The sequence below is a fragment of the Cephaloticoccus capnophilus genome (assembly GCF_001580045.1).
Lineage (GTDB): Bacteria > Verrucomicrobiota > Verrucomicrobiia > Opitutales > Opitutaceae > Cephaloticoccus > Cephaloticoccus capnophilus.
The window spans coordinates 1-48,155 of the sequence record NZ_LSZP01000043.1 but is presented as its reverse complement, the minus strand read 5'-3'; the positions used below and the strand labels follow the sequence as shown (position 1 = coordinate 48,155).

At 62.7% G+C, this 48,155-nt stretch carries 37 protein-coding genes and 2 tRNA genes; 24 read left to right on the top strand and 15 right to left on the bottom strand.

The window, feature by feature from the left end:
* Positions 1 to 128: 128 nt before the first annotated feature.
* A complete protein-coding gene (locus tag AXK12_RS05065) occupies positions 129 to 1,409 on the bottom strand; it encodes a Gfo/Idh/MocA family protein (protein ID WP_082782661.1) in 1,281 nt (426 codons plus the stop codon).
* A complete protein-coding gene (locus AXK12_RS05060) occupies positions 1,406 to 2,389 on the bottom strand; it encodes a KpsF/GutQ family sugar-phosphate isomerase (protein WP_068712110.1) in 984 nt (327 codons plus the stop codon). The genes AXK12_RS05065 and AXK12_RS05060 overlap by 4 nt, the downstream gene beginning before the upstream one ends.
* Before the next feature lie 162 nt (positions 2,390 to 2,551).
* On the opposite strand from AXK12_RS05060, the gene AXK12_RS05055 reads away from it, so the two are divergent.
* The 6 genes from AXK12_RS05055 to AXK12_RS05030 all read left to right on the top strand — a co-directional run bounded on the left by AXK12_RS05055 (position 2,552) and on the right by AXK12_RS05030 (position 7,439).
* Complete coding sequence (locus tag AXK12_RS05055; protein ID WP_197456996.1) at positions 2,552 to 3,415, top strand: Cell division protein CpoB; 864 nt, start codon at positions 2,552 to 2,554, stop codon at positions 3,413 to 3,415.
* Positions 3,416 to 3,443: 28 nt separating this feature from the next.
* Positions 3,444 to 3,728: a hypothetical protein gene (locus AXK12_RS05050; protein WP_068712104.1), complete on the top strand. Its 285-nt coding sequence runs from the start codon at positions 3,444 to 3,446 to the stop codon at positions 3,726 to 3,728.
* Positions 3,725 to 4,366, top strand: coding sequence for a nicotinamide riboside transporter PnuC (gene pnuC / locus AXK12_RS05045; RefSeq protein ID WP_068712102.1), 642 nt, complete (start codon positions 3,725 to 3,727; stop codon positions 4,364 to 4,366). Before AXK12_RS05050 ends, pnuC begins: the two co-directional genes overlap by 4 nt.
* The gene (locus AXK12_RS05040; protein ID WP_068712101.1) at positions 4,341 to 4,928 is read left to right on the top strand and encodes an AAA family ATPase; all 588 of its coding nucleotides are present in this window, start codon (positions 4,341 to 4,343) and stop codon (positions 4,926 to 4,928) included. Before pnuC ends, AXK12_RS05040 begins: the two co-directional genes overlap by 26 nt.
* 453 nt (positions 4,929 to 5,381) lie before the next feature.
* Positions 5,382 to 6,602, top strand: a complete 1,221-nt coding sequence (locus tag AXK12_RS05035; protein WP_231863549.1) for a mechanosensitive ion channel family protein — start codon at positions 5,382 to 5,384, stop codon at positions 6,600 to 6,602.
* A 15-nt stretch (positions 6,603 to 6,617) separates the two neighbouring features.
* Positions 6,618 to 7,439, top strand: a complete 822-nt coding sequence (locus tag AXK12_RS05030) for a tRNA threonylcarbamoyladenosine dehydratase (RefSeq protein WP_068712098.1) — start codon at positions 6,618 to 6,620, stop codon at positions 7,437 to 7,439.
* Here the strand turns inward: AXK12_RS05030 and AXK12_RS09285 are convergent.
* Together AXK12_RS09285 and AXK12_RS05020 are read right to left on the bottom strand one after the other, a co-directional pair.
* The gene (locus AXK12_RS09285) at positions 7,405 to 8,688 is read right to left on the bottom strand and encodes a TatD family hydrolase (protein WP_068712096.1); all 1,284 of its coding nucleotides are present in this window, start codon (positions 8,686 to 8,688) and stop codon (positions 7,405 to 7,407) included. The genes AXK12_RS05030 and AXK12_RS09285 overlap by 35 nt on opposite strands.
* Positions 8,689 to 8,773: 85 nt before the next feature.
* Positions 8,774 to 11,443, bottom strand: coding sequence for a GDYXXLXY domain-containing protein (locus AXK12_RS05020; RefSeq protein WP_068712092.1), 2,670 nt, complete (start codon positions 11,441 to 11,443; stop codon positions 8,774 to 8,776).
* A 402-nt stretch (positions 11,444 to 11,845) separates the two neighbouring features.
* Between AXK12_RS05020 and AXK12_RS05015 the strand changes: the two genes are divergently transcribed.
* The 15 genes from AXK12_RS05015 (at position 11,846) to rpoC (ending at position 30,108) form a co-directional block, all read left to right on the top strand.
* Positions 11,846 to 14,659 carry a tetratricopeptide repeat protein gene (locus AXK12_RS05015; protein ID WP_156468884.1) on the top strand — a complete coding sequence of 938 codons (2,814 nt, stop codon included), beginning with the start codon at positions 11,846 to 11,848 and terminating at the stop codon, positions 14,657 to 14,659.
* Between the two features lie 50 nt (positions 14,660 to 14,709).
* Positions 14,710 to 15,453, top strand: a complete 744-nt coding sequence (locus AXK12_RS05010; RefSeq protein ID WP_068712089.1) for a MotA/TolQ/ExbB proton channel family protein — start codon at positions 14,710 to 14,712, stop codon at positions 15,451 to 15,453.
* Positions 15,450 to 16,013, top strand: coding sequence for a hypothetical protein (locus AXK12_RS05005; protein WP_068712088.1), 564 nt, complete (start codon positions 15,450 to 15,452; stop codon positions 16,011 to 16,013). Before AXK12_RS05010 ends, AXK12_RS05005 begins: the two co-directional genes overlap by 4 nt.
* On the top strand, positions 16,010 to 16,816 hold the full coding sequence (locus AXK12_RS05000) for a hypothetical protein (RefSeq protein WP_068712086.1): 807 nt from the start codon (positions 16,010 to 16,012) through the stop codon (positions 16,814 to 16,816). The genes AXK12_RS05005 and AXK12_RS05000 overlap by 4 nt, the downstream gene beginning before the upstream one ends.
* Before the next feature lie 140 nt (positions 16,817 to 16,956).
* Positions 16,957 to 17,032, top strand: a tRNA-Thr gene (locus AXK12_RS04995).
* 74 nt (positions 17,033 to 17,106) lie between these two features.
* Entirely contained in the window at positions 17,107 to 18,297 is a 1,191-nt protein-coding gene (gene tuf / locus AXK12_RS04990; RefSeq protein WP_068712084.1) for an elongation factor Tu, read from the top strand.
* Positions 18,298 to 18,388: 91 nt separating this feature from the next.
* Positions 18,389 to 18,464: transfer RNA gene (locus tag AXK12_RS04985), tRNA-Trp, on the top strand.
* A 23-nt stretch (positions 18,465 to 18,487) separates the two neighbouring features.
* Positions 18,488 to 18,688, top strand: coding sequence for a preprotein translocase subunit SecE (gene secE, locus AXK12_RS04980; RefSeq protein ID WP_068712083.1), 201 nt, complete (start codon positions 18,488 to 18,490; stop codon positions 18,686 to 18,688).
* A gap of 76 nt (positions 18,689 to 18,764) precedes the next feature.
* Positions 18,765 to 19,343, top strand: a complete 579-nt coding sequence (nusG, locus tag AXK12_RS04975; protein WP_068712082.1) for a transcription termination/antitermination protein NusG — start codon at positions 18,765 to 18,767, stop codon at positions 19,341 to 19,343.
* A gap of 66 nt (positions 19,344 to 19,409) precedes the next feature.
* Positions 19,410 to 19,835 (top strand): 50S ribosomal protein L11, encoded by a 426-nt coding sequence (gene rplK / locus AXK12_RS04970; RefSeq protein ID WP_068630741.1) that lies wholly within the window; start codon positions 19,410 to 19,412, stop codon positions 19,833 to 19,835.
* A gap of 136 nt (positions 19,836 to 19,971) precedes the next feature.
* A complete protein-coding gene (gene rplA, locus AXK12_RS04965; protein ID WP_068712080.1) occupies positions 19,972 to 20,667 on the top strand; it encodes a 50S ribosomal protein L1 in 696 nt (231 codons plus the stop codon).
* Between the two features lie 14 nt (positions 20,668 to 20,681).
* Positions 20,682 to 21,251, top strand: a complete 570-nt coding sequence (gene rplJ / locus AXK12_RS04960) for a 50S ribosomal protein L10 (RefSeq protein ID WP_068712079.1) — start codon at positions 20,682 to 20,684, stop codon at positions 21,249 to 21,251.
* A 170-nt stretch (positions 21,252 to 21,421) separates the two neighbouring features.
* The gene (gene rplL / locus AXK12_RS04955; protein WP_068712072.1) at positions 21,422 to 21,799 is read left to right on the top strand and encodes a 50S ribosomal protein L7/L12; all 378 of its coding nucleotides are present in this window, start codon (positions 21,422 to 21,424) and stop codon (positions 21,797 to 21,799) included.
* Between the two features lie 210 nt (positions 21,800 to 22,009).
* A complete protein-coding gene (rpoB, locus tag AXK12_RS04950) occupies positions 22,010 to 25,789 on the top strand; it encodes a DNA-directed RNA polymerase subunit beta (RefSeq protein ID WP_068712070.1) in 3,780 nt (1,259 codons plus the stop codon).
* 89 nt (positions 25,790 to 25,878) lie between these two features.
* On the top strand, positions 25,879 to 30,108 hold the full coding sequence (rpoC, locus tag AXK12_RS04945) for a DNA-directed RNA polymerase subunit beta' (protein WP_068712065.1): 4,230 nt from the start codon (positions 25,879 to 25,881) through the stop codon (positions 30,106 to 30,108).
* A 306-nt stretch (positions 30,109 to 30,414) separates the two neighbouring features.
* On the opposite strand, the gene gluQRS is transcribed toward rpoC, so the two are convergent.
* The 11 genes from gluQRS to AXK12_RS04890 form a co-directional block, all read right to left on the bottom strand.
* A complete protein-coding gene (gluQRS, locus tag AXK12_RS04940) occupies positions 30,415 to 31,257 on the bottom strand; it encodes a tRNA glutamyl-Q(34) synthetase GluQRS (protein WP_068712063.1) in 843 nt (280 codons plus the stop codon).
* A 115-nt stretch (positions 31,258 to 31,372) separates the two neighbouring features.
* Positions 31,373 to 34,003 carry a BatD family protein gene (locus AXK12_RS04935; RefSeq protein ID WP_068712058.1) on the bottom strand — a complete coding sequence of 877 codons (2,631 nt, stop codon included), beginning with the start codon at positions 34,001 to 34,003 and terminating at the stop codon, positions 31,373 to 31,375.
* 12 nt (positions 34,004 to 34,015) lie between these two features.
* A complete protein-coding gene (locus AXK12_RS04930) occupies positions 34,016 to 36,001 on the bottom strand; it encodes a VWA domain-containing protein (RefSeq protein ID WP_068712056.1) in 1,986 nt (661 codons plus the stop codon).
* A 70-nt stretch (positions 36,002 to 36,071) separates the two neighbouring features.
* Positions 36,072 to 37,196: a VWA domain-containing protein gene (locus AXK12_RS04925; protein ID WP_231863548.1), complete on the bottom strand. Its 1,125-nt coding sequence runs from the start codon at positions 37,194 to 37,196 to the stop codon at positions 36,072 to 36,074.
* Between the two features lie 8 nt (positions 37,197 to 37,204).
* A complete protein-coding gene (locus AXK12_RS04920) occupies positions 37,205 to 38,152 on the bottom strand; it encodes a DUF58 domain-containing protein (protein ID WP_068712054.1) in 948 nt (315 codons plus the stop codon).
* A gap of 19 nt (positions 38,153 to 38,171) precedes the next feature.
* On the bottom strand, positions 38,172 to 39,197 hold the full coding sequence (locus tag AXK12_RS04915; protein ID WP_068712050.1) for an AAA family ATPase: 1,026 nt from the start codon (positions 39,195 to 39,197) through the stop codon (positions 38,172 to 38,174).
* A 132-nt stretch (positions 39,198 to 39,329) separates the two neighbouring features.
* A complete protein-coding gene (sugE, locus tag AXK12_RS04910) occupies positions 39,330 to 39,653 on the bottom strand; it encodes a quaternary ammonium compound efflux SMR transporter SugE (protein ID WP_068712048.1) in 324 nt (107 codons plus the stop codon).
* Between the two features lie 259 nt (positions 39,654 to 39,912).
* On the bottom strand, positions 39,913 to 41,214 hold the full coding sequence (eno, locus tag AXK12_RS04905; RefSeq protein WP_068712046.1) for a phosphopyruvate hydratase: 1,302 nt from the start codon (positions 41,212 to 41,214) through the stop codon (positions 39,913 to 39,915).
* A 126-nt stretch (positions 41,215 to 41,340) separates the two neighbouring features.
* On the bottom strand, positions 41,341 to 43,023 hold the full coding sequence (locus tag AXK12_RS04900) for a mucoidy inhibitor MuiA family protein (RefSeq protein ID WP_068712045.1): 1,683 nt from the start codon (positions 43,021 to 43,023) through the stop codon (positions 41,341 to 41,343).
* 35 nt (positions 43,024 to 43,058) lie between these two features.
* Positions 43,059 to 43,454: a hypothetical protein gene (locus AXK12_RS04895; protein WP_068712044.1), complete on the bottom strand. Its 396-nt coding sequence runs from the start codon at positions 43,452 to 43,454 to the stop codon at positions 43,059 to 43,061.
* On the bottom strand, positions 43,451 to 45,058 hold the full coding sequence (locus tag AXK12_RS04890; RefSeq protein WP_082782660.1) for an excinuclease ABC subunit UvrC: 1,608 nt from the start codon (positions 45,056 to 45,058) through the stop codon (positions 43,451 to 43,453). Before AXK12_RS04890 ends, AXK12_RS04895 begins: the two co-directional genes overlap by 4 nt.
* Before the next feature lie 312 nt (positions 45,059 to 45,370).
* Between AXK12_RS04890 and AXK12_RS04885 the strand changes: the two genes are divergently transcribed.
* The 3 genes from AXK12_RS04885 (at position 45,371) to AXK12_RS04875 (ending at position 48,007) form a co-directional block, all read left to right on the top strand.
* Positions 45,371 to 46,708, top strand: a complete 1,338-nt coding sequence (locus tag AXK12_RS04885) for a CinA family nicotinamide mononucleotide deamidase-related protein (protein ID WP_068712043.1) — start codon at positions 45,371 to 45,373, stop codon at positions 46,706 to 46,708.
* A gap of 54 nt (positions 46,709 to 46,762) precedes the next feature.
* A complete protein-coding gene (locus AXK12_RS04880) occupies positions 46,763 to 47,188 on the top strand; it encodes a hypothetical protein (protein WP_068712040.1) in 426 nt (141 codons plus the stop codon).
* A 117-nt stretch (positions 47,189 to 47,305) separates the two neighbouring features.
* Positions 47,306 to 48,007, top strand: coding sequence for a glucosaminidase domain-containing protein (locus tag AXK12_RS04875; RefSeq protein ID WP_197456995.1), 702 nt, complete (start codon positions 47,306 to 47,308; stop codon positions 48,005 to 48,007).
* The last annotated feature ends 148 nt before the right edge of the window (positions 48,008 to 48,155 follow it).

Sequence of the window (48,155 nt, the reverse complement as noted above, 5' to 3'; positions counted from 1 at the left end):
GCTTTCAAATTTGGGAATTGGTTTCGTCGCGAAGCGACGGGGCCAATTCCCAAATTAAATGGAAGCGGTCACTGACCGCCGCCCCACGCGCAGTGGGAAAAAGCGTATCAGCCAGCGGGAGTTCAGCGCTACACGTCGAGTGCGGCATGCATGGCCCGAACTGTATCGTGAAGCTTAGGCAAGGCTGCTGGGGTGACGAGTACAGCGGGCGAGCGGCGGCCCCACTGTTTACCGGGAAAAGTGCCTGTGTCCAGGAAGCGATTCATCGCTTCCTGCATGCGCCCGCTCATACTGATGTAGTCTTTTTGCTCCCTTTCGTTGCGCGTGTGCGAGATGAGCTCTCCGGGGAGCGGTGTAATCTCGCCACTGGAGATGTGAGCGAGGTCGTTTAAATGCACAAAGGGGCGCGAGTCGGCGAGGCTGGTGGCGGGGCGCGATTCTTCGCCGGTCAGGTAGCGGCGATAGGCGAGGTGGTTTTCGCGCAACGGGTCGAAGCCGCGCGTATCGATTCGCTCATTTGGGCGTCCGTCCAACCAGTGGATTTCGGCGTGGCTACCGACGATGTAGCGCAGTTCAGCTTTTTCGCAGCGCAGCGTTTCGCAGTGGCGCGTCTCGCCGGCGCAGGCGTGAGTGACAGCGCAGCGCAGGATCTGTCCTTCGGCGCTGCTCGCCTGCACGAAAAACGTGTCGGCTCCCTCGATGGCGTGGGCGCGATACAGCTCGGCGCGCACGGTCGCGATGTCGGCCCAAGTGGAGAGTCCGCCTTGGCCGAGCCAGAAGAGCATATTGTGCACGAGGTGCGCGTTGGCGTTGCCCAAGCAGGAGTCGAGGACGATCCGCTCGCCCATCATGAGGCGGCCTGCCCAGTCCGTGCGGTAAAAGTAGTCCGCGGGGCGTGGTGTGCGGCCCAGTAGCGTCGCTTCGAGGATTGCGCCAAACTCGCCGTCGAGCAGTCGCTGCTTTAGGGCGCGGCGCGTGGGCCCGATTATGAAGTTAAAGCCGACTAGGCTCGCTCGTGGTAAGCGCGCGTCGCGCGCAATCATCTCCTCCAGTTCGATGTAGTCGAGAGTCGCCGGTTTTTCGAGATAGCAAGGGATGCCTGCCTCGGCGGCTGCGCGGTGCATCTCGGCGTGTAGGTTAATCGGGGTGGAGACGACGACGTAGTCGAGCGCGTCGCGGCACTGGTCGATCATTTGCTGGTAGTGCGAAAAGACGCGGACTCCGCGCTCGGCGAAGCGCCAAGCCTGCTGTTGTGCGGCAAAGGCGGAGTCGGCGCGTGGGTCGCAGGTGCAGGTGAGTTTGACTAAGCCCTCGGCCTCAAGCTCTGCGACGGTGAGGTGGTGCATGGCCGCAAAGCCGCCCATGCCGATGATACCGATTCGCGTAGGCTTTGAGTGAGGCGTACTCATAGCAGCTTGAGTTTGGGGAGGTCTTGTCCGTCTACGATGCCGATGGGCTTTCCCTGTGCGTCGACGACAATTAGATCATCAATCTGGTGTTTTTCAAAAAGTTCGAGCGCATCGACGCCCATCGCTTCGGCGCGGATGGTTTTGGGGCGTCGCGTCATGAAGCGGCTTACGGGCTGCGTGAGAAAGTCTGGGCCGCTGAGCGCGCTGCGGCGAAAGTCGCCGTCGGTGAGTACGCCGCTGAGCCGTCCGCTGCGCGGGTGCACGAGGGCGATTGCGCCGCTCTTGGCCTTAGTCATCGCGAGGATGGCGTCTTGGACTGTGGCGGTGTGCGGGAGCTGCGGGGCACGCTCTGCGGTGCGCATGAGATCGCGTACGCGGACGAGTAGGGCACCGATGTTACCGCCTGGGTGGTTGCGCGCGAAGTCGTCACGCGTGAAGCCGCGTGCCTGCAGGAGCACCATCGCGAGTGCATCGCCGAGGGCGAGGGCTGCGGTAGTGCTGGCGGTGGGGGCGAGTGCCAGCGGGCAAGCCTCGCGTGGGACGTGGTAGAGCAGGAGCTGGTCGGCGTGGGCGGCGAGGTCGGAGTCGGCACGCGAGGTGAAGGCGACTAGGCCGAGTCCCGCGCGGCGCAGGAGCGGCACGAGCCGGAGGACTTCAGTTTGGCCGCTATTGCTGAGTAAGATGGCGAGGTCGCCCGTGCGGCATAGCCCAAGGTCGCCGTGCAGGGCTTGGGTGGCGTCCAGAAAGGTGGAGGTCGCTCCGGTGCTGTTAAAGGTGGCGACGAGTTTTTGGGCGATATGTGCGGACTTGCCCACGCCGCTAAAGACGAGTTTGCCGCCCGACTCGAGGGTGGCCTCAACCGCGCGGGCGGTTTGCACGAACTCGGGCCCCAAGTTTTTCGCGGTTTCCTGTAGAGCGTCGCTCTCGATTTGGATGCAGCTTCGGGCGCGACTGAGGATGGTTTTCGAGGTCACTGCCATTTAGGGTTTGTATCGGCGGAGAGGAGCTTGCGGACTCTAGGGCGCGGGCTCGCTCGTTCAATCCCTTTCACTCTCTAGCCATTACGCACTGACATGTTTTTACGCAGAACTTCCCTTGCGCGCCATCGCTGCGCCCTTTGGGGACTCGCACTGTTCTGCCTCATGTTTTCGGCCTGCGATCCGCGCGATAAAGGGCCGCAGGGGGCAGAGATCGATGATCCTAATTACCGGCTCGGTCAGCGGCTGGTGAAACAAGGGCGCAGCCAAGAAGCCCTTGCCGCCTATTTGCGCGTAATCGCCGAGCGGGGTGAGGCCGCCCCCGAGTCGCATCTGGAAGCGGGCATCATCTATCTGCAGCAAATCAAAGATCCGATAGCGGCGATTTACTACTTTCGGAAATATTTGGAGCGAAGCCCGAACTCGCCGCAGGCCCCGCAAGTGCGCGGGCTGGTGGAAGGGGCGAAGCGCGAGTTCGCGCGGACGCTGCCTGCCAACCCGCTCGAAAACCAGAGCGAGCGGCTAGATATGGTTGAGCAAATCAACCGCTTGCAGCGCGAGAACGAGCAATTGAAGGCGGAGCTACTGAGCGCGGTGCGCAGTGCGGCGAGCCAGCCGAGCTCCGTCACTCAAGTGCGTGTGCCGACCAATGGCGTGCTGCTCGTGCCCTCGCGAGACTCGGCGGCGCAGCAAGCGTCAGCGGCCCGGCTTACACATGAGCCGCCGCCCCGGCCCGCGCAGGACTCTCCGCTGAGCTTGGCGCCGATTCGGAGTAGTGTGGTCTCCACTACGCCAAGCGCACCGACGCGGCCGCGTGAGCTCGCGAGTGCTGCGGGCGGGCGTAATGCCGCCTCGACTACAGCTGCGGCAGCGCGCCGCCACGTAGTGGTGCGCGGGGATACCCTTTTCGGGCTCGCTCAGCGCTACTACGGCGACCGCGCCCGCTGGCGCGATATTTACAATGCCAACCGCGAGATTCTACCTAACGAAAATTCCTTAGCAGTAGGCATGGAACTTCGGATTCCTTGAGGGATTCTATCCGCGTACATCAGTTATCATGATGATTGTTCAAAGTTTGCATAATCCGATTCTGGGAGGCGGCATTTTGCTGATCGCTGTCTCGCTGTACCTGCAGCTTACGTTGCAGCGGCGGCTCGATAGGCTGGAGACGCGCTTTAAGGACAATCGTTTGAACTCCGAGCAATTGGACAGGTGGACGTTTTGGGCGCGTTGGCTGCCGGTCATCTTCACGGTGCTTGGCGTTGTTCTCTTAATTTGGGGTTTCAATGAAGCGCTTGAAGCCGCGGAGGCCGCCGAGCTCCAAGGGGCGAACTCACGATGAGTGAGATTCTCGGCTCAGCGTGGATTGAGCCCGTGGCGACAGTACTCGGTGCCTTGGGCGTGTGGCTGATAGTCCGGCAAAGCATGTGGAACTTTCCCGTGGGGCTTGTGCAGGTGACGCTGTCAGGACTCGTGTTTTATCACTCGCGCTTTTACGGCGAGGTGAAGTTGCAGGTGCTGTACTTTGTCGTGCTGAGCTACGGGTGGATTCACTGGGCGCGCGGCGACCGGCGCAGAGACTCGATTAACGAACTGGCGAAAGTGGTTTCGGGCGAAAAACCTGCCTTGCCCGTCACGGTTTTGGGCTGGGGCTGGCGCGTGGGCTACGTGTTCGTGGGGGCTGTGGCGACAGTCGTTTGGGGGACGTATATGCTCAGGCATACAGACGCGGCGGCGCCCTATCGCGATGCCTTTATCACCTGCTTTAGCGTGGTGTGCACCTGGCTCCAAGCGCGCAAAAGGCTGGAGAACTGGATCGGCTGGATCGTCGTCGATACGGTCGCCGGAGTGACCTACCTAATGTCGGGCCTGTACTGGTTCGGCGTGTTGTACCTTTTTTTCTGTGCGCTTGCTGCTCGGGGCCATTTCGAGTGGTCGCGCGCTTACCGTCAAAATGCAGCGAGCCGACTTTCAGAGTAATCCGCTGCTTCGCGTGTCGGTCGTCGGGACCGACTCGACGGGTAAGAGCACGCTCGCGCAGTATCTTGGCCAGCACTACGGTGCACCGGTCGCGCTGGAGTTTGTACGCGCGTTTTGGGATGCGCATGCAGGCCAAATCGTCGCCGAGGACTTGCCAGAGATCGGGCGCGGCCAAATGGCCAAAGAGGATCGCGCCGCCGCGGAGGCACTGCACAGGAGGAGCCCGCTTCTGATTACGGATACCGAGTTGCTGACCAACGTACTTTATGCGGATCTGCTCTTCCCCGGGCACTGCCCCGACTGGGAGCGCGAGGAGGCCGAAAGGCGCAGCCGTCGCTATGCGCTCTACCTGCTCTGCGATACCGATGTGCCCTTTGTGCCTGACCCACAGCGCGGCTCTGCCGATCCGAAGCGGCGCGCAATGATGCGACGGCTTTTTCGCGAGATGCTCACTTCGCGCGGGCTGCCCTTTGTCGATATTTGTGGCGATTGGGCCGAGCGCGAGTGCCGCGCCGTTGAAGCGATAGACCGGCTGCTCGAGTCCAGTGATCGCTCTCTCTGAACCTCCACTACGCGTGGGGCGGCAGCGTGTCGCTGCACCCATTTAGATTTTGGTTTCGCCTCTGCGCGACGCGCAGAAACGAAACCAAAATCTGAAAAGGACCCCAAACTTGGCGGCGGGAGTTTACTGGTGATTTTCCCCACCTCGCCCAAACGGGTTATCACTCCACTTTCCCTTTTACTGCTCTCCCTGTCGCAGCGCGACAGGGGGAATGCTTTCAAATTTGGGATTTCGCTTTCGCGCGATAGCGCGACGCCGAAATCCCAAATTAAAGGGAAGCGGTCACTGACCGCCGCCCCACGCGTAGTGGATGGCTGCTTCATGCGTAGTGGAAAAGTGTCGCGCACTGGTGAGCGGCGCTGCCTTGCATGAGTGGTGTCATTTCGCCAGGCTTTGCGGCTTATGGTGGAATCTTGGCTTACTGGAATTCAAGGATGGCTGCTTACGCGCGGTTTGAGTGCTGAGTATGCGGAGCTCTCCCAGCTCGCGTTTAGCCTCGCGCTGCTCCTGGTGTTGGCGTGGGTGGCTAACCTTGTGGCCAAGCGGCTGATTTTGCGCGGGGTGGCGGCGGCGGTGCGGCGCTCGCCGATGAAGTGGGACGACGCGCTTCTGGAGGCGCACTTTTTCTCACGGCTCTCGCACCTGGCCCCGGCGATGGTCATAAATGCGCTTGGCGGAAAGATTCTTGGCCAGAGCCCCGAGGTGCTGGCGGTGGTGAATGCGGCGGTGAGTATTTACCTGACGCTTATTTGGGTAATCGTGTTTTTCGCGTTGCTCGATGCGCTGCACTTGCTCGCGCAACGCTCGGGGCGCGCGGAGCGGACGCCAGTAAAGGGCTTTGTCCAAGCGCTCAAGCTGGTCGCTGCCGTCTTCGCGTTGATTCTGGTGTTGGCGACGATTTTGGACAAGTCCCCCGTCTATATCCTCACTGGCATGGGGGCGCTGACGGCGGTGCTCCTCCTCGTATTCAAGGATGCGATACTCGGCTTTGTGGCGGGGATTATGATTTCGGTAAACGAGATGGTGCGCATTGGCGACTGGATAGAGATGCCCAAGGCGGGGGCCGATGGCGATGTGATCGACGTGTCACTCACTACGGTGAAGGTGCAAAACTGGGACAAAACGATTACCACCATCCCGTCTTACGATCTGATTTCGGGCTCGTTTAAAAACTGGCGTGGCATGTTCGAGTCGGGTGGGCGGCGGATTAAGCGTGCGCTCTACATTGATATGCACTCGGTGCGCTTTGCCGATGAGGCGATGATCGAGCAGTGGCGGCGCATCGACCTGCTCACGGCCTATCTCGACGAGAAGCAGGCGGAGATCGATCAGGACAATCAGCAGCGTGGGACCGACCTGACTATTTTGGGTAATGGCCGCCGGATTACGAACTTCGGCACCTTCCGCGCGTATTGCGTCGCCTACCTGCGCCAGCACCCGCGTATCAACCAAGGGATGACGATGCTCGTGCGTCAGCTCTCGCCGGGCGAGCACGGTATCCCGCTCGAGTTGTATGTGTTTACCAACGACACGCGCTGGGCGATGTACGAGGCGATTCAGGCCGACATTTTTGACCATCTGTTGGCGGTTATCGACCAGTTTGGGTTAAGCGTGTTTCAAACCCCCTCGGGCGGCGATTTGAACGCGGCAGTCGCGCAACTGGCCCGCCGCTAAGTGAGCTTGTGCGCGATGACTGATGACTACCTCCAGCGTTTTGGCGGTTTAACGCGGCTTTACGGTCGGGCGGGGTTGCTGCGCTTGCACGCCGCGCATGTCTGCGTCGTGGGCTTGGGGGGCGTCGGCTCTTGGGTTGTCGAGGCACTTGCGCGCAGTGGAGTCGGTGCGCTGACGCTCGTCGATTTGGACGACTTGTGCATTACTAACGTAAACCGCCAATTGCCCGCGATGGATGGCACCATAGGTCGGCCAAAGGCGGAGGTGATCGCCGAGCGGGTGAGCCGGATTAACCCGGCTTGCCGAGTGCGTGTGTTAACCGAGTTTTTTACGTCGCAGAATGCCGAGCGGATTTTGGCCGAAGGTTTCGACTGCGTAGTGGATGCGATCGATAACGTGAGCAACAAGGCGTTGCTGCTTGCCGAGTGCGTGACGCGCGGGCTGCCAGCGGTGACGGTGGGCGGGGCGGGCGGACGCAGTGAGTTTAATGCGATTCGCACGGGCGACCTTGGCGAGGCGTGGGGCGACGAGCTTTTGCGGCTCGTGCGAAGAAAACTGCGGCGAGCGCATGGCTTCGAGGCAGGCACGCAAAAGGGGCGGATGCAGTTTGGCGTGCGTTGCGTGTGGTCGAGCGAGCCGCGTATTTTCCCTTGGGCGGATGGGACGTGTCGCACTGAGCCAGCGCCGGAGGCGGGGCGTGAGGGCGCGGGAAAGCTCGACTGTGAGAGCGGGTTGGGGGCGGCGGCGTTTGTGACGGGAGCCTTCGGGCTCGCGGCAGCAGGAGAGGCGCTTCGCTGTGTGATTAGCCCGCGCTTAGAAACAGCCGTTGAAAGTTAGCGGCGACGCGGGCGGTGAGTTGCTCAACGGGTTGCCCCAAAAGGGAGGCGAGGGCCCAGTGATTTTGCTCAAGAGTGTTTGTGGCGTAGCTGAGGCCAGCGGGTGTGTCGGTTTCGACTAATAGCCGCTCGGGTGGGGTGGCGCGGAGAGCGTTGAGGAGGCGTTCACGGCGTGGGTCGAGGACGCTCGCGCCGAAGGAAAAGTAGGCTCCGAGTGCGGCGAAGTCTCGAATCATCTGGGCCGAGCCGGAGTAGCTGTGAAGGAGGAGCCGAGGGAGTTTTGGCGCGTTGTGAAGCGTGTCTAGTAGGAGGCCGTGGGCTTGCACGCAGTGAATCGTGGCGACTCGGTCGAGCTCGGCCGCGAGTGCGAGCTGGGCATTTAGGGCGGCGAGTTGGGCCTCGATCGAGGCGGCCTCGCTGCGGCGGATTAGGGCGCGGTCGAGTCCGATCTCGCCGATTTGGGCGCGTGGGTCGGTGAGCAGCCGCGTGCGGATTTGCGCGAGCCAGTCGTTCGGCGCTGTGGCGCAATACCACGGGTGCAGTCCGTAGCTCGGGATGAGCGCGTCGGGGTGCTCGGCCGCGCGTGCGGCGACTGTTGGCCAGTCGGCGGGTTGGCTGCCATTGAGAACGCTGAGGGTGGCAAGGCCGTTTAGCGCGGGGGAGTGAGTATGCGCGTCGTAAAGAAGCAGTGGGGCGTGCTCACTGCCATGGTTTGCGAGGTTTCGTGGCGGCTTCGTGCTTTGGCTGTTTGCCTCTGAGGCGGCGGCGAAGGCTTGGATGCGGGCGCGGACTTGGGCGAGGCCGTTACGGCGCGTAGCAGAGAGCGTTTGCAGGAGGCCGAGCGCGGCGAGGGGTGAGGCGTCTTCGGCTCGTTTATCTGGCGAGCGGGTGCGAGGCTCAGTGCCGTGCGCGGGCCGCTCGTCGAGGGCTGCGACCTTGGCCTCTTCGGTGGCAATCTCGGCCAAGATTTCGGCAGGCGTGCAGCCGTTGTAGTAGTCGCAGAGGAAGGCGACGAGGGCTTTGACGAGGGGGCTGTCGGCATCGCAGCGGAAGTAGCAGCGGCCCGCCGTGTCGCGTTCGCACAGGAGCCAGACTTGCGAGACGCAGCCGGGGACGAGGGTCTTGTCGCTACGGGTTTCGGCGGGCAGCGGGGGAAGGTGGCGCGCGCGGTCAACCAAGATCGAGAGTCGTTCTTGCGGGTTCTCGATGAGGTTGAGGTCGTCAATGAGGTTACGCTGTCGTTCCGTCACAGGTTCGCTTGTTGTATTTTGTGCGCGCCGAGTGGGGCGCGCGTCGGTGACACGGTGGAATCGCCAAGCATGAGTTTGCTTCTGGTCATCGTTTTGTCTCGCCGAGGATTTCGAGGGATTCGTCGCGCAGGTTGAGGAGTAGGGCCTTGCCGCTTGGGGCGACGCGCAGCTCGGCCCATTTGGCCGTTTCGTAAATTTCGCCTCGGCCTTCTTGGAAGAAAAACTCTTTGGCGGCGATGCTGGGGCTGTAGGGTTTCCCGAGCAGCTTGACAGCAAGACTTGCGCCTTCGGGGAGTGGCGTGAGCTGCGAGCCGATGGAGTGCACAGTGATCGCGCGGCCTTGCTCGTCGAGCACGACGTAGGCGTAGCTTGACCTAGGGATGCGCTTCCAGCCTTGGGGCATGTGCAGAAGCAAATCATGCTCTATCGCGTAACGTAGTCGCATGTAGTCGCCTTGCATGAGGCTGCGTGGGTCGACGGGCGCGAGCTTCACGAGGATGGGGCGGCCGTGGGCGAGGACGCGTTCGTTACTCCAGATGCCCCAGAGGCAAAGCGCGAGGACGAGCGCAGCAGCGGCGGCGGTGCCGCGTTGGAAGGGGCCGAAGAGGGCGCAGTCCCCGGTTTCTTTGCGGCGCAGGGGCACAGCTTCCGTTCTCAGCGGTGCCGTCAGGTTATCGAGAGCGAGCAGCGCGATCGCTTTGCGCAGTCCGAGGAGCAGTGCGCCTGAGCCTGCGAGCGTGAGGGCGCGCATGAGCAGCGTCTGCTCCATGTTGTAGTAGAGTTGCCAAATAAGGAGGGGCAGCGCGCCGAGCATGGCGGTGAACCAAGAGCGTTCGCGGGCGGCGTAGGTTCCTAGTAGAAGCGCGGCGCAGAGGACGAGTGCGGGGTCGCGATAGGCGAGGGCCGCGAAGAGGCCGGCAGCGCAGAGCAGGAGGGCGGCTTGTTTTTTCGCGCGTTCAGGGGCGTCGGCGTTTGCGTAGAGTGGGCGGCACAGCCAAGCAACGAGGCCGACTAGGATCGCCGCGGAGACGGTGGAGTAGAGGAGTGCGAAGTCGTGCGGCGCCTCCGGGTGCTTCCAGAAAATGACGTGGTTATAAAAGTAATTCCACCCGAGTAAGCCCCACGCGATGAGGCTGCTCGCATGGGCGAGCGAGAGGACGTATTCGCCGAGTTTGTGCGCAGTCCAGCGGGGGCGCCCTAGCCAGAGCAGGATCGTGAGCGTGCTAAAGCCGAGGCCGAAGAGGACGTGCGTTTCATAGCCGGGCTCCACGATCAAGTAGAGGCAAGTGATTGCCCACAGCAGGCACAGCGTGCGGTGCAGCAGCGTCGTGCGTAGCGCGAAGAGTGCCAGTGCGACGATGATCGAGAGCGTGAGTGCGCCTTTGTCGCTGAGGTCGTTCCAGTGTTCGGAAAAGGAGACGTACAGAAGGGCTTGGCCTGCAAAGGAGAGCGCGAGGGCGGCTTGGTCGAAAAACACTAAGTTGCGCACCTTGTAAAACAGGGCGATTGAGCCACCGATGAAGGCGAGGGCGATGAACCAGACTCCGCCTTCAAAGAGCCAGAAAGGGGTTGCGAGCGAGCTAGCGAGCATGGCCGCGGCAATCCACGCGGCGATGCCTTGGAGGCCACTCAGCCACAATGGAGGGGCCGGCTCTTTCTTTGAGGGGCTTGGCGCTGTAGTCGTGGGGGCGGTCGCAGGTGTCGTTACTGGGTCAGCCGAAGTCTGATTGGCGGCGGTGCTCGCTTCGATCGGCAGGGCGTCGCGAGTTGGTTGTTTTGCATCGGGGCTTTGGGGCTTTTGGCTGCGGTGGAGCTGGATGAGCCAAGCGATGAACAGCCCCGAGCTGACGATGAGGAAGCTGGCGCAAAGGATGGAGGACAGCTCGAGGGGTATTCCCCTAAGTATCCTGGCGAGTGCGACTGTGCCAAAGGCGATCGCTCCGGAGCCGCTCATCGCGAGCATGACCAGGTCGAAGCGGTAGTGCCGGTAGAGGGCAATCATGAGCACTGCAGCTGCGATGAAGAGCGGGATGAGGTGGGCGAAGTCTTCGCTAAACACTCCGACGCAAGCTCCGACGCAGAGCTCGCCCAGCGCGAGGAACGCGGCGACGCGGGGCAGGGCACGATTGGGGGTGAAGGGTCGGGCGCGTGCGAAGCGTTCGGCGAGGAGCAGACAGGCGGTGTTGAAGGCGACGCAGCAGAGCAGGTGGCCGGCCAGTGCGTTGGTATGCCTGCCGAAAGCTTCCGTTTGGTTTAGCCAAAGGATGAGGGCGGTGTTGGCGACACTGAGCCATAAGAGCCATGTCTCTACGCTGCGCGCCAGAAGCGCGAAGGGGATGACGAGCAGTGCCCATAGGGCGAAGAGCTCCCAGAGATCAGCTCCCGTTTGGTAAACTTGGCCGATGAGCGCGAGCAGCGCGCCAATGCACAGCGTGGCGGCAAAGAGTGCGGCGCGCCGGCGGGCAGTGCGCGCTTCCAGATTGGGCGCGGCCCCGTTTTGGCGGCGTCCTGTGCTAGTAAGCGCAAATGCGGCGGCCGTAAGGAAAGCGCCGAAGCCGACTGCGAATTTCGCGAAGCGGTGCAGCTCGGCCCAGTTGTAGGCGAAAAAGAAGATGAGGGCGGCGGCGAGGAGGGCGGCCCCGAGGAAGGCGAGCAGTCGATTGCCTAAAAGTTGCCAACGTCGAGCGTCGGAGTGCGCCGGTGAGCTGTGGGGCGAGCCGGCTTGGGGAGCGGGGGAGGCTTCTGCGGGGGACATACGTAGTTTGTCGTGTGAGCGGGCGACAGTGGAGCCCAGAGCCCGAGGCGCGACAAAGAAAGCCCACAAAATAGCCTTTGCTGCGCGGATGGCGTGCGTGTGGGGCCTGCGCCACTCAAAGGGCTGGGACCCGCGGCGGGCGTTTTGAGGCTGGTGTTGCGGACAGAGGGCTTGGGCGTTCGCCGCCGAGGCGCGAATTCGATAGCGGGGAGAACGGGGAATTTCGGGCTTTGGTTACGCCCTTCCTGACAAACGCGGTTGAGTGTTGCGGGGCGGGGGGGAGCGTCCGAAAAACGAATTATGCGCAGGCGCACGGCATTTCTTTTACTCCTTGGTTTGGCGGCGGTTTTTCGCATGCAGGAGGGGGAGGCGCAGCCAGCCGAGAGATCGGAGCCCTTACATTTGCCAACGCCGTTTGTCGGGGCGGCTGAGGGCGGCGAGGGGCAGGCCCTAGCGACCGGTGCAGAGGCGAGTGCAGGCGAGGTCGCGCTAGACTTGATGGCGGCGCAGCGGGCCTTGCGCTTGGGTTTTCCTTCGGCGGCGGTGGTGCTCTATCGGGACTTACTTCAATCTGCGAGTGTTCGATCTGGCGCGCGACCTGACGACGTGCACGGGGCAGCCCTAGCTCCCGAGCGCTCATCAACTCCTGGTGGCTCGTCGCCCAACGCGGGCGGCGATCGATTGCCGCCAGATGGCAAAGGCCTGGGGACAGAATTTTCTAAAATGCTGCGCTTGGGCTTGGTGACGGCGTTGATGGACGATGGGCGCTTTGCGGAGGCGGCAGTGGTTTTGGGCGAAGTGCCGGAGGCGGAGCGCGGGGCGCAGTGGCGGTTGAGGGCGGGGCTGTTGGCGGCGGCGCGCAGGGACTTTGTGGAGGCGCGGCGACTGGTGGGGAGTTTTAGGCCGGATGAGTTGCCAAGCGAGGAGCGCGCGTGGGCCTTGTTTTTACAGGGGGTGTTGGCCGATGCGGCAGGATCGGCGGGGGCTGCGCGTTCGTTTTTTGAGCAGGCGGAGTCGGGCGCGGCGTCTCCCGAAGCGCAGGCGAGGTTTGTGCTGGCGCGAGCGCGGGGCTTGCTGCGCGTAGGCGAGGTGAGCGAGGCGGCGGCTGCGGAGGCGCGGCGGAATATGGAGCGACTGCGTGGGCGCACGGCTGGGCTGCATTTTGCGCGGACGTATGCGGCGATGCTCGACGCGCTGGGGCGCAAGGGCGAGGCGGTCGCGGTATTGCAGCAGCAGCTTATGGCCTTGCCCGCGACGTTGCGCGGTGAGCGCGACGATTTTCAGCTCTTGCTCGGGTTAATCGCTGGAGCGGAGAGCGGGCCCGGGCGAGTGGCGTTGCGCAACTTGGTCGCGAGCGGGAGCGACCCTGCGAAACAGCGTGCGGGCTTACACCTTTTGGCCCAGGTCTCTGCCGGTGAGGGCGCGGGCGGGATGGGTGGCGTGGGCCAGCTTGAGCGGGATTTGGATCAGCTTTTGGAGGCGTCGCCAGCGCATCCGATTTTGGATGATTTGTTGCTGGTGCGCGCGCAGCTCGCGCTGTCGGCAAAGCGTTATGCGCAAGCAGAGCGAGACGCCCGGGCGCTTTTGGAAAAGTTTCCGGGCTCGCAGCGGAAGGCGGAGGCTTACGGCGTGTTGATGAGCTGCGCGTGGGAGCAGTTTCGCTATCGGGCGTCAGCCGACTTTGCCGCGCAGGCTGCGGCGGCTTTAGGAGCGCCGCCCCATGCATCAGGCGCGCCGCCCCATGCGGGTGAGGCGATTTCGCTACAGCGGTTTTCGTTGGGCGTGTTGGTGGCGGAGGCGTGGTTTCGGGCGCGGGACTATCTGAACGCAGCGGATGCGTATACGGCGGTTATTCGGGACTTGCTACCGCCGAGTGGGGAGGTTGCGCCAAGTCTGTTAATTGCGAGCGTGGGCGACTTGATGTTTCAACGCGTGTTGTCGGAGATTGAGGCGGGGCGCTTGGCGACGGCGTCGGAGGTGCTCAATGAGTTGGCGGCGGATTCGCGTTTCGATGCGGTAAGCCGCTGGCAGGCGGAGTGGAACTTAGCGCGGGCTTTGCAACGCGAGGGCCGGATGGTCGAGGCTTACGAGCGCGTCAGTCGCTTGGTGGCGGAGGACTCGGCGGGCGACGCGTCTGCGGCGTCGCGCACGCCGTCTGCGCTGCCGCCCGAACTACAGGCGCGGATGCGTTGGCTTCAGGCCCGGCTTTCGCTGCTCGCGGGTGAGCCGGAGGAGACCTTGCGGCTGGCCGATGCGCTGATCGAGTGGATGCCGGAAGGCGTGGGCGAGGCCTTGGCGGAGGAGCTGCGCAGTTCGTGTGCGCTGCTGAAGGCCGAGTCGCTCTTTCGCCTAGGGCGTCGCGAAGAGGCGGTCGCCTTGCTCCAAGAAGTGCGCGAAGCCTCCGCGCGCTCGAATGCGGCGGTGCAATCGCTGATTGTGGAGGCCGGTTACTATGCGGGGCAGGGGCAGACGGTCGAGGCACAGCAGCTTTACACGAAGCTTGCGGATGACTTTCCCGATAATCCGACCTATGCCCCCTACGGGCGTTACCAAGCTGCGCTCCAAGCCGAGCGGCGCGGGCAGGACGCGAACCTAGAGGAGGCGAACAAGCTAATTGAGCAGATGGTGACGCGCTACCCGCAGAGTCCCTTGGTGTTTTATGCGCGGCTCAAGCAGGGCGACTTGCTGCGCAAGCTAAACCAGTTTCCGCAGGCGCAGCAGGTTTATGAGTCGCTTCTCAATAACTACCCGCAGCACCCCGATGTGCTCCTCGCGCAACTCGCGCTCGCGGAGTGTCACAACGCGCAATCGATGAACGACTCGGCTCACACGGGCCGTGCGCTCGTGCTTTTCGAGCAGCTCCGCGACCGTGTGGATGCGCCAGTGGATGTGCGCGTGGAGGCGGGGCTTAACCTCGGGCACTTGATGCTGCGCGGCGGCCAAGCCGACCAAGCGGAGGCGGTGTGGTGGCGCGACGTGGTGACGGCGTTTTTGCTCGATGAGCGCATGGCCTCGCAACTGGGGGTGCGTGGTCGCTACTGGATGACCCGCACGCTGCTTGAGCTCGGTGCGCTCTACGAACGTCAGTCGCGTCTCGATCAAGCGCGTGAGGCGTGGGCGTTAATTTTGAAAACAGGTCTGCCCGGAGCTTCCCTCGCCGAAGACCGACTCGCGCGCACCGGTGGAGATCAGCGGCTCAGCGCGCTCGATGATTGAGCCTAGGATAGCATCCCCCACTACGAACTCCCCAATAATTCCCTAAAAAAATGGCTTTCACTGATTTTAGCTTATTCGCCCGTGGCGGGCCGATGATGTGGGTGCTGCTCGTGCTCGGGTTCCTGTGTCTGGTCTTGTTTATGGAGCGGGTGTTTTACCTGCATCGCGGGCAGATAAAGGCGGCGGAGTTTTTGGGCGGGATTAAGAACATCCTCGCCAAGCGCAGGATCGTCGAGGCGTTGACCGTGTGCGAGGAGACGCCCGGGCCGGTCGCGGCAGTGGTCAAGGCCGCGCTCTTACATGCCGAAGACGACGCCGACCGGCTGCGCTTCGAGGTGCAGGAAGCGGCGGTCATTGAGCTGCCCGGGCTGGAGCGGCGGCTGGGGTCCATCGCGGCAATCGCGCAAGTCGCCCCGCTCGTCGGGCTACTCGGAACGGTGCTTGGGATGGCGACGACGTTTTATGCGTTCGAGCGCGACTACGCGACGGCGAGTGCGCTCTCGGAGGGCATGTGGCAGGCACTCCTTTGCTCGGTCGGGGGGCTCCTGCTGGCGATCCCCGCACACCTCGCGCAGCACTTTTTGGCGGGCCGCGTGCGGGCGATTGTGCGCGATATCGAGTGGGCGGGGAACGAAATCATGCGGTATTTGCTAACGGACTACCAACGCTCGGGAGCCAGCGCCGCCTCAACTACTGAAGGCTCTGTATCGGAAAAATCAGGACAAGCGGGAGTGCCGAGTAACGCGGCCGAAATCGCGCAGAGTGCGTCGCTAGGGGAGGGCGCGGTGGCATGATTACGCGCCCGCTCGAGCTTAGCTCGCGACTGCGGGTGGCCCCGCGCAGCTTCGACGCGCTATTTTGGGTAAACGTGGGGGCACTCGTGCTCTTCTTCGGGCTCTTTGGGTCGCGCTTCGTTTTGGCGCCGGGGCTCGGGGTTGACTTTTACTTGCCCGAACTCGGCGGCGCCCGCGGTGGCGCAGTGCGCACGATGCATGTCATCAGTATGGTGGGCTCCGGGCTGATTTTTACGGACGATGGTGCGCTGCCCTTGGAGCAAATCGAGGGGTGGTTAGCCGTGCAGTCTTCGACTGGCTTATCTGGCGAGCCGCTGCGAGGCGCACAGCCATCGCCTGTCGGCGCGTCGCCCAACACGGGCGTGCCGCAGTCGGAGGGCGAAGTCGCTTCGCCGTCCTCGGTGCAACCCGTGCTTTTGATTCGCGCGGGCGCGGGGATTTCTGTGGCGGATTTGGCGGCGGTGACGAGTGCGGCACAGAGCTATGGGTTTCGCGTGCAAATCGCCGCGCTGGAGCCGGAGTCGAGTGCCAGACGAGCAGGAGAGGGGGCTGGCGAATGAGTGGCGGCTCGAAGCGCGTCGGGCCGAGGCCTGAGGACTCGCCGCGCCGACTGTGGGGCGCGGCGCTTGCCGTGGCTGCGCTTGCCCTGCTGCTTCTGCTTGGGCTGCTCTCTCTTAATCTGGGGGGAGAGCTGGAGCCGAGCGAGGTCGCGCGCACTGCCCCGAGCCGGAATCGCGCTGCGCAGCCGGTCGGTTTGCAGCCGATTCGCAGCCAGCAATCGCCGCACGGCGAGAGTGACTTAGTCGCCGCCGAAGCATTGTTTTTTGACCCGAGCCCCCTGTTTTTGCCGACGCGCTGGAACGCGGGCGCAGTCGATATGCCAGAGACTATTTTGCAGGAGGCCGAAGAGTTGTTTGAGGACTACGCGCCGCAGCTGAGTTTTGCGCGCGAAGGTATCGGGAGCGGACTTTTGGGAAACACCGACTCCGCAGAGCTGCGCGCCGCTGAACTCGTGTTTTCGGATGAAGATGGCGTCGGCCTTTCGGTAATCGGGCGTGGCGCCGAGGAGCCGGCGCGACTGCCGGAGCGCAGCGGCAGGCTGGAGGTGCGGGAAACGGCGACGGCACGGCGGGTCGTCGTGCGCGACCTCGTGCCGCCTACCACCCCAGCGGGCGCGGCTAATTGGCAGCCCCTGGAACTGGCTGCGGTGATTGATGCGGCGGGGCTCGTGGGCCCGGTGACGCTCGTGCACAGTTCGGGCGTGGAGGCCGTGGACGAGTTTTTCCGCGATTACGTGGTGAGCGGCTTGCACTTGGGCGAGCGCGTCGGGCCCGGTGTTTATCAGATTTTGGCTGGGCCCTGAGAGGCTGTGGGCAAGCCGAGCTGCAGGGTGGTCGCCTGTCCGCGCAGTTTTTGAATAAAACCCTAAAATTGCCGTTGACGGCAGAAAACGTGCTTAGCAGCGTCACCGTTCTCTTTGTTTTTTTGACCCTCCCTACTCCTGCCCAGATAGCTCAGTTGGCAGAGCACGTCCTTGGTAAGGACGAGGTCGCCGGTTCAAATCCGGTTCTGGGCTCCAGGTCAACGTCGCAAGGCTTCAGCGACGTAAAGCTTTCGAGGTCACATCCAGTCTAACACACAGTCTCAACTCACATGGCTAAAGGCACATTCGAACGCACCAAACCGCACGTTAACGTGGGCACTATCGGCCACGTCGACCACGGTAAAACCACCACGACGACCGCTATCCTCGCCGTTCAGGCGCGTAAGGGCCTCGCCGAGGTCAAAACCTACGCGGACATCGCTAAGGGCGGCACCGTCCGCGACGCCTCGAAGATCGTGACGATCTCGGTGGCTCACGTGGAGTATGAGACCGCGAACCGCCACTACGCCCACGTCGACTGCCCGGGTCACGCGGACTTCGTTAAGAACATGATCACCGGTGCGGCGCAGATGGACGGCGCGATTCTCGTCGTTTCCGCTGCGGACGGCCCGATGCCCCAGACCCGCGAGCACATCCTTCTCGCTCGCCAAGTCGGCGTGCCGAAGCTCGTCGTGTTCCTCAACAAGGTCGACCTCATCGACGACCCCGAGTTGCTCGAACTCGTCGAGATGGAGATCCGCGAGCTGCTCTCCAAATACCAGTTTGACGGTGACAACGCCGTAATCGTCCGCGGTTCCGCGACCGCCGCTCTCGAAGGCACGCCCGAAGGCGAAGCCGCCATCAGCGCGCTGATGGACGCGATCGACAAGGAAATCCCCGAGCCGGCGCGCGAGATGGACAAGCCCTTCCTGATGTCGGTCGAGGACGTGTTCTCGATCACGGGCCGCGGCACCGTTGCCACGGGTCGCATCGAGCGCGGCCTCGTTAAGGTCAACGACAACGTCGAAATCGTGGGCCTGCGCGACACGCAAACCACCGTCGTTACCGGTATCGAAATGTTCCGCAAGCTGCTCGAAAGCGGCCAAGCCGGTGACAACGTCGGTATCCTCCTTCGCGGTATTGATAAGGATGCGATTGAGCGCGGCCAAGTGCTCGCCGCCCCGAAGTCGATCACCCCGCACAAGAAGGCCAAAGCCGAGATTTATGTCCTCTCCAAGGACGAAGGTGGCCGCCACACGCCGTTCTTCAACGGCTACCGCCCGCAGTTCTACTTCCGCACGACTGACGTGACGGGTGTGGTCAACCTGCCCGAGGGCGTCGAGATGGTCATGCCTGGGGACAACATCGCGGTCGAGATCGAGCTGATCTCGCCTATCGCGATGGAGAAGACCCAGAAGTTCGCCATCCGCGAAGGCGGTCGCACCATCGGTGCCGGTCGTATCACCGAAATCATCGAATAAGATCGAACGCTTCTCTGATAAGGGTTTAACCGCCTCGCCGAGGTCTCGATTCGGGGCCTCGGCTTGGTCGTCTAAGAATAAGATTTTCCACAGGGGTGTAGCTCAATTGGTAGAGTAGCGGTCTCCAAAACCGTCGGTTGGGGGTTCGAGTCCCTCCGCCCCTGCCAGCTTTTTTCGGTAGACAATTCACATGAAATTTTTCAGTCGGACGCGTCTTTTTTTCTCAGAGCTAGTCGGCGAGCTGCAAAAAGCTTCGTGGCCGACTAAGACCGAGCTGCGCGACTATACCGTGGTCGTCATTATCGCGTCCGTTCTGCTGGGCCTGTTTACGAGTATTAGCGACTTTTCGCTGTATCAATTCGTCGACCTATTCACCAAGCTCGTGAGCTAAGTGCGCTGCGACGAACCGCACAGCGCCGCGCCCTATACTACCCAGCCCCTTCGCTCCTGCCCGTATCCTCCACCGCATGGCTTCTGACATTATCGCTCCCGTTACCGCTCAATGGTTTGCCCTGCACACGCTCGCCGGTCAGGAAAACAAGGTAAAGACCTACATCGATAAGTTTAAGAGCATCGAGGAGCTGGATGATCACATTTTTGAAGTCCTGCTGCCGACCGAGACCGTTTCCGAAGGCAAGCACGGCAAGAAGACGACGAAAGTCCGCAAGCTCTACCCGGGCTACGTCTTCATCCACATGCACCTCTACGACGAGGAGCACAATGTCATCAACAAGCCTTGGTATTTCGTAAAAGAGGTCACCGGGGTCATCGGCTTCGTCGGTGGCGAGCGTCCCGCCGCGCTCAAACAAGCGGATGTTGACGAGATTTTTGCGCGCATCGCCGCCGCCCAAGGCACCGAGGTGCCCAAAGTGCAATACACCGTCGGCGAGGAAGTGCGCATCACCGACGGGGCGTTTACCAACCTCACGGGGCGCATCGACGAGATCGACCCGGAGCGCAGCAAACTCAAAATATCGGTTTCCATTTTTGGCCGGTTCACGCCGGTCGAGCTCGAATATTGGCAGGTGCAGCGCCTTACCGATTAGTGCGTGCCTCTCTCACCGCCGAAGTCCCTCCCACACTAACACTGCCAACCACTCACCACTCTCCACATGGCTAAGAAGATCCAAGGATATATCCGCCTCCAACTCCCCGCCGGTGCCGCTAACCCCGCGCCTCCCGTCGGCCCCGCACTGGGCGCGCAAGGCGTGAACATCATGGCGTTCTGTAAAGAATTTAACGCCAAGACCAAAGACCAGAACGGGATGATTCTGCCCGTGGTCATTACCGTCTACGCGGACAAGAGCTTTACCTTCATCCTCAAGTCGCCGCCCGCAGCGGTCTTGCTCAAGAAGGCGGCCAACATCGCCTCCGGCTCCGCCGCGCCGAACAAGGATAAGGTCGGCAAAGTCACCCGCGCCCAGCTTGCCGAGATTTACAAGATCAAGGCCAAGGATCTCAACGCGAACGACGAAGAGGCGGGCATCAAGATCATCGCTGGCACCGCCCGCAACATGGGCCTCGAAGTCGTCGATTAAGTCTCTGCCCTCGGGCCTTTCCGCCGCAGCCGTGCGGCGGCGACAAAGCGCCCGGGTTCCAAATCACTCTCCCCAACACAGCAACTCAACGCGGGAGTCCGGCATGCCGGACGCACGCACCGCAAGGAGTCATTAAATGGATAAAAAAAGTAAGCGCTACGTCAGCGGCACACAGGTCGCTGACCTCACCAAGGACTACTCACTGCAAGAGGCAGTGGAGATTCTTGCCAAATTCCCGAAGACGAAATTCGACGAAACGGTCGAACTCGCCTTCCGCCTCGGCGTCGACCCGACCGCAGGTGAACAAATGGTGCGCGGCACCACGCCGCTGCCCAATGGCTCGGGTAAAACCGTCCGCGTGGCCGTCTTTACTGACGATGCCGAAGCGGCCCTCGCCGCCGGTGCCGACCATGCCGGTCTGCAAGACCTCATGGCCAAAGTCAGTGAAGGCTGGCTCGATTTCGACGTGGCGATCGCGACCACCGAAGCCATGAAGCAAGTCCGCACGCTGGCCCGCGTCCTCGGCCCCAAGGGCCTCATGCCCAACCCGAAGAGCGGCACCGTCACCGACGATATCGCCGGCGGCATCAAGGCGGTAAAGGCCGGCCGCGTGGAGTTCAAAATGGACAAGTCGGGCAACATCGCGCTCGGCGTCGGCAAACGCTCCTTCACCAACGAGCAAATCTTAGAGAACGCGCAGACCGTCATTGAGGCCATTGGCAAGGCGCGCCCCGCTACCTTCAAAGGCAGCGGCTACATCAAGAGCATCGCGCTCGCCGCCACGATGAGCCCGGGCATCCGCCTCGCCTCCTCCGAGTTCAACAAATTCTAAAGGACACGCCGACCATGAGAGCCGAAAAACAATATCTAGTCGCCGAGGTGGAGACCCACCTCAAGAAGTCGGATTACGTGATCCTGACGAACTTCGCTGGCATCACCGTCTCCGATGTTGCCGAGCTGCGCACGTCGCTCGCTGCCGAGAAGGCCGAGTTCCACGTCGTCAAAAACAGCTCGCTGCGCGTCGCCGCTAAGGGCCTCGGACTACCCGACATCGACGAGTCCCTAAAAGGCCCGACCGCGATCGTCGTCGGTGGAGAAAACTCCGCCGGAGTCGCCAAGGTTTTAAAGAAGTTCTTCGAGTCGAAGCAGAAGCTGGAAATCAAGCTAGGCGTGATGGAGCAAAAGCTCGTCAGCGCAGCCGAGCTTTCCGCGATTGCCGACTTGCCCTCCTTCGACGCGCTCCGCGCTCAGTTCCTCAGCCTGCTGCAGGCCAACGCCTCCGCCTTTGTCCGCGTCCTCGACGCCAAGGTTAAGAAGGACAACGAGGGCGCGCCCGCTGCCGAAGCGGCGAGCGAGGCACCTGCTGCTGCTGAAGCGCCTGCCGCCGAGGCTGCCGCTGCACCCGCCGAAGCCTAAGCATTCCCGTTTAACCCAAACCCTTTAACCCAACGAAAATTTGAGGAGTGCAGTGCGTCCACGATTCGGCCCGCGCTGCGCTCCGCAAAAGAAAACAGGCTAGGGGATACGTCTCTTAAACGCGCCTCACTCCTCCCGAGGCCGCTAGCCGTTTCTAGAAAGACCATACCATGAGCAACATCACCAAAGACCAAGTCATCGAGTGGCTCTCCGCGCAGCCCGTCCTCGAACTCGCCGCACTCGTCAAAGACCTCGAAGAGAAGTGGGGCGTTTCCGCCGCTGCTGCTGTCGTCGCCGCTGGCCCTGCCGCCGCCGCCGCTGCGCCTGCTGAGGAGAAGACCGAGTTCGACGTTATCCTCGCTGAAGCGGGTGGTAACAAGATCGGCGTCATTAAGGAGGTCCGCGCCATTACTGGCCTCGGCCTTAAGGAAGCCAAAGACCTCGTCGAAGGTGCGCCCAAGCCCATCAAGGAAGGCGCGGCCAAAGAAGAGGCCGAAGAGATCAAGAAGAAACTCGAAGCTGCTGGCGCGAAGGTCGAACTCAAGTAACCGCACTTGGCCGAACTTTTCCCACAACATCCGATTTTTACGGGGCAGGCCGTGCGTTTTCGCGGCCTGTCCTTTGCCTTTTCCCACATCGCAGTTTTATCAGAGCGATGCGGCTCTTTTGGGGAGCGAGCTTAACCCCTCGTCTCACCACTTTCATCATTCGCATCGCCGCGCCGCTTTCCTCCACCGTCTCTAACTGGGTATCCTTACATGGCCGACCGCACACTCTCTGAACGCATCAACTTCGGCAAACTTCACGAAGTCATCCAGCCGCCGAATCTCATCGAGATTCAGATTACCTCGTATCTGGACTTCTTGCAGAAAGGCGTGCCCGACAAGCAGCGTAAGCCGCAGGGCCTAGAGGCGGTTTTCCGCGAAGTGTTTCCCATCGAGTCCTACGATGGCCGCCTGACGCTCGAGTACGTCTCCTACACGCTCGGCGAGCCCAAGAACACCGAGATCGGCTGTATCCGCGACGGCATTACTTACTCGGTGCCGCTCTACGTGAAGCTGCGGCTTCGCGAAGAAGACTTCATTAAGGACGAAGAGATTTACATGGGCGAAATCCCGATGGTCACTGACCGCGGCTCGTTCATCATTAACGGCGCGGAGCGCGTCGTCGTCTCGCAGCTGCACCGCTCGCCCGGTATCGCTTTCGAGGTCACGCCGCACCCCAACGGCAAGCTCCTGCACTCCTTCCGCATCATCCCCGACCGCGGCACTTGGCTCGAAGTGCAGTTCGACAACAGCGACCTGCTCTACGTCTATCTGGACCGCCGCCGCCGCCGCCGCAAATTCCTCATCACGACGCTCCTGCGCGCCGTCGGCTACTCCAGCGACATCGACATCCTCAACCTCTTCTACGAGATCAAGAGCCTCAAAGTCTCCAAAGCCCTGGAGATGGAGAACGTCTCCACGCTCGTCTTGGTCGAGGACGCCATCGACGCCCAAAAGGGCGTCGTCCTCGCCCGTGCCTTTGAGCCACTCACCAAGCAGATCGTCCGCACTTTCGAAAAGCACGACATCGAGACCATTCGCGTCATCGACACCGCCAACGACGAAGGCGCGATCATCCGTGCGCTAAAGAAAGACCCGACGCGCAACGAGGAAGAAGCCCTCAAGGAAATTTACAAACGCCTCCGCCCCGGCGAGCCGCCCACCACGGCCAACGCCAAGGCCCTCCTCAAGCGGCTCTTCTTCGACCCGAAGCGCTACGACCTCGGGCGTGTGGGCCGCTACAAAGTCAACCAAAAGCTCGGCCTTAAGGTCGAGCTGGAGCAGCGCATCCTGGAGTCGGGCGACGTCGTCGGTGCGACCAAATACCTCGTGCGCCTCAAGCGCGGTGAGGGCGTCGTGGACGATATCGACCACCTCGGCTCGCGCCGCGTGCGCACCGTCGGCGAACTTTTGGCCAACCAATGCCGCCTCGGGCTCAGCCGCACCGAGCGACTCGTCCGCGAGCGGATGACGATGTACGACCAAAGCGTCGACTCGATCACGCCGCAAAAACTCATCAACCCGAAGGCCCTCACGACGGTCATTCGCGACTTTTTTGCGCGTTCGCAGCTCTCGCAGTTCATGGACCAGATCAACCCGCTCGCCGAAGTGACGCACAAGCGCCGCCTCTCCGCGCTCGGGCCGGGCGGTCTAAACCGCGACCGCGCGGGCTTCGAGGTGCGCGACGTGCACCCCTCGCACTACGGCCGGATTTGCCCCATCGAGACGCCCGAAGGGCCGAACATCGGTCTCATCAATTCGCTCTCGACCTACGCCCGCGTTAACGAGTTCGGCTTCATCGAGACGCCTTACCGCGTGGTCAAAGGCGGGCGCGCGACCGACGAGATCGACTACCTCACCGCCGATCAAGAAGAGGCTAAAGTCATCGCGCAGGCCAACGCCGAGATCGACGCCAAGGGCAACTTCGTCGGCAAAGTCACCGTGCGTAAGGACGGCGAGTTCCTAGAAGTCCCCGCCTCCGAGGTCGATTACATGGACGTCTCGCCCAAGCAGGTCATCTCGATCGCCGCTGGGATGATTCCCTTCCTTGAGCACGACGACGCCAACCGCGCACTCATGGGCGCGAACATGCAACGCCAAGGTGTGCCGCTGCTCCAAGCCGAGTCGCCCTTTGTGGGCACGGGCATTGAGGAGCGCGTCGCCCGCGACTCGAAGATTGTCGTCGTGGCCGAAGCGGCGGGCACCGTCGCCTCTGTCGATGCCAACCGCATCGTCATCACCAAGGACGGCGAACTCCCGCGCACGCTCAAGACCGACGCCAAGAGCGGCACCTACGTTTACGAGTTGCGCAAATTCATGCGCTCGAACGCAGGCACTTGCTTCAACCAAAAGCCGCTCGTCCGAATCGGCGACAAGGTAAAGGCCGACCAAATTATCGCCGACGGCCCCTCTACCGAAAAGGGCGAGATCGCGCTCGGGCGCAACGTACTCGTCGCCTTCATGCCGTGGAACGGCTACAACTTTGAGGACGCGATTCTCATCTCCGAGAAAGTCCTAAAAGAGGACATCTTCACCTCGATCCACATCCAAGAGTTTGAGGTCGCTGCACGCGACACGAAGCTCGGGCCGGAGGAAATCACGCGCGACATCCCCAATGTCGGCGAAGAGGCCCTCAAAAACCTCGACCATAATGGCGTCATCCGTGTGGGCGCGGAGGTAAAACCCGGTGACATCCTCGTCGGGAAAATCACGCCCAAGTCTGAAACCGAGCTCGCGCCCGAAGAGAAACTCCTTCGCGCGATCTTCGGCGAAAAGGCCGCTGACGTGAAGGACACCTCGCTCATTGTGCCCTCCGGCGCGGCGGGTATCGTGATGGACGTGAAAGTCTCCTCACGCATCGACAACGAGATTGAGCGGCTCTCGCCCTCCGATCGCCGCCGCCAAGCCAAGCAAATCCAAGAGGAGTTTAAGACCCAAATGGACAAGCTGCGCGAGGGCCTCACTGAGGCATTGTCCAACATCCTCCTTGGCGAAAAAATCCCGCTCGACGTGAGCAACGGCGATACCGGCGAAATCATCATCCCCGCCAACCGCAAGATCACCAAGACGCTCCTGCGCAAACTCGCGGCGGTCGCCAAGCACGTCGAGATCGACCCCTCGCCGGTGCGCATCAAGATCATGGAAATCATCGGCTCCTTCCAAGTGAAGTTCGATGAGTTGGAAGGCGACCGCGACCGTAAGGTGGCCGCGATCGAGGCGGGCGAAGGCGACGGCACCGGCTCCATCAAGCAGGTTAAAGTTTACATCGCCACGAAGCATAAGCTCGAAGTCGGCGACAAGATGGCGGGCCGCCACGGTAACAAAGGCGTCGTTGCCAAAATCGTGCCCGAGGAAGACATGCCCTTCTTGCCGGACGGCACTCCGGTGCAAATCTGCCTTAACCCGCTCGGTGTGCCCTCGCGCATGAACGTCGGCCAGGTTTTGGAGACGCATCTGGGCTGGGCTTGCAAAAAGCTCGGCATCAAGGTCGCGACTCCGGTCTTCGACGGCATCCCCGAAAAGCGCGTGCGCGAATATTTGAAAGAGGCGGGCCTGCCGACCTCCAGCAAGAGCGTCCTCTACGACGGGCGCACCGGTGAGCAAATCGACCAGCAAGTCGTCGTGGGCTACATCTACATGATGAAGCTAAACCACCTCGTGTCGCACAAGATTCACGCTCGCGCGGTTGGCCCTTACTCGCTCGTCACCCAGCAACCGCTCGGCGGCAAAGCCCAATACGGCGGCCAACGCTACGGCGAGATGGAGGTCTGGGCGCTCGAAGCTTACGGCGCGGCGCACACCCTCCAGGAGTTGCTCACCGTCAAGTCCGACGACGTGCAAGGCCGCACCAAAATCTACGAATCGCTCGTCAAGGGCGATAACACGCTACAGGCCGGCACGCCCGAGTCCTTTAACGTTTTGATTAAGGAAATCCAGTCCCTCGGCTTGGACATTAAGCTCAACAAACGCGACTCGCTGGGCTTCGGCACTTGACCCGTGCCGAACGCCTTCCCGCCCAGCCGAGACACTCGCGCAATGCAGCATCCGCTACAGTCAGCAGCAGCCCACCACAGAGCACACACATGAGCATACAACCTTCTGAAACCCTCGGCGCACACGCCCGTGACGAAGCCCGCAGCGCACTCGGCGAGGCCGAGAGCCCCTTCGACTGCGTGTCCATCACGGTCGCTTCGCCCGAAGTCATCCGCAAATGGTCGCGCGGCGAGGTCAAGAACCCCGAGACGATCAACTACCGCACGTTTAAGCCCGAGCCCGGCGGTCTGTTTTGCCAAAAGATCTTTGGGCCCGTGCGCGACTACGAGTGCGCTTGCGGCAAATACAAACGCATCAAATTCAAGGACGTCGTTTGCGATCGTTGCGGCACTGAAGTGACGGTCGCCCGCGTGCGCCGCGAGCGCATGGGCCATATCGAGCTCGCGGTTCCCGTGACGCACATCTGGTTCTTGAAGAGCATGCCTAGCCGCCTCGGCCTCATGCTCGACATGACCGCGCGCGCACTGGAGCGCGTCATCTACTACGAGAACTACATGGTGATCGATCCGGGCAAGACCCCGCTCGAACCGCACCAACTGCTCACCGACACCGAGTATCGCCAAGCCCTCGACGAATACGGCGACGATTCCTTCGTGGCGAAAATGGGCGCGGAAGCCGTCCGCGACGCACTCTCTCGCGTCGATATGGAGGCGGTCGTGGCCGAGCTGCACGAGCAGATGCGCGCCACCCGCTCCAAGCAGATTAAGAAGAAACTCTCCAAGCGGCTCAAAGTCATCCAAGGCTTTATCCAGTCTCACTCGCGCCCCGAGTGGATGGTGCTCGAAGTCTTGCCCGTCATCCCGCCCGACCTACGCCCGGTCGTCCCGCTCGAAGGCGGCCGCTTCGCGACCTCCGACCTCAACGACCTCTACCGCCGCGTCATCAACCGCAACAACCGCTTGCGCAACTTGATGCAGCTCAAGACGCCCGACGTCATCATCCACAACGAAAAGCGGATGCTCCAAGAGGCCGTCGATGCTCTCTTCGATAATGGTCGCCACGGTCGCCCCGTGACCGGTGCAGGAAACCGCCCGCTCAAGTCGCTCTCCGACATGCTCAAGGGCAAGCAAGGCCGCTTCCGCCAAAACCTCCTCGGTAAGCGCGTGGACTACTCGGGCCGCTCCGTCATCGTCATCGGCCCCGAGCTCAAGCTCAACCAGTGCGGCCTGCCCAAGAAGATGGCCCTCGTCCTCTTCGAGCCCTTCATCATCCGCCGCCTCAAAGAGCTCGGCTTCGTGCACACCGTGCGCGGCGCGCGTAAGATGATTGAGAAAAAGTCGCCCGAGGTTTGGGACATCCTCGAAGAAGTCACCAAGGGCCACCCCGTGCTCCTCAACCGTGCGCCCACGCTGCACCGGCTCTCGATTCAGGCCTTCGAGCCTGTGCTGATCGAGGGCGAGGCGATTCGCGTGCACCCGCTCGTTTGCACCGCGTACAATGCGGACTTCGACGGCGACCAAATGGCTGTCCACGTGCCGCTCTCGCTCGAAGCCATCCTCGAGTGCAAGCTGCTCATGATGGCGACCTCCAACATCTTCTCGCCCTCCTCCGGCAAGCCCATCCTCACGCCGTCGCAAGACATCGTCCTCGGTGCCTACTACCTCACAATCGAGCCGCGCAAAAAGCCCGCCAAAGACGAGCGCGTGCCGCTCCTCTCCGGGCTCGACGAAGTGCAGTTCGCCAAGGACGACGGCGCCCTCAAAATGCACGACTGGGTCGATGTGCCCAACCCCGACTACGGCCGCAGCACCACTTACGGCAACCCGCTCAAAAAGGTTATCCGCACGACCGTGGGCCGCATTATCTTTAACCAAGTGTGGCCGCGCGACCTCGGCTTCGCGAACTTCCCCGTGCCCAAGGGCAAGCTCGGCGACTTGATCCTTGAGACCACCAAGCTCGAAGGCATCGACCCGCAAGAAGTCGTTGATACGCTCGACCGGCTCAAGGACCTCGGCTTCCAGACCGCCTTCCGCGCCGGTATCTCCATCGGCGTCGACGACATGATTATCCCCGAGTCGAAGAAGGACATCGTCGCCGAGACTCGGAAGAAAATCGCCGAAGTCGAAGGCCAGTTTAATAAGGGTATCATCACCGAAGGTGAGCGTAAGAATAAGGTCATCGACCTTTGGACAGGCACCACCGACCGCATCGCCAAAGAGGTCTTCGCCAAGCTCGAACAAAACGACGGGCGCGAGGAAGTGAACCCCGTCTACATCATGATGGACTCCGGTGCGCGCGGTAACAAGCAGCAGGTGCGCCAGCTCTGCGGCACGCGCGGACTCATGGCCAAGCCCTCCGGCGAAATCATTGAGCGGCCCATCCTCTCCTCGTTCCGCGAGGGCCTCACCGTTCTCGAGTACTTTATCTCCACGCACGGTGCGCGTAAGGGCTTGGCCGATACCGCGCTCAAGACTGCCGACGCGGGTTACCTCACCCGTAAGCTTTGCGACGTGGCGATGGATGTCGTCATCGTCGAAGACGATAGCGGCAACCGCGACGGCGTTTGGAAGAAGGCCATCTTCGAAGGCGACGACGAGATCGTGGGCCTGCGCGAACGTATCGTGGGCCGCTGCGCCAGCGACGACATTTACAACCCGCTCAACCCGAGCGAGCTGCTCGTCGCATCCGGCGACCTCATCACCGAGGAAATGGCCGTGAAGATCGACGAGGTCGGTATCGAGCGCGTGAAAGTCATGTCGCCGCTCACCTCGAACAGCCCGCGCGGCATCGACGCCAAGAGCTACGGCATTAACCCGGCGACTAACAAGCTCGCGAAAATCGGTGACTCGGTCGGCATCATCGCCGCCCAATCCATCGGCGAGCCCGGCACGCAGCTCACCATGCGCACCTTCCACATCGGCGGTGTGGCTTCGGGCGGATTTAAGACACCCGAAATCCGCGTCCGCGAAGGCGGCACGGTCAAATATCGTGGGCTCCGGCTCGTGCAGACCGCCGAGGGCGCGTCCATCGTGCTCAACAAAACCGGCTCCATCGAAATCCAGGACGACGAGGAGCGCGAGTTGGAGAGCTACAACATCGTTGCCGGCTCCTTCCTCCATGTCGCCGACGGCGCGCGCATCGAAAAGGGGGCAGTCCTCGCTCAGTGGGATCCCTACAACATCCCCGTGCTCTCCGAAAAGGGCGGTAAGCTTGTCTTCAAGGACATGATCCCCGGGGTCACCGTGAAGCGCGAGCTCGACGAATCCTCGGGCCGCATCGCGACCGTCGTCATCGAGCACAAAGAAGACCTCAACCCGCAGGTCGAAGTGCGTGACGCGCGCAACCAGCCGCTCGCCGCTTACTCGATTCCGGTTGGCGCGCAGATCGCCGTTAACGAAGGCGACACTATCGCCCCCGGTGCGCTGCTCGCCAAAACTCCACGCCAAGCCTCGAAGACCAAGGACATCACCGGCGGTCTGCCTCGCGTGGCCGAGCTATTTGAAGCGCGTTGCCCGAAGGAAGCCGCCGCCATGTCGCGCATCGACGGCGTCGTTTCCTTCGAAGGCACCGTCCGCGCCAAGCGCAAAGTCGTCGTTCGCAACGAAGAAACCGGCCAAGAGGAAGAGCACCTCATCGCCGCCGGTAAGCACATCATCGTGCAGCCGGGTGACGTCGTTCACAAAGGCCAGCACCTCACCGAAGGTGCGGCAGATCCGCACGAGATTTTGGAAATCCTCGGGCCGGCTGCGCTCTACGACTTCCTGATTTCGCAAGTGCAAGAAGTCTACCGGCTCCAAGGCGTGACGATTAACGACAAGCACATCGAAATCATCATTCGCCAGATGCTTCGCAAAGTGCGGATTACCGATCCGGGCGATAGCGAGTTCTTCTGGGGCGAGCAAGTCGACCGCTCGAACTTCTTAATCGAAAACCGCCGCATCGAATCCGCCGGGGGTAAGCCAGCTGAGGCTGAGCCTATCCTCCTCGGGATTACGAAAGCCTCGTTGGAGACCGAGTCCTTTATCTCGGCGGCCTCCTTCCAAGAGACGACCCGCGTCCTCACCGACGCCTCGACTCTCGGCAAGGTCGACGACCTCAAGGGCTTTAAGGAAAACGTGATCATGGGCCGTCTGATTCCGGCGGGCACTGGCTTGCCGAAATACAAGCAGCTCAAAATCACGCTCCCGTTTGGTGAGGAGCTGGTGGAAGACCTAGGTGAGCCGCAACCCGACTCCGAGATGGAAGCGGAGGTTGCCGCTGCCGTGGCCCAAGCCCAAGCAGCGATGGGCCTCGTGGGTAACCTCGCCGCCGCCAGCTAAACGCGTGCCAACTGGCTAATGGGCCGCTGCGAGTTAACTCGCAGTGGCCCGCCAAGCGCGCTTCCGAACTCCCGAACCAAACGCCAAAGGCCCGAGTGCATCACGCACTCGGGCCTTTGGGCTTTCGGGGGGAAACCGTCAAAGCCGGATGCACACCTTGCGCAGTTTGCGCACCAGTGACCAATAAAGCGGTTTCAGGGAAAACCGTCGCCCCTGAGAAGTTTTGGGAATGAGGATTTTGATAGGATAGCGCAGAAAACCCCGTCGTTCAGGGCGGGGATGGATAGCGCGGAGGTGCAGCCGTCCTTACAGAATGCGGTTTCTCAGGGAGGCTGAGGCGCGGCGTTTGGCGAGGCGGGTGCCGGTTTCGTCGCGGACAAGTTCGCAGTGGTAATAGGCGGGTGGCTGCGCCCCAAGTGCGCGGTAGAGGAGCTGTTGCCTAAAAGTGGAGCGGAGCAGGTCGGCGCCTCTGACGACTTCGGTGATGCCTAACGCGATATCATCGACAACGCAGGCGAGTTGGTAGCTGGGGAGGTCGTCTTTTTTCCATACAAGGAAGTCGCCAAAGTCGTGGCCGACTTGCGCGATTTGCTCGCCTTGTGCGCCGTCGTCGAAGCGGAGCGTGTCGCCGTCCGGTGTGCGAAATCGCCAGTTCGTGCTGATGTGCGTCCCTAGCGGGGGAAGTGGCGAGTCGGGGGATGGGCGGAAGTGGAGCGGATAAAGTGGCTCGCTGTCTTGCTCTTCGTTTGTGCGGTCTTGGGGCGGGCTGCTTGGGCCGCGCTGGGTGCTCGCGAGTCGCGCGGCGGCTGCGCGAATTTCTTTTCGGGTTTTGGTGCAGGGGTAAATGAGGCCGGCGGCGTGGAGCGTCTCGAGTGCGCGGCGGTAGAGTGGGAGGCGTTGGCTTTGAAGGAGGGGCGGGCCGTCCCAGTGGAGGCCGAGCCCGCGGAGGTCTTCGATTGCGGCTTCGGTAAATTCGGGGCGGCAGCGTTCGCGGTCGAGGTCGTCGATTCGCAAGAGGAGTTTGCCGTCGGCGGCCTTGGCGCGCTCGGTTGCGATTGAGAAGGTGCGGGCATGGCCGACGTGCAGGTAGCCGGTGGGCGAGGGGGCGAGCCGGCCTACATAGGTGCTGGGCTTGGGGCTAGAGGGCATGGTGTGCGGAGCACTGTGTGGCGCATCATTTCCGGTCGTCTCTCCTAGGGTCTGTTGCCGTTTCAAGCGCGAGCCGCGTTGCGAAATTGGCCGCCTCTTGGGTGGGGAGATCGGGTTAGTGGTCGGAGGCTGCCGTCCATAGGCGGACGAGTTCGGTGTCGCGGGTCCAGCCAGTTTGGCCGTTGGAGAAGCGGAGCTGGACCCAGCCGAGGAAGGTTTTTTCGGTGATGCCGATTGTGCCCGCAGAGAGCGGGGCGCTTTGCTGGGTGATGTCGGCCTCGGTGGGAATCGAGTAGAGCGTGCCTGTGCGCCAGACGAGTGCGGCTTGTGGATGGGCGGCGAGGCCGTAGTGGCTGCGGCCAAAGAGCGCGAGCGCGGCGAGCAGTATCCCGCAAATGCCAAGCACGAGTGCGGGGGGATTGATGGCGCGGCGGAGTAGGCCGTAAGCGCGCAAGAGTGGGAGCAGGAGCGCGAGCGCGACGAGGCTTGCGCCGCCGATTATCACGCAGTCCCAGCCGCTGGGCGAGGCGAGTTGGGCGAAGCGAGCGCGGAGTCCGTCGCCGAGCGCGGGGGCGATTTCGGCAGGCGTGTAGCCCGCCTTTGACTGCGCGAGGGCGAGGTTCCAGCGGGTGACTTCGCTCTTCGGGTTTTGGACAAACGCGGCGGTGGCGTGGGCGGCGGCTTCGGCCCAGCGGTCTTGTTGGGCGAGTGCGAGGGCTAGGTTGTGGCGGGCTGTCCAATCGCTGGGCTGCGCCGCGATGGTAGCCCGCCAGAGGGCTTCGGCTTCGACGAAGTCACCAGCAGTGTATGCGGCCTGTGCGTGCTGATTCGCGTTAGCCGGAAGCGCAGAGTCTGCAGGCGCTAAGCCGCTTTTGTTTGGCGCAGGGTCGTCGCCCCTGCGCCTATCGGATGCGTCACCTGCGTGTGCACTGTGCGGGTTAACGACGAGGGCCAGTGCGAGCGCGGTCAGCCACGGGAGGAGGTTGGCTTTGCGAAATGCGCTCGCCCAGGCCGTGCCGGGGATTTCTTTCGCGAGTGAGGCGTGTGCGGCTTCGGCGCGGGCGAGCCAGTCGCTGGGTAGCGGCGTTTTTTCGCGGTAGAGGGCGCGTTCGCTGTCGGCCCAGAGCGCGCGCCACTGGCCCTCGGGGAACTCGCTCACTGTGGGGGCCGCGTGGGCGAGTCCGTGGGCGCGGGCGGCGAAGCGCTGCCAAGTGAGAAGGGCTTGTGCACTGTTTTGATTTTCGCGGAGCGCGGCGATCGCTGCGGGGACTTGGGCCAGTGCCTCGCGGCGTGGGCGCAGTGGGTCGTGCTTGCGGGCGCGGCGCACTGCGAGTGCGAGCCATGTGGTGAGGACTGCGCCAAAGGGAATCGCTGCGCGCGTGGCGACTTGGCCGAGCGAGTCGGCGGGAAGGCGAGCGAGTCGGCCTGTGGCGATTGGCTCGCGAATGAGGCCCTGTGGCGGCTCAGCAATTTCGGGCGGCTCTAGCACTGGGGCTGTGCCGCTTAGGCGAGCGGCAGCGTCCGGCGGCGGCGAAGGCTCGCTGTGAGTCACGCTAGTCGGGCTGCCCACATTTGTGCTTCCCGCTGCCGTCGGCGCCGCGGTTACGGTGATTGTCGTTTCGGCGATGTGGTGGGTTTGGTAGCGGCCGCTTTCAGGGTCGAAAGTGTGAATCTCGAAGGCCTCGAGGGTGTAGGTGCCGGGGCGAGTGGGGATGAGGACGACATCTTCGGTGAGTGTGCCGTCGAAGAGTTTTTTGTCGTCGAGTTTGCGCTTGGCGGGCGGCTGGAGGGCTTGGAAATCGGCAGAGACAGTGCGTGGCGGTAGGCCGGCGATGTCGGGCCAGTTGCCCGTGCCGGAGAGGGTGAGTGTCCAAGTGATGGGCTCGCCGACCGTGCCGGCTTGGGGTACGACTTTTGACTCTAGTGTGAAATCGCCGACTGCGCCGATGTAGTTGGCGGGCGCGGGGAGCGGGAGCGGCTGGACGTTGAGCTCGGCTTGGTTGGTCGTGAGGGTGACTTGCTCCAGGCGTTGTTGTTGGAAGAAGCCGAAGCCGCCGGGCGCTAGCCCGAGGTTTAGGGTGACGAGTTGGCGGACGGGATTGAGCCGAAGCGCGCCGGGCGCTTGGGCGTAGGCGCGAGTGGCAAAGCCGATGTGTAGCCGCGATTCGCCGCTCTGCATGGATTCGGTGGCGGCGGGGTCGGCCCAGTCTTCGGCGACGAGGGGCGCGGCGTCCCACTGGATGGCCTCGGCGAAGTTACTGAAGTGGCGGCGGGCGACATCGATCGAGTAAACGAGCGGAAAGACCTCGCCAGCCCAGACGGTGGTTTTGCGTGGAGTGAGCCGGGCTTTGATGTCGGCTTCGGGGCCGGGCTGGACGGAGCCGGTCGTGTAAGTGGGGACGCTTAATTCGCCTTCGTTTGTTTGGACGGCGAAGCTGGGAATCGTCACTTGGCCGGGCGTGCGAATCTGGAGTCGGTAGCTGAGGACGACTAGGCTCGTGCGCGAAAAATTGATGATCTGCGTCTGCGAGGATTGGCCACGGTAGTTAAGGGTTGCTTCGGTGAGTTCGGGTAAGCTGGGAGCCGTGCTCGGACTGCAGTTCTCAAAAACGAGTTGGATATCGGCGGGGTCGCCCGTGCCTGAATCGGCCCAAAACACGCGTTGGGCGAGTGCTTCGGGCAAGGCTGCGAGCGTGCAAAAGAGGAGCGCGGCGAGTGTGGGAAAGAGGTGGAGGGGGAAACGCATAGCGGTATCGGGCTACCAATTTTTCTTAGAGGCGTTGGCGGACTCGTCGCGCGGGGTGTTGTCCATCAGTTGGAAGAGTTGAGCGGGGGAGTCGCTGCCTTTGATTTGTTCGAGTTTTTGGAGCGCGGCGGCGAGGGCTGGGTCCTTGGCTTCGGTGGTTGGGCTTTGGGCTTGTGCGCCGCCGACTTGTTGGGTCGGGCCCTTGTGTGGTGGCGCGGTCGCAGCCCCGTTTTGTTGCGCGTCTTCATTACGGTCGCGCGCTTCGTTTTCCGCTTCGGGCTTGGGCGCGTCTTCGCTCATGTCGCCAAGTGATTCCGACTGGGGCCCTTGGCTTTGCTGGCCGTCGTTTTGGCCGCTTTGCTCCGAGTCGTCAGTTTGCGGGTCGCCGCTGTTCTGGGACTCCGAGTTGTCGGAATTACTTTTGCGGTTCTCCCCGTCTTGTGAGCCGTCTTGGTTTTGCTCTTGGTCGCCGCCCTGCGAGTTTTGCGAGTCGCCGGTTTTGTTTTGCTCGGGGTTTTGTTGGCTTTGGTCTTCGGGTTTTTCGGGGTCTTGCTGCTCTTGAGTTTGGAGTAGGGCCTCGAGCTCGCTGCGCAATTGCGGCCAATCTGCCGTTTTCGGATCGAGGGCTTCGCCGAGTGTGACGGCGTGGAGTGCGTCGTGCACGGGGCCGGGCGGCACGGGGTGCTGCTCGGTCTGGAGTTTTTGGCCCCAAGTGATGGTCTCACGGGCGAGCTCGGCCCAGTTGCGTCCGGTGGGCGGTGTAGGGCTGTCGGCGAGCCGAGTGACGATTTTGCCCAGCGCAGAGCTGGGGGCCGCCGCCGCGTTTTCGTCGTGCGCGAGTTGCTCCCGTAGGTCGCCTACGGACTGGGCTCGCGCGTCAATGGCCGTGTTGCCCAAAATCAGCGCCGCGAGGAGGAGCAGCGAAGCGGCGTTTTTTGCGGGTTGAAGCGTGAGCGAGCGTGGGCGTGGGCGGACGGGGAATTCGAGGAGAAAGCTCAAGAGCAACAGGCCGAGTGCGGGCGCGAGTGCCCACTGGTAACGGTCGATTAGGCGCTGAGTGCGTGTGTCGGTGAATTGGCCTTGGGCGCCTTGCTCGACGGTTTCGGTGATGAGGGCGGCGAGGTCGAGCCAGGTGCTGGCGTCGCGGTAGAGCCCACGGGTTTCGGTGGCGAGTGCACGCAGAGTCGCAGGCTCGAGCCTAGAGAGAACGACCGCGCCGCGCTCGTCTTTGACGAAGCCTCCCGCCTCTCCCGCCCCTCCCCCCCCGTCGGGAATCATCGCTCCGGCGGGCGAGCCGATGCCGAGCGCGATTGTGCGGATGCCGCGTTTTTTTAGCGCATCGAGTGTGTGCGCCCAAGTGTCGTCGGTGGCTTCGCCGTCGCTTAGGATGATGAGGAAGCGGTCGGTGGCGGGGCTGTCGCTGAAGGCGTCGAGCGCGGTGTCGAGGAGCGCACGATAGTTTGTGCCGCCTTCGGGGAGTGTGTCGGGGCCGAGCGAGGGGAGAAACTCGCGGAGGATTTCGTAGTCGCTGCTGAGCGGGCTTTGCAAAAAGGCGGTGCCGGAAAACACGATGAGGCCGACGCGCTCGCCTGCGAGTCGCTCAAAGAGTCCGGTGATGAGGAGTTTCGCGCGGGCGAGTCGGCTGGGTTTGACGTCTTCGGCGAGCATCGAGCGCGAGAGGTCGAGCGCGATTAGCACTTCGCGCGATTGCTCAAAGACGGACACTTCACGCTCGCCGTATTGCGGCCGGGCGAGCGCGACGATGCCGAGTGCGAGGCCGATCCAGAGGAGGGGGCGGCCGCCGCGTTTTATTGGCCGTGCGCGCGTTGGCTCACGCGCGGCGAGAGCAGTTAGGCGCACTGTGTTTGCGCGGGCTTCGGCGGAGAGGATTTTTGGGTGCGCGCGAGCTGCCGCGCGCGCCCGCCTGCCTAGTTCCCAGAGGAGTAGCGCAGCGGGGATGAGGATGAGCCAAAGGAGTTGGGGAGCGTAAAATTGCACAGCAGTCGCAGGCTGTCCTATTTGGCGACGCCGCCGTCGGGGCGTCGTCGGAGTTTTGAGTAGGCGTTCATCACAATGAGTTTGCTCGCCGCCGTGAGAGGAGTCCGGCGAGGAGGAGCGCGGCGAGGCCGGGTGCGGCGGGCCAGTGGAAGAGTTCGCGGGTGAGTAGGTAGCTCTGAGCTTGAAACGCGATTTTTTGGGCTTGGTCGACTTGGGTAAACGCGGCGCGAATCGCGCGGTTATCGTCGGCGCGGAAGTAGCGGCCACCGGTCATTTTTGCGATTTGGCGAAGTGAGGTTTCGTCGAGGTCGGAGAGGACTTGGCGCATCCCGACCTTGTTGCCTTGGGCGTCGAGAACGGGCATCGGGACGAGCCCGCTGCGGCCCGCACCAATGGTGTAAACCGGGATGCCGCGTTTTTCGGCGATTTGCGCCGCCTGCTCGGGGCTGAGTGCACCGCGATTATTCGCGCCGTCGGTCAGCAGGATAACAAAGGCCCCTTCGCGCTGGCCGCTTGAGCTTTGTCGGGCGACTTGTTCGAGCCGGGTGAGCGCGATGCCGAGCCCGTCGCCAATTGCGGTGCCGTCTTCGATGAGGCCGATTTTGAGCCGGGCGGTCTGTCTGGCCAGCCAGTCGTGGTCAAAAGTCAGCGGGGCCATCGTGTAGGCGCGGCCCGCGAAAACGACGATGCCGATGCGGTCGCTCGTACGCTCGTTGATGAAGGCTTGGATGACGGGCTTGATGGCTTGGAGCCGGTTGATGCGCGCGCCGCGCGCCTCGTAGTCCTCGGCCAACATTGAGCCGGAGAGGTCAATCGCGAGCATGATGTCGTAGCCGCGTGCATCGACCTCGTGGCGGTCTTGCACGCGTTGCGGGCGGGCCAGCGCGGTGACGAGCAGCACGAGTCCGAGGGTGCCGAGTGCGGCGGGCCAGCGCGAGGCCGGGGTAAGTGACGGTGCCGCCCACGCTGCTGAGAAGGGGACGATTAACACCGAAACGCTGCGTCGCCCGCGGAGCCAAAAAATCAGCGGCAAGAGCCCCAATGCGAGAAACCAGAGCGGCTCGGCAAACCGGAACCCTCCCGCTCCTCCCGCCCCGCCCATGCCGCCCGCTCCGCTGCCCGATGCTGCGCCCAGCAATAGGGGGGAGAGCAGTTCGGCCAGGTGTCCGAAGAGCGTTGTAGGGAAAGTTTCCATACGCACTGTTACCGGGCGAGCTGCATTCGTTTTTGGAAAAAGCGCACGAGGGCGTCGAGCCGGTCGTCTTCTGTGGAGAGGACGAGCCGGTTGTGCGCGATGGGGAAGAGTGCGGCCCAAGCGTCTTCGCGTTGGCGAACCCAAGTCGCATGTGCGGCGCGCGCCGCTGCCGAGTTTTCTAGGGTGACAAGCCGGCCTGCGAGCGGGTCGTAGGCCGCGAGCGGGCCGTCTACCAAGCTGCCGAATGCGGCATCGGTGGGGAATTGGCGTTCCCAAGGGTCGTCCACGCGGAAGCCCATCATTTGGTAGCGGCGGCACAGGGCGGGCCAGCCTTCCGGTTGGGCGCGGGGCGCGAAGTCGCCGAGCCAAACCACGATACTGTGCCTAGGAGTCGCAGACCCTTTTATTATTGTAGTGAGTCGTTGCCTTGCCGTCTCCGCTTTCGTTTCGGCAGGACTTGTCATCGCTGGCGGCGGGATTGAGAGGAGCTGGGCGGCGTGGTGGAGGATCGCGCCGCGCCCGCGCACCGGCGGGCGAAAGGTGTGCGCCTCGCCGCCGTGCCCATCGGGTGCGGTGTGGATGAAGCCGACGCGATCGCGGTTGACCGCGCCGAGCAGCATGAGGAGTCCGGCGAGTTCGAGGAGGGCTTCGCGCTTGGTTTGTGCGCCGGAGCCAAAATTGAGGCTAGGCGTGTCTTCAAAGAGAACGAGCAGTGTGAGCTCGCGTTCCTCGACGAACTTTTTGCGGTAGGGCTCGCCGAGTCGGGCAGTAACGTTCCAATCGATGTCGCGCACATCGTCGCCGAATTCGTAGCGCACGACTTGGTCAAACTCCATGCCGCGTCCGCGAAAAGCCGATCGGTATTCGCCGCTCAATACGTTTTCGACCGCGTGCCGGACGCGCCACTCTAGGCGCCTTAGTACGCCAATCGGGCTTCCTTTTTTTATATCGAGCATCGCTGTTGCGAGCTGGAGCTCAAAGCTCCGTGGGGACGGGGCTGCGCTCGATGACTTGGGCAATGAGCGTGTCGGCGGTGATGTCCTCGGCCTCGGCTTCGTAGGTCAGCCCGATGCGATGGCGAAGCACTTCGGGCGCGATTTCCTGGACGAGCGCAGGCGTGAGGTAGTCTTGGCCGCGCAAGCAGGCGAGTGCCTTGCCCGCTTGATAGAGCGCGAGCGAGGCGCGCGGCGAGGCGCCAAACTCCAAGGGGCGCGGCCCCTCTTTATTTGCGGGTCGCTCGTTGGCGGCCCGTCCAGTGGCGGCGGCTTCGTTTACGTCTCCGTCCCCATGTCCGGCGAGTGCGCGGGTGGCGCGGACGAGGCTGAGGATGTAGCTGCGCACGGCGGGGGAGACGTGCACGGCGTCGACTTGCGGACGCAGCGCGAGGAGCTCTTCGCCGGAGGAGACGGCGCACAACTCCGGCTGGCGAGCGACTTGGCCCCAGCGCTCCATCATCGCGGCTTCTTCATCGGCGCTCGGGTAATCGACCAAGAGTTTTAGCAAGAAGCGGTCGGTCTGCGCTTCGGGCAGCGGGTAGGTGCCTTCTTGCTCGACCGGATTTTGCGTCGCCATGACGAAGAACGGGCGGGGCAGCGGGTGGGTGCTGCCGCCGATGGTGACTTGCCGTTCTTGCATGGCTTCGAGGAGCGCACTTTGGACTTTGGCGGGGGCGCGGTTGATTTCGTCGGCGAGGACGAGGTTTGCAAAGATGGGTCCGTGGTGTGCGCTGAACTCGCCCGTCTTGGGCTGGAAAATCATCGTGCCGACGACGTCGCTGGGGAGCAGGTCGGGGGTGAACTGGATCCGCTCAAACTGCACGCCGAGCGCGGTGCCGAGCGATTTGACGAGGAGCGTTTTCGCGAGCCCGGGCATGCCTTCGAGCAGGACGTGGCCGCCTGCAAGGAGTGCGACTAGGAGCCGCTCTACGACGGCGTCTTGGCCGATGACGGTTTTGGCAATTTCGCTGCGCAGTTTTTCAGACCAAGTGGGACCAGTAAGCATGATAGGGGGATAAGTAGGCTAGGAAGGGAAGAAAGAGCACCGCAGCCTGTGCGGCCGCGCCAAGGAAAAAGGAAGGCGCGGAAGACCGCGCCTTTTGGGAAAAGTTCGTTAGGGAAATCGACGGCTACGACTCTAGGCCGCTTTGCTGAAGACTTTGAGGCCGATGACGCCACAGAGGATGAGGCTCACGCAGATGAGTCGTGCGGCGTCGCGTGGTTCGCCCAGCCAGAGAATGCCGAGGATGACGGTGCCGACTGCGCCGATCCCCGTCCACACCGCGTAGGCCGTGCCTGCGGGCAGGTCGCGCATGGCGAGTGCGAGTAGGTAAAAGCTCACGGCCATGAACCCGAGCGTGAAGACGCTCGGCCATAGGCGGGTAAAGCCTTCTGTCTGCTTCATGCCCAGCGCCCAGACGACTTCCAGAATTCCAGCAATAACTAGGTAGATCCATGCCATGATGAGTATACCTGTCGTTGGGAAAACTTCGGACAGACAACGAAGCGGTTAACGGTTGGGTAGCGCAGCGATTGAGCGGGAAAGCCCAAGCCGCCGCACCCTGGTGAATGAACAAAAAAAGACGCGGGGCTAGGGCGCACCGCGTCAAGAAAAAGGGGTTGAGACTTAGGCGGGCCGCACCTTGGTGCGGCCCGCAAGAGCGGAAGCGCTCACCGACTTAGGCAGAGCCCCAGCGCGGGCTGGGGTCAGATAAACGCCGTCACAGCCTGCCGGCGTAGATGGCGGTGGAGCCGAGCTCTTCCTCGATGCGTAGGAGCTGGTTGTACTTGGCGACGCGGTCGCTGCGGGAGGCCGAGCCAGTTTTGATTTGTCCGGCGTTGGTCGCCACGGCGATGTCGGCGATCGTGGTGTCTTCGGTCTCGCCCGAGCGGTGCGAGATGACGGCAGTGTAGCGGTTTTTGTGCGCGAGCTCCACGGCGTCGAGCGTCTCGGTGAGCGAGCCGATTTGGTTGACCTTCACGAGGATCGAGTTGGCGGTGCCGGTCTCGATGCCTTTGCGCAGGAACTCGACGTTGGTCACGAAGAGGTCGTCGCCTACAAGTTGCACTTTGTCGCCAATGGCGTCGGTGAGTTTTTTCCAAGTCGGCCAGTCGTTCTCGGCGCAACCGTCCTCAATCGAGTCGATAGGGTACTTAGCGACGAGCTCTTGGTAGTAGGCGACGAGTTCTTCGCCAGTGAGGATGCGGCCATCGGATTTTTTGAAGATGTAGCGTTTGGTCTTCGCGTCGTAGAACTCGGAGGAGGCCACATCCAGGGCGAGCATGATGTCTTTGCCGAGTTTGTAGCCGGCGGCCTTGACGGCGGCGGCGATCGCGTCGAGCGCGGCGGTGGCGGAGGCGAGCTTGGGCGCGAAGCCGCCCTCATCGCCGACGGCGGTCGAGAGCCCCTTGTCGTGGAGGACTTTTTTGAGGTGGTGGAAGACTTCGGCTCCGGCGCGTAGCGCATCCGCGAAGGTGTCGAAATTCACGGGCCGGATCATGAACTCCTGGAAGTCAATGGGCGCGTCGCTGTGTGCGCCGCCGTTCATGATGTTCATCATGGGCACGGGGAGGACTTTGGCGTTGGGCCCGCCGAGGTATTTGTAGAGCGGCTGCCCGAGCGCGGCGGCGGCGGCGTGTGCGGTGGCGAGCGAGACGCCGAGGATGGCGTTGGCCCCGAGCTTCGACTTGGTGGCGGTGCCGTCGAGTGCGAGCATGGCGCGGTCGATGCCGACTTGGTCGGTCGCGTCGTAGCCGATCAGTTCGGGGGCGATTGTGTTCTTAATGTTGGCGACGGCGGTTTGCACACCTTTGCCGAGGTAGCGGGCTTTGGCGGCGGGCTTGGCCCCTTTTACCGAGCCGTCGCGTAGTTCGAGGGCTTCGTGCTCACCGGTGGAGGCCCCGGAGGGGACGGCGGCGCGGCCTAGGCTGCCGTCGGCAAGCGTGACATCGACCTCGACGGTCGGGTTTCCGCGAGAGTCGATGATCTCGCGCGCGGTAATAGAGGATACGGTAGTAGGCATGGGAAGGGGCCGAGTAGAGTGGGCGCAGCTTCGGGGGCAAAAGGAAAAAGGGGCCGAGTGGCCCCTTTTCCTTTTCAGCGTGTACGGTCATTCGACCGGCTTATGTGCAGGTGTGGGTACAGGCGCTTACTCTAGGCCGTCGATTGCGAGGCCGACCGCGTGTTCAACTGTGAAGTTGAGGGGGACTTCGCGGGTTTCGCCGGGGGCGAGGTCGAGTGTCCATTCGAGTTTGCCTTCGGCGTCCGGGCGGGCTTCGCGGGCGGCGGGCGCTTGGATTTTTACGGTGATTTTATCGTTGCGCGAGACGGGGACTTGGTCGGCGAGGATGAGGCGGAGGGGGCCGGGTTTGTTATTGGTGACGGTGGTCAAGTATTCGTAGCTCGTGCGGGTGCTCTTGGTCATGAGGCCGACTTGTTCGGTGAAGCGGCGGACTTGTTTATGGGTGATGGCGAGGGCTTCGTCGGCTCCGAGTGCGAGGTTGAACTTTTCGCCGGGGCTGGTGTGGGTGAGGCGGCTTGTGGCGATGAAAGTGCGGTCGACGAAGACGTTCATTTGGCCGGGCAGGAGGGGGAAGTCGCTCGTGTTGGAAATATGGGCGTCGCGGTAGGCGATGCTGCGCAGCTTGGGGGTGGCGCGGTAGGTAATCTCGGCGTCGAGGTCGAGGGTGGTGACGGGGATTTTCTGCGGGGAGTTGTCGCTGTGAAGCGTGGCGGGGGTGGCGATTGTGAAGGTGGCAACGGTGGAGCTGGGATCGAGGGCCGCTTCGGCGTAGTCGGCGGCGACGAGGTCGAAGGTCATGCGTTCGCCCGAGGATTGGGCGGCAGCGAGTCGGGGTGCGGGTGCGGCTCCGAAGCCCAGAGCCTTACGGTTTTGGAGGCGCACGAGTGGGGCGTTTTCCTCGTTGGCGGCATCGGGTACGAGGTCCAGGTGCCAGGGGGAAAGCTCGGGAGCGTGGCCGCCGAGCGAGGGGCGGGCGGTGGAGAGGGTGAGGGCGACGTTTTCCCAGTCTTCGCCGGTGGTCTGGCGGACTTGGGCGAAGTAGCCGAGTTGGACGCGGGATTCGGTGGTGGAAACGTGGGCGTCGTAGGCGGGCCGCCAACTGGCTTGGGGCGTGGTGTAGCGCAGTTCGATGTCGAGGTCCCCGGGCTGGGCGGCTTGGATGCGCAGGGTGGCGGTCTTGACGCTACGGCGGCTGGGCAGCGCGGGCAGTTCGTCGAGTTGGTTTTGGTGGGCGGTGATTTGGGCTTGGAGTTGGGCGAGTTCGCGGTCGAGGGCTTGGAGTTGGGTGTTGAGCTTAGCGATCTCGGCTTGGCCGTAGGCGAGGGTGGCTTCGACTTCGTCGAGTTTGGGGCGTTCGGCGCGCTCGCCCCCAGTGATCGTCACGGCACTGTTTTGGAGTCGGTCGAGGAGGTCGCGGTGGCTTTTGAGGAGGGCGGCGCGGTCGTTGAGGCTGCGTTCTTCTTCGCGGAGGCTGGTGAGGGCATCTTCGATTGCGGCGCGGCGTGGGTCGGGCGTGGTGGCGACGAAGGTTTGGCGGGCCGTGATGTCGAGGAGTGTGGCATCAGCGGTGCCGGTGGCGGCGGCCTGGAGTGAGTCGTCGATGAGGCTCGCGGGGAGGCCCTCAATGTGCAGTTCGTTGAGGCCGGCTTGGACTTCGGCGCGGGCGGTGCGGGTGACAATGGCGCGGTCGTTGTAAACGGTGACTGCGCTGATGGTGGTGTTTAGCTGAGTGGCGGCGGCAGCGGCGAGAGCGGGGAGCCCTGTAGCGGCCAGTAGAAGCGTGGGGACGAGGAGGAGGTGCTTTATCATGGTAAATGGGGTGTTTGTTGGGCGGAGGCAGAGAGTCACAGCCCCGCATTTTGTTCCAATGGATTGTGTCGTTTCGGTTTTTTCGGAGTGGGGGTGATTCCAATCCTGGAGTCTCGCGCTTGGATGCGGCTGACGAGCCACTCCGCGTCGCGTTCAAAAGTGTCGGCGGATTCGGGCAGATAGAGCCATTTGGGGAGTTCGGGGTGTGGGGCGAGGGCTGGCAGTTCGGCGATGAGGGCGGGGTGCTGGTCGCGCTCCATCGGCACGCAGACGCCGCGCCATGGCTCAGCGCGGTCGGCGAGGTACAGGACCATGCGGCCGTCGAGGTAGACGGCTTGGCCAACGAACATACTGCGGACGATGAGTGTGGGCTCGTCGGCGAGTGGGTCGAGGAGCCAGAGGTGGCGATTCGTAGGCTTTGGCGTTTTCACGGCGTAGCTGGGGAGGGGAAAGCCGGGCGCAGCGTTTGGTGGATCTTTTCGGCGAGTTTGGGGCCGATGCCGGGGAGGGTGGCGAGGGCGGTAGGCGAGGCGGCGCGGAGCCGGTCGATGGAGCCGAAATGGGCAAGGAGTTGGGCTTTTCGTTTCGCGCCTAGGCCGGGGATGTCGTCGAGCAGGGACTCGCGGATTTTTCGCGAGCGCAGGTCGGCGTTGTAGGTGTTGGCGAAGCGGTGGGCTTCGTCGCGGAGGCGTTGGAGGAGGTTGAGCGCAGGGTCGTTTAGCGAGAGGTTGAGGGGGGCGCGGGCGTCGGCGAAGAGGATGGTTTCGTGTTTTTTGGCGAGGCCGATGAGGGCGGGTGGCTTTACCTCGATTGCGGCAAAGGCTTTGAGCGCGGCGCCGATTTGGCCGCGCCCGCCGTCGATTACGATGAGGTCGGGGAGGGGGCGACCTTCGTTAGCGAGGCGGTGGTAGCGGCGGGCGACGACTTCTTCCATCGCACGGAAATCGTCGTTGCCGATGAAGCTTTTGATTCGGTAGCGGCGGTATCGGTCGGTGTCGGGTCGGCCATGAGTGAAGTGCACCATCGAGGCGACGACGAGCGTGCCGGAGATGTGCGAGATGTCGAAGCACTCCATGTGCTCGGGGGGCGCGGGCAGGTCGAGGGCGCGGGCGAGCGCGGCGAGTGCTGCGGTGGCGGCGAGTGCGCTGGCCTTGGCGCTTCCGTGGCTGTGGGGGGTGCTGGCGTTGGCAGGGTCGAGGAGCTGAGCTGGGGTGTGGCGCTCGAAGCGGCGGGAGCGTTCGAGGGTGGCGTCGAGGGCGGTGATGAGGTCGCGGAGCTGGGCCGCTTTTTCAAACTCGAGTGACTCGGCGGCGGCCTGCATTTGCTCGCGGAGGGTTTTTAGGGTTTCGCGGGACTTGCCTTCGAGGAAGGCACAGGCGGCATCGACCCGGGCACGATAGGCGGCGGGGGTGACGAGGTTTTCGTGTCCGTAGATTTCTTGGCGGACGTCGTCGTAGAGCTGGTAGCGTCCGTCGGGAAGTAGAGTGGGGGTGGCGTCGGCGAGGAGGATGCCGAACTGGCGGCGCATTTGCGCGAGGGTGGTGCGTAGCGGGCCGGAGTGTGGGAAGGGGCCGAAGTAGCGGGAGTGTTTGTCTTTGCGGAGCCGAGTGAGGGCGAAGCGGGGGAGCGGTTGGGAGAGATCGACGCGGACGAGGAGGAAGCGTTTGTCGTCGGTAAAGTCGGTGTTGTAGCGGGGTTTCCACTGTTTGATGAGGCGGCCTTCGAGGAGGAGGGCTTCGGGCTCGCTGCGGACTTCGATAATGTCGAAGTCGTGGATGAGTGGGATCAGCGAGCGGATTTTGGGTTGCTCGATGCTGCGGGCGCGCCCGCGCTGGAAGTACGAGGAGACGCGTTTTTTAAGGCTCTTGGCTTTGCCGACGTAGAGGATGGTGCCGAGCCGGTCTTTCATGAGGTAAACGCCGGGGCGGTCGGGCAGCGCGCGGACTTTCTCCTTTAGGGCGTAGCCCTTTGTTTCCAGTGGGCTGCTCGTTGGCAGCCCGTCGGGGGGAGAGAGGGCTGTGCGTTCAGGCGGCATAGGGCGCGTAGCGGCTTGGCGAATACGTGATTATTCTTGGGGTCTGTTCGCGTTTCAAACGCAAGGCATTTGGCTCGCGGCTCGCCACTCACGTGTGCTGCGCACGCTCGCCGCTGCGTTACTCGTCGCTCATTTGCATGAGCAAACTTCGCTTCTCGCGCCTTGCTGCACGCAAAATCTGCCTCCGTCGCGACCACGTTTGAAGCGGGAACAGACCCTCGTCGAGAGAAAGTAGGTTTTGCTAGCCGAGCGGCTGGCATTTTGCCAAGGGCTGTTTAGCCTCAGCGGTCCTTCCCGCAGCACTTAGCACCTATGTCCACTCCCGAACCTAGTCCCACCCCGAAAGCCATCAAGCCGCGTCGCTTCGAGTTAATCACGCTCGGCGACGAGTTACTGCTGGGGCTGACGGCGAATAGCCACCTGACGTTTATTGGGGGGCAGCTTGGGCGGCGCGGGGTGCAGCTCGCGCGCAATGTCACGATCACGGACGAGGCGGGCGCGATTGAGCGGCAGTTTCGCGAGAGTTGGGCGGGGGCGGATGTGGTGATTACGAGCGGCGGGCTCGGGCCGACTTGCGACGATCGCACGCGCGAGGTGATTGCTGAGGTGCTGGGGCAGTCACTGGTTTTTGAGCCGATTATTGAGGCTGCGATTATGGAGCGGTTTAACCGGTTTGGGCTAAAAACGCTGCCGCCCAATAATCTGAAGCAGGCGTATCGGCTTGAGGGCGGAGACTTTTTGCCCAATGCGCACGGGACGGCTCCCGGGCTGTGGTTTGAGGAGGCGGGCAAAGTGCTGTGCATGCTGCCGGGGCCGCCCAACGAGTTGCAGCCGATGTTTACTGAGCAGGTGCTGCCTAGGCTGGCCGAGCGGGGCTTTTTGCTGAGTGGCGAAGCGTATGTGCAACTGCGTACGGCGGGCATTGGCGAGTCGGAGCTAGAGGCGCGGCTCCAGCCGGTTTTTGATGCGCATGGGGGGGCTGGCGAGGACGGGCCATTGAGCGTGGCATTTTGTGCGCATGCGGGGCAGGTGGATTGTCGGCTAAGCTCGCCGAGCGGGCTGCTGACGAGTGAGCAGTTGCAGGCGATTGCGGCGCAGTGCGAGGGGCTCTTGGGCGAAGATTTTATGTGCTATGGAGAGGCTTCGCTAGCCAAGGTCTGCGTCGACTTACTGCGGGCGGGCGACAAGACGCTGGCGGTGGCGGAGGCGGGCACGGGCGGGCTGCTGACGAGCGAGTTTGGCGAGATTTGCGGCGTGGCGAAGTGCTTTTTAGGCGCGCTGGTGTGCAACTCCAACGAGGCAAAGGTGACGCTGCTCGACTGCCCCGAGTGCCTGATCTCGCAGCATGGCGCAGTGAGTGCCGAGTGCGCGGTCGCGCTGGCGACGGGCGTGGCGGAGCGCTTGGGGGCGGACTACGCGTTGTCGATTACGGCGTTTTCGGGCGCTCCGTGTGCAAACGAGCGGGGCAACGAGGTGGGCACGATTTTTGTGGGGCTGCACGCGCCGGATGGCGTGTGGGCCAGGAAGCTGAGTTACCCGGGGCCACGGCGGACGATTAAGACGCGCGCGGTAAACGCGGCGCTCGACTGGTTGCGCCGTGAGTTGGTGCGGGCCAACGCGCGCAGCGCGGAGGGGGCGTGTCTGATATAGGCGATGCGTCACAGGGCTTGCGCGCCGTGAGCGCGCCGCTAGTCTCCGCCTATCATGACGCCCCGATTTCTCCCCTTGGTTTTCGTTTTACTGGGGGCTCTGCCCCTCGTGTTTGCCCAAGAGCAAGAGCCCGAAGCAGGCGGCGAGTCTGGCGAGTATGCGAATCCGGTTTTCGGCTATTACGAGGCGATTCGTTTCGATGCGCAGATGCTCCAAGGTGTGCGCGTGAACGAGGAAACGGGCGACGTGTTTATTATGTTTCAACCGGACAAGACGGACACGCAGCTCACGCTAAAAATCTCGCAGGCGGAGGGCGCGCAGTACCGCAAATGGTTTACCGGTGAAGAGGTGCTGGTCGCTCAAGAGAATGCAGGCCGCGCGATTAATACGTGGACGGACCGAGTGCAGACCAGTGCGAACTATATCGAATATCACGCGGAGGGGCGGATCTTTCTGCACCTCAAGCGGATTCGGGAATAGTTTTAGGCAATTGGAGCCTGCGGTATGCTCGCGACTCGGAAGTTTAGGTTAATCGCGACGCTCGCCGGAGTTTTGGTTACGGGCCTTCTTTTTCGTGGGTGCCCGAGTCGAGAACCCGTGTTGCCGGATTTTGCGCGTTACGAGGCGGTTGCTGAGCGTAAGGAGGCTTTCTTTGGCTATTTTCTGCCGCTCGCTCAGGAGGCTAACGCCGAGATTTTAAAAGACCGCGGGCGACTATTGCGGATTCGGCGGAAATTGGTTTTGGCCGAAAAGCGCACCGAGAAAAAAGGGAAGGTTGCCCATGTGCGAGGGCGCGAGGCGCGGTGGTTGCGACGGCTTGCCGAGGCGTATGGCCTTGATAGGCCGGAGAAGCGGGAGGAGCTGAATTTGCGTTTTGTCGATGACGTGTTGCTGCGGGTTGATGTGATTCCGGCCTCACTCGTGCTCGCACAGGCGGCAAATGAGTCTGCATGGGGGACCTCACGGTTTGCGCGGCAGGGGAATAACTTTTTTGGGCTTCGCAGCACCGATGGGAGTGGGCTTGTGCCGAAGCGGCGAGCCCGGGGCGCGGCCTTTCGCGTGGCGGCCTATGCGAGTCCGCGCGAGTCGGTGCGCGCCTACATCCAAACGCTCAACACCCAGCTTGCGTACCGGCGACTTTGGGCGATTCGCGCGGAGGATAGGCGGCTAGGCCGAAAGCCCTCCGGGCTGCGGCTTGCCAATGGCTTACACGCCTACTCTGAGCGCGGCGAAGAGTACATTCGCATTATTCAGTCGATGATTCGGAGTAATGGGCTGGCACCTTACGATAGTGTTTAAGTGCGGATGAGGGATTGATTTTCGCATTATGCGTAAAGCTAAGGTAGAAATGGGGGTGGGGATTTTGCTAAGCCCTACATAAGTTATGTTAGGCGGATTTGGTTTAGCGATACTGTGCGAAGCGGAGCTTGGCCCGATATGGCCTCTC

Excerpts from the sequence above, each read along its gene's own strand:
- AXK12_RS05065 (WP_082782661.1), bottom strand. The coding sequence starts at position 1,409 with ATGAGTACGCCTCACTCAAAGCCTACGCGAATCGGTATCATCGGCATG.
- AXK12_RS05060 (WP_068712110.1), bottom strand. The coding sequence starts at position 2,389 with ATGGCAGTGACCTCGAAAACCATCCTCAGTCGCGCCCGAAGCTGCATC.
- AXK12_RS05055 (WP_197456996.1), top strand. The coding sequence starts at position 2,552 with ATGTTTTCGGCCTGCGATCCGCGCGATAAAGGGCCGCAGGGGGCAGAG.
- AXK12_RS05050 (WP_068712104.1), top strand. The coding sequence starts at position 3,444 with ATGATGATTGTTCAAAGTTTGCATAATCCGATTCTGGGAGGCGGCATT.
- pnuC (WP_068712102.1), top strand. The coding sequence starts at position 3,725 with ATGAGTGAGATTCTCGGCTCAGCGTGGATTGAGCCCGTGGCGACAGTA.
- AXK12_RS05040 (WP_068712101.1), top strand. The coding sequence starts at position 4,341 with ATGCAGCGAGCCGACTTTCAGAGTAATCCGCTGCTTCGCGTGTCGGTC.
- AXK12_RS05030 (WP_068712098.1), top strand. The coding sequence starts at position 6,618 with ATGACTGATGACTACCTCCAGCGTTTTGGCGGTTTAACGCGGCTTTAC.
- AXK12_RS05020 (WP_068712092.1), bottom strand. The coding sequence starts at position 11,443 with ATGTCCCCCGCAGAAGCCTCCCCCGCTCCCCAAGCCGGCTCGCCCCAC.
- AXK12_RS05010 (WP_068712089.1), top strand. The coding sequence starts at position 14,710 with ATGGCTTTCACTGATTTTAGCTTATTCGCCCGTGGCGGGCCGATGATG.
- AXK12_RS05005 (WP_068712088.1), top strand. The coding sequence starts at position 15,450 with ATGATTACGCGCCCGCTCGAGCTTAGCTCGCGACTGCGGGTGGCCCCG.
- AXK12_RS05000 (WP_068712086.1), top strand. The coding sequence starts at position 16,010 with ATGAGTGGCGGCTCGAAGCGCGTCGGGCCGAGGCCTGAGGACTCGCCG.
- tuf (WP_068712084.1), top strand. The coding sequence starts at position 17,107 with ATGGCTAAAGGCACATTCGAACGCACCAAACCGCACGTTAACGTGGGC.
- secE (WP_068712083.1), top strand. The coding sequence starts at position 18,488 with ATGAAATTTTTCAGTCGGACGCGTCTTTTTTTCTCAGAGCTAGTCGGC.
- nusG (WP_068712082.1), top strand. The coding sequence starts at position 18,765 with ATGGCTTCTGACATTATCGCTCCCGTTACCGCTCAATGGTTTGCCCTG.
- rplK (WP_068630741.1), top strand. The coding sequence starts at position 19,410 with ATGGCTAAGAAGATCCAAGGATATATCCGCCTCCAACTCCCCGCCGGT.
- rplA (WP_068712080.1), top strand. The coding sequence starts at position 19,972 with ATGGATAAAAAAAGTAAGCGCTACGTCAGCGGCACACAGGTCGCTGAC.
- rplJ (WP_068712079.1), top strand. The coding sequence starts at position 20,682 with ATGAGAGCCGAAAAACAATATCTAGTCGCCGAGGTGGAGACCCACCTC.
- rplL (WP_068712072.1), top strand. The coding sequence starts at position 21,422 with ATGAGCAACATCACCAAAGACCAAGTCATCGAGTGGCTCTCCGCGCAG.
- rpoB (WP_068712070.1), top strand. The coding sequence starts at position 22,010 with ATGGCCGACCGCACACTCTCTGAACGCATCAACTTCGGCAAACTTCAC.
- rpoC (WP_068712065.1), top strand. The coding sequence starts at position 25,879 with ATGAGCATACAACCTTCTGAAACCCTCGGCGCACACGCCCGTGACGAA.
- gluQRS (WP_068712063.1), bottom strand. The coding sequence starts at position 31,257 with ATGCCCTCTAGCCCCAAGCCCAGCACCTATGTAGGCCGGCTCGCCCCC.
- AXK12_RS04935 (WP_068712058.1), bottom strand. The coding sequence starts at position 34,003 with ATGCGTTTCCCCCTCCACCTCTTTCCCACACTCGCCGCGCTCCTCTTT.
- AXK12_RS04925 (WP_231863548.1), bottom strand. The coding sequence starts at position 37,196 with ATGGAAACTTTCCCTACAACGCTCTTCGGACACCTGGCCGAACTGCTC.
- AXK12_RS04920 (WP_068712054.1), bottom strand. The coding sequence starts at position 38,152 with ATGCTCGATATAAAAAAAGGAAGCCCGATTGGCGTACTAAGGCGCCTA.
- AXK12_RS04915 (WP_068712050.1), bottom strand. The coding sequence starts at position 39,197 with ATGCTTACTGGTCCCACTTGGTCTGAAAAACTGCGCAGCGAAATTGCC.
- sugE (WP_068712048.1), bottom strand. The coding sequence starts at position 39,653 with ATGGCATGGATCTACCTAGTTATTGCTGGAATTCTGGAAGTCGTCTGG.
- eno (WP_068712046.1), bottom strand. The coding sequence starts at position 41,214 with ATGCCTACTACCGTATCCTCTATTACCGCGCGCGAGATCATCGACTCT.
- AXK12_RS04900 (WP_068712045.1), bottom strand. The coding sequence starts at position 43,023 with ATGATAAAGCACCTCCTCCTCGTCCCCACGCTTCTACTGGCCGCTACA.
- AXK12_RS04890 (WP_082782660.1), bottom strand. The coding sequence starts at position 45,058 with ATGCCGCCTGAACGCACAGCCCTCTCTCCCCCCGACGGGCTGCCAACG.
- AXK12_RS04885 (WP_068712043.1), top strand. The coding sequence starts at position 45,371 with ATGTCCACTCCCGAACCTAGTCCCACCCCGAAAGCCATCAAGCCGCGT.
- AXK12_RS04880 (WP_068712040.1), top strand. The coding sequence starts at position 46,763 with ATGACGCCCCGATTTCTCCCCTTGGTTTTCGTTTTACTGGGGGCTCTG.